Origin of the sequence: Enterococcus camelliae (assembly GCF_042685105.1) — a bacterium.
In the GTDB taxonomy this organism is placed as follows: Bacteria; Bacillota; Bacilli; order Lactobacillales; family Enterococcaceae; genus Enterococcus_G; species Enterococcus_G camelliae.
Genome location: NZ_JBHUMO010000052.1, coordinates 1 through 57,671 on the forward strand (window position 1 = coordinate 1; position 57,671 = coordinate 57,671).

Consider the following 57,671-nt stretch of genomic DNA (forward strand, 5'->3'; position numbering starts at 1 on the left):
TTCTGGAAAAAGTCATCTGCTGCGTTAGCACAGTTTCTTTTTTACAAATTTTAGAAAAAATAAATTAACTGAAAATTCAAATATTTTTTATGCAACACCAGTGACATTTGTTATTGCTTTTTCACTAAGAATACCGTTTAATGACCATATTGAAATAGAATCACTGAAGATTAGGAGAGCCCCAATGAATAAACAAGTATTACGAGATTATTTGGAGCAAGGTATGTTTCCGGTTATCATAAAAAAGAGGAAAAGTTACTTAACTTACGAAGGAATAGAAGATCGCTACGTTTATATTCTAAAAAAAGGAATTATCAAGACTAGTGTGATTTCAAAAGAAGGACGAGAATTTAATTTACGTTACATGAATAATTTTGAAATTGTTTCCCTATTTAAAGATGAAAATTCACAAATTGTGGATGCACCATTTAACGTAAGAGTTGAATCCGAAGAGGCGCATTTGTATAAAATTGAACGTGATCAATTCTGGATAGATGTGAATCATCATATGCCGTTGCAACATTATGTTAAAGAATATTATCGTATTAGTTTGATGCATACAATGAAAAAAATGCAGCAAATGTTAATGAATGGAAAGTTTGGGGCGGTTTGTACGCAGATTAATGAATTGTATGAAACCTTTGGCAGACCCGTGCAAGATGGTATTTTGATTGATTTTGAGGTAACAAATGAAGAAATTGCGCGCTTTTGCGGTATCACTTCTGCAAGTAGCGTCAATCGGATGATTCAACGTTTACGTGAAGAAGGTGCGATTAAAATGAGTGATCGCAAAATGGTTATCACGAATATTGATTTCATTCGACAAAATATTATTTCATAATTACGAAGAGGATGAACGTCGAATGAGAAAAATTATCCACTCTAAAGCTATTTTTGATGTAGATCAGCAAGCCGTGTTTGCTGGTTACTTAGTAATTGAGAAGGACATAATTGTGGCTATCTATAAAGAGGATGAATGGAATGAACCCTATCATGGGGATTTTTTCGATTTTGGTGATCAGATGATTGTTCCTGGTTTTATCGATGCCCATATTCATTTTTATCTTTCCGCTCTATTGAATAGTGGCAAGTTAAAACAGGTAGGTGGCAAGACCGAAAATGAAGTGGCAAAGCAAGTCGAAGACATCCCTACTGTAGCCGGTTGGAAAATAGGGATTGGCTGGTTTAGTAGCGATTTTGGTCAAAATATTTATCCTTCTCATCAATCAATTGATCGTATCTGTGCGGATGTGCCTGTGATGTTAATTGCTGGCGATGCCCATAGCGTTTGGTTTAACCAGTGTGGGATGGATACTTTAGCAATTGTTGAAAGTACGCTTCCAGTCGATTTAAGTGGGGATGCACGAAAAGAAAATGGCGAACTAACGGGCTGTTTTACAGAGGCAATGGCAATTCATTATCTGGCAAAGGTATTGCAGTTGTTTATGGATACTGCTTCTGAAGATTATCTTAGCTATATGAAACAATTAAATACAATGGGTATCACTACTGTTGGCGATGTTGCCTTAACTGGTGAAAGCTGGGATGATTTTGTTTATCCTGAAATCTATCAATCCATTGAAAAAAGCGCCACGCTTCGTGTCAATTTTTATCCTGCTATGCGCGAAGACACGCAAGAATTGGAGAAGTTGGCCTTACGTTATCAGAGCGACTGGGTGCAATTTGGTGGAGTGAAGCAATTTTTTGATGGTGTAACTAGTACACATACCGCCTTTTTAAAAGAAGAGTATGCTACACCTTACTTTCCTAAAGATTGTGGTGCGCCACTATTACCACTTGAACAAATGTGTAAACTCATTTTCAAAGCAAATCAAAAAGGATGGCCGATTCGTATCCATACAATAGGGGATCAAGCCATTCATCAGGCATTATGTTATTATCAGGAAAGTGAGCAAAAATTTCCGTTGAAACCCGGTCATTATAATACACTAGAGCATCTGGAAGTAATGGACCCGCAAGACTTGTCTTTGACAAATCAGCAACAATTGGTTATATCTGTCCAACCAAGTCATCTACTTGTTGGTTATGAAACTCTTGATGAAGAGGTGGGGCAAAAACGTGCGAACGAAATGTTCCCTTTTCGCTCTTTATTAAAAAATAATCCCAGCATGGCCTTCGGAACAGATTCTCCTGTAGTCGTGAATGTTTCACCACTTGAAACAATCTATTATGCGGTGGCTAGACGTGACAAAAAAGGCTTACCTGAAAAACGATTGATGCCAAAAGAAACTCTTTCAGTGGGGCAAGCCATTACGGCTCATACAAGTGGTTCAGCCAAAGCGTTGAGTCGGGATGACATAGGAAAAATTGCTTGTGGAAAAAAAGCAGACCTCTGTGTTATTTCAAAAAATTTATTAAAAATTACGGAGAGAGAGCTTTTAGAATGTACGATTGTGAAAACGATGGTAGCCGGCGAATGGGTGTGAGCATCTGATTTTTTACAAACTTTACATTCTTAGCAAAAAAAATAAAAATAGGGGCTTGAAAGAGCGTTTGATTAATGAGAAAATGAAATCTTACAGGAATGAAAGACTTCTGGAAAGATTCAGCCGTGTAAGCTGGGCATATTGCCTAGATAAAATTGAGAAGTGGTGATGTTATCGTTTATCTAGTCAATAAAGATGTTCAGCTTTTTTGTTGCGTTTTCATAAAGAAACACATGCAATTTTAACGAATGTTGCTTAATTTTTTTTGTCTGTTTCTCGTTTTGTTAAGCAATAAACGAATTTAATTTACATTTTTAGTTATGATTGTTCGTTTTTTTATGAAAAAATGTTTTATGATGATTATTTTGGAGGGTGCCACATGATTGAAGTTATCGACTTAAACAAAGTGTTCGATAATGGGTTCGAAGCATTAAAATCAGTTAGTTTTACAATTGAAAAGGGCGATTTAGTCTGCCTTCTAGGACCAAGTGGTTGTGGAAAATCGACTATTTTAAATTTGATTGCTGGATTGCTTACTCCCACGGGTGGTGATATCAAGTTTGCCGGTTCTTCGGTTGTCAAAACAGAACCCAAAGATCGTAATATTGGGTTTGTTTTTCAAAATTATGCCTTGTATCCACATATGACAGTTTTAGAGAATATTATGTTTCCATTAACAGTAGGAAATAAGAAGGTTTCAAAAGTCGAAGCAAAAGCAATCGCTGAAGAATACATGAAATTAACGAATATTGAAGAGTTAAGTAAGAAAAAACCTGGTACGTTATCTGGTGGTCAGCAGCAACGGGTTGCTATTACTAGAGCTTTGGTACAAAAACCAGATGTATTATTGTTAGATGAACCGTTAAGTAATTTAGATGCGCGCTTACGCTTAAAAATTCGGGAAGAAATTCGTCGCTTAGTGAAAGAAGTAGGCATTACAACGATATTTGTTACTCATGACCAAGAAGAAGCCTTATCGATTAGCGACAAAATCATTTTGTTGAATGAAGGAGTTATCCAACAAAACGACGATCCGCAAAATCTATACCTTGAACCAGCCAACTTGTTCGTTGCTCAATTTATTGGGAATCCTATTATCAATGTTCTACCGGTAACGGTTCAAAATGGACAAATGACGCATTCTCTCTTTGAAATCCCTGTGACACTGTTTTCAGATGATAACCTTAAACAAGAAATTCAAGATGGTCAGTATTTCTTGGGTGTACGCCCAGAAGATGTTATGCCCGTTGAATTAGGAAAAGGGGTATTTAACCGTCCTATTTTGACTGTTGAATTAATTGGTAGGGAACGTATATTGAATTTTGATGGCGATAAGATGCGAATGAAATCAATCGTTAGTATCGAAACAGACCTCAACGAGGGGGATACAACTGATTTTGATTTTAATTATAAAAAAGTATTTATTTTTAAAGAAAATGGAGAACGAATACACTAATGAACAAGAAAAAATATAATCCGGAAAACCAACCCAAGGCCTGGTTCTTCCTGTTGCCTTCTTTGTTGGTTATTGTTTTGTTTAGTATCTATCCATTGTTTCGCTCGCTCTACATGAGTTTTCAAAAGGGAACATTAATTAATCAAGAATTTGCTGGTTTACAAAATTATCAAATGGTTTTGAAAGATCCTGTGTTTTTTAAGGCCTTAAAAAATACCGCTGTTTACGCTTTTTCGGTGGTTCCAATTGCATTAATTCTTTCCTTAGGCATTGCGTGGGTGATTTTTGAAAAAGTAAAATATAAAAGCTTTTTCGAAACAATTTTTTTCATGCCTTATGTCACTAGTACAATTGCGATTGGGATTGTTTTTCGCTATTTCTTTAATGGCGATTATGGCATCATCAACTATGTACTTGGATTATTTGGTATTTCAGCAGTCAATTGGTTAGATAGTATTCAGATGAGCATGCCTACATTAATCATTTTTGGAATTTGGACAAGTTTGGCATTTAATATCATTATTTTACTTGCTGGCTTGAGAAACATTGATGAAGAGCACTACAAAATTGCCAAAATGTTTGGAGCGACGGACGGAGAAATTTTTCGCAGAATTACTTTTCCCCAGTTGATTCCAACAATCACTTTTCTGTTGACGGTTAACCTTATTGGTGCCTTCAAAGTGTATACCCAAGTGTATGCCTTATTTGGCGGAAAAGCAGGCATTGCTAATAGTGCTACCACGGCTGTTTACTATATCTATGACAAATTCCATGTTGCTAACCGTCCGGGGATAGCAATGGCTGCGACAGTGATTCTATTTGTCATTATCTTGGTCGTTACTTTCTTGCAAAATAAATTGATGAAGAAAGTGGGGCGTTAGCAATGAAAAAAATGATTACAATCATTAGTTATTTGTTTATCTTGTTGTTAGGAATAACGACTCTATTTCCATTTGTTTATATGATTTTAGCGGGGTTGATGTCTTATAGCGAAGTAACTAGTATACCACCGACTTTTTTGCCAAAACATTTTCAGTGGGGAAACTATGTAGAAGTGTTTGAAAAAGCACCATTCCTGCGCTACTTTATCAATACGGTTGTTGTGTCATTGGCTACGACAATTGCAACGGTTATCACTTCGGTCCTTGCCGCGTTTGCATTGAGTAGTTTAAAATTTCGCTTTAAAGGGCTGGTTGTTGGGGTGATGGTGTCACTTTTGATGGTACCGTATGAATCAATCATTTTTACTAACTACAATACAATTGCTCGAATGGGACTATTGGATACATACACAGCGCTCATTATCCCTTTTCTAACGAGTATTTTTTACATTTATTACTTGATGGGGTACTTAAGAGGTATTCCTGATACGTATTACAAAGCAGCTAAAATAGATGGCGCCTCTGACTTAGAGTTCATTTGGCGAATCCTTGTGCCAATGTCGAAACCAGCTTTGGTAACAGTGGGGATTTTGACTTTTATCTCTAGTTGGAATTCATTTTTATGGCCATTATTAGTCACCAATAGTAGTGATTTCCGTTTATTAAATAATGGATTATCTGCTTTTGCTACAGAAAGTGGCAGTGATGTTCAGTTGCAGATGGCAGCTGCCACCATCACCGTTGTGCCAATTTTAATTATCTATCTCATTTTCCGAAAAGAGATTATTCGAGGAGTCGCAAAAAATGGTATTAAAGGGTAAGACAAAAATTACATTTCATAGTGGAATTTTAACGATTGGTGGGACAGTTATTGAAATCGCCTATCAGGATTCGCATATTTTCTTCGATTTTGGGACAGAATTTCGCCCAGAGTTGACATTACCAGATGAACAGTTACAAACATTAGTAGATAATGGACTAGTCCCTAATTTAAATCATGTGTATGATCCTAGACTGAATTATCTTTACCAAGGAAATGAGGATCAAACGTATCGTCATACGGCTGTTTTTTTGTCTCATGTCCATCTGGATCACTCTAAGATGATCAATTATTTAGATCCAGCAATTCCACTCTATACATTAAAAGAATCGAAAGATATTCTCAATTTTTTAAATAGAGAAGGAGACTTTTTGTTGCCTTCCCCGTTTGAAGACAAACATGTTACTCGTCCAATGATTGGATTAGAAAAAAATGCAATGGTTCAAATTGGTGAGATTCAAGTTGAAGTTGTTCCCGTTGATCATGATGCATATGGGGCAAGTGCTTTGTTGATCCGAACACCAGATGCCTTTCTTACTTACACTGGTGATTTGCGACTTCATGGACACAATTCTGAAGACACAAAACGCTTTTGTGAAAAAGCAAAACACACGGATGTTTTGATGATGGAAGGGGTCAGTATTAGTTTTCCAGAACGAGTGGATGATCCAACGCAAATCAAAATTTTAAGTGAAGAAGATTTGATTCAGCAAATTGTGGCACTCGTTTTAGCTAATCCTCACCGTCAAATCACATTCAATGGTTATCCAGCGAATATCTTGCGGTTTGCTAAATTAATTGATGCAAGCCCTCGTGAGGTAGTCCTTGAAGCCAAAATGGCGGCCTTGATTTTAGAGGTACTAGGCAAGCAAGTCCCTTATTACTATCTTCCAAGCGAACAAACGATTCAACAGTTAGATACCCAACTGGAAGTTTCTTATGAATCTTTATTAATGGATTCTAGTGAATATCTTTTTCAAGTAGTAGAAGGCTTTGATAAGTTAATGCCACAGGGCCTATATATTCATAGTGATGCCCAACCACTAGGAGATTTTGATCCAAGTTATCAAGTCTTCTTAGAAATGCTAGCAAAGCAACAAATCGAATTTGTTCGTTTAGCTTGTTCAGGACATGCATTTCCCAATGATTTGAAACAGATCATTGCATGGATTGAACCCAAATGTTTGGTTCCAATTCATACGCTTCATCCAGAAAAACTGGAGAATCCGTATGGTGAAAGAATATTGCCACACCGTGGTGAAACGTTAACCCTATAACTTTTAAGGAGAGAGAAAAATGAAAATCAAGAGTTTGGCAACAATCGCACTTACGGCAATCGCAACCGTGTCATTGGCGGCTTGTGGAAGCAAAAAGGAATCAAGTGAATCGTCAGAGAAAGCAGCAGATAAAATTGTTACGAAATTGGATGGGACAACAACCATTACTTTTTGGCATGCAATGGCTGGTGGACAAGGGGAAGCACTAGAAAAAATCACGAATGAATTTATGGAAAAGAATCCATCTATCAAAGTAACGTTGCAAAACCAATCTTCTTATAACGATTTACAAGCCAAAATCAATTCCACTCTACAATCGCCAAAAGATTTACCAACAATTACTCAAGCCTATCCAGGATGGTTGTACAGTGCAGCATCCGATAAGATGTTAGTTGATCTAGATCCATATATTTCAAATAAGACAATCGGTTGGGGTGACCAAGAAACGATTCGTCAAACATTATTGGAAGGTGCACAAATTAATGATAAGCAATACGGTATTCCATTTAATAAATCAACAGAAATGCTTTTCTATAATGCTGAAATGTTAAAGGAATATGGAGTAGAAGTGCCTACAACAATGGATGAATTAAAAGAAGCGGCCAAAACAATTTATGAAAAATCAAATGGAGAAGTTGTGGGAGCTGGATTTGACTCTTTAAATAATTATTATGCCATTGGAATGAAAAATGAAGGTGTGAAATTTAACAAAGATTTGAAATTAGATAGTAAAAAATCAAAAGAAGTGATTTCTTACTATGGTGAAGGTATTGATAAAGGATATTTCCGCGTAGCTGGCTCGGATAAATATCTTTCTGGGCCATTTGCAAATAAGAAAATTGCGATGTACATTGGTTCAAGTGCGGGTGAAGCGTACACTGCAAAAGATACAAAAGGAAAATTTGAATACGGTGTAGCAGCTCGACCAAGCAAATACAATTTACAACAAGGTACAGATATTTATATGTTTACTAGTGCCTCTGCGAAACAAAGAACTGCAGCCTTTGAATTCATGAAATACCTTGCTTCTCCAAAGGTTCAATCAGAATGGGCATTGGCAACTGGCTATATGCCAATTGTTGATTCAGTGATCCAAAGTGACGAGTACAAAAATGCTTCTGATATGAAAGTACCGGGCGCAATTGCTGATGCGACAAAACATTTATTCTCTATTCCAGTTGAAGAAAATGCTGATTCTGCTTATAATGAAATGAGAGTTATCATGGAAAATATTTATGCGAATCCATTTAAAGATGAAGATAAGATTATCAAAGATTCAGTTTCAGAATTGGAACAAGTTTGGAATCAATAATATGTTTTGATTGTGACAGAAGGTGGTTCAAGAGCGATGCTTTTGAACTCCTTCTTTTTTTAAAAAAATTGAGGTGGATGAAATGAAAGTAACAATTCTTGCAACAAGTGACATGCATGGGTATATTTTACCTACCAATTTCTCCGAAAAAGGAATGGATTTGCCTTTTGGAACAGCAAAGGTAGCGACTGTCATGCATAAAATGAAACAAGAAGCACAAGGGCCAGTGATTCAAATTGAAAATGGGGATTTTATTCAGGGTTCACCACTTAGTTATTACATTCGAAAAAAAAATGAGGTTGGCGTGGAAGCTTTAACCGCAATTCCTAATCATATGGGTTACGATGTTGGCGTCTTGGGAAATCATGAATTTAATTATGGGATGGAGTATCTAAAAGAGGCCATTGCAAGCTATCAATATCCAATTTTAGCTGCAAATGTGCTTGATAAAAAGGGTAATCCTGTTCTAGGTAAACCATATGTCATTTTTGAAAAAGAAGGCGTAAAAATTGCTATCTTGGGGGTTGTAACACAATATATTCCTAATTGGGAACAGCCCGCTACCATTGAAGGCTTGCACTTTCTAAGTTTAGTCGAAACAGCTCAAAAATATGTACCTATCTTAAAAGAACAAGCGGATATCGTTATCGTCAGTTATCATGGAGGATTTGAACGTCATCTTGAAACAGGGGAGCCAACTGAGTTATTGACCGGAGAAAATGAAGGGTATGAATTGTTGAAAACCGTCAAAGGAATCGATGCCTTTGTCACAGGGCATCAGCATCGTGAGATAGCGACCAAGTTATTTGGGGTCCCTGTCATTCAACCGGGTTACCGCGGTTCCTATATTGGAAAAATTGAATTAACTATTGAGAAAACGCTGAATGGTTATGCAGTGAGGGAAAGCAATGCTGCCCTTATCCCAACGAAAAATGAGCAGGCTGATCCGGAAATAATTGAACTTGTTCAAACGGTTAGCGATGACGTAGAGGTATGGCTTGATCAGACTTTGGGAACGGTACACGGAAATATGCGCATCGAAGATCCAAATCAAGCACGATTAATTGAACACCCATATGTTGAATTTATCAATCGTGTTCAGATGGAAGCGAGCGGTGCACCAATTTCGGCAACTGCATTGTTTAATAATGAGGGAAAAGGATTTAATTCAACGATTACGATGCGAGATGTCATCACAAATTATATTTATCCGAATACTTTAGCTGTTCTAAAGCTAACCGGAAAAGAGTTGCGTGCAGCACTTGAAAGAACTGCGGATTTCTTTGTTGTAAGTGAAGGGGAAATTAAATTTAACCCAATTTATGTGGAGCCCAAACCGCAATACTATAATTATGACATGTATGAGGGAATCGACTACACCATTGATTTTCAAAAACCAAGTGGGCAACGAGTTGTTACGTTGAATTACCAAGGAACTTGTCTTGAAGAGGATCAGGAAATTGAATTGGTGACGAATCAATATCGTGCAGTAGGTGGTGGAAATTATGATATGTTTGGTCCTGAAAAAATTGTGCGAGAAATTCAAATTGATATGACAGAATTGATTGCTGAATATTTGCGAAACCATCCGGTGATTGAAGCAAAAGTCAATCATAATTTTCAGACATTGCCAAAATAGTGCTGCAAAACTAACTTGTTTGTTTCACGATTGCTTGAAGTGATTCCTAAAAAATTGGGAATCGCTTCTTTTTTTTCAGCATGGACAAACTTTAACGGGTGTTAGGTTCTGGCGGCAAGCACCTAGCAAGTCCTCGTTGCGGATAAGGCTACCAAAACATGCAACGTTCATTTACTACTTGTCACGCGTACCAACGATAAAGGTTCGTATAGCTTGGAATCTTTGGATAAATCAATGGTTCTCACAGTTGAAACGCTATAGGTATGAAGGAGAGAGCAAGAAAAACCAGCTAATGGTTTTTCTCTTGCTCAATTGACTAGCAATCAGTGGGTCTTTCTCTTTTTGAAAGATAATTTGTCAGCGATTTTTGGTAACAATCAAAGACTGCTTGTTGATTGGCAAAGTAATTAGCCAATAAGTAACCAATATATGGCCCTGTAGTTAAACCAGAAGAACCCAGCCCGCTTGCAACGACAAGAGATGAATCATCATAAACAGGACCAAAAAAAGGAGCAAAATCTGAAGTGTACGCGCGTGTACCAACTTGGTAGGTAGTTGGATAATCCATAAGAGAAACAGAGGAATCTAAAAAACGAGCAACGCCATCCGTTAGTTGTTTGTACGCTTCAGTGGTTGGGGTGAGATCCCATGCGGCATCATTTTCATGAGTGGCGCCAACTAAGATTTTTCCATTACTAAACGGAATGACATCGGCTTCTCCTTCCAGCATGGCAACAGGCCAATCACTTGTTGGTTGGAAAGGCGTCTGAAAACACAAGAGCTGGCCCTTTTGTGGTCGAATATCAACCCTATACCCGAGTGGGGCTAGCAATTTTTTTAAGTGAGGACCAGGTGCTAAAAGTAAGGCATCAAAGGTATCCGTTTGTCCTTGCGATTGCACTTCCCACGAATCGGCCTTTTTGTTAATTGTCACGTATTCTTGGACAAAGGGAATGTGCTTGGTTTTGAGTATGGACTGAACATGATCTAGATAGGAAGAACCGTCCAGTTGGCTCCCTCCCGAAAGATAAAGTGAGGGCATTTCCTTTAAAAGAGGGAGCTTTTTCTTGGTAGCTGAACCATTGAGAAGCTCTATTTCACCCATATCAGGCGCTTCTTTTATACGCTCATTTGCTAAATTTAGTAGATCAGGTAAGGTTTCCTCTGGTCGAACGAAGAGGGCCCCTGAATGATTGAAAATCGTTTTGGGTAATGCTAGATCAACAGCTAATTTTTGGTAAAAATGAGCACCATCTTTCGCAAGTTGATACCATTTTTTGTTTCTTCTTTTTGAAAGCCAGGGAGCAATGATTCCCGCACTAGCTCGAGTGGCCTGACCTTGAGGAAAGTCAAAGACGGTTAGTTGGCAATCGCTTAATTGACTTAGGTAAAAAGCAGCGGTTGAACCAATGATTCCACCACCGATAATCGCAATTTTTTTCATAATAGTTACACTCCTTCAACGACTGAATCATGCCACACTTTTATTTTGATGTCAAAAATGAGAATGAATGGTATCATTTAAACAGATTGATTGAGTAGGTAAAATGAAACAATAAAGGAGTGTCTATATGAAATTATCGATTATTGTCCCGTGCTTTAACGAGCAAGAGTCGTTACCTTTTTTCTTTGCTGAGACGCAAAAACAACTTCAGAAACTACCAGTCACACCTGAGTATCTATTTATTAATGATGGTTCGACTGATCAAACATTGAGTGAATTGAAAAAAATGCATCAAAACAATCCTTCTTTTGTGCATTATATTGATTTTTCAAGAAACTTTGGAAAAGAAGCTGCGATTTATGCTGGGTTGCAGGCAGCAACCGGTGATCTTGTGACGCTAATGGATGCTGATTTGCAAGATCCGCCTGAGCTTTTGCCCAAAATGTATCAACTGATTAGTGAAGAAGGATTTGACTGTGTGGGAACTTGTCGCAAAAGTCGTGCAGGTGAACCAGTGATTCGAAGCTTTTTTGCAAAACAGTTTTATTGGTTAATGAATAAAATTTCTCGGACACCAATGATTAGTGGAGTACGCGATTTTCGCCTAATGAATCGACAAGTCGTCAATGCTATTTTACAAATGGGAGAATACAATCGTTTTTCCAAAGGCATATTCAGCTGGGTAGGCTTTAAAACAACCTATTTACCTTACGAAAATAAAGAAAGAGTCGCGGGAAAAACTTCTTGGTCTTTTTGGGGTCTGTTTCGCTATTCGCTGGAAGGAATTATTGATTTTTCAAATGTTCCCTTGCAATTGTCTGCCTGGGGCGGTATTTTTTCTTGTCTATTAGCTTTGTTAATTATCGTGGTTATCATTATCCGTACGCTCTTGTTTGGTGACCCGACCTCTGGATGGCCTTCATTGGTATCGATTATTCTGTTTCTCGGTGGAATCCAATTGTTTTTTATTGGAATCTTGGGTCAATATGTGGGGAAAATCTATTTAGAAGTAAAAAAACGTCCGGTATATCTTATTCGAGAAACGGATTTAAAAGACTTAGGAGAGAAATGATACGTTGGTTTTTCTTCAAGAAAAAGAACCCTTTTTTCACCCTTTTTAGATGCAGAGCGTGAGGACTTGAAAAAAATTATGGCTATCAAAAATGACAACTTTCTATTATAATAGAAAGCAGTTGTAGCGAGAACAAGGGTATCTCGATGCTTTTAGGAGGAGAAACAGTACATGGCAGTGCAAAAAAAAAGATACAAAGCAGTGATTGATCATCAAACCTATACAATAATTGGGACGCAAAGTACCCAACATATGGATATGGTCACACAATTGGTAAACGATCAATTACAAGAATTATATGCGCTTGCCCCTCAAATGGAGAAGGAACAAGCCGCCATCCTGATGGCTATCAATGCTATTTCAGACCAATTAATTAAACAAGAAGAAATTTTACAAATGGAGCAAAAATTAGCAGATTTAAAAGGCATTGCGATACGAGCAACTGAGCTGGAAAACAAACTGAAGAGAATCGAAGCTATTGAGAAAGAAGCAAAAGCAGTTTTAGAAAAAAATGGACAAAAAGATGTCACAATCCACAATCATTTGGAAGCTCAGCATATTTTAAATGAAGAACGAAAACGAACAATTAAAGAAAAAACGGCGCATACATAAAAGAGAGGGAAGTTGAATGATTGGCATTTTGTTACTGATAATTTTTTTACTTGCTTTTTATAATGGGGCAAGAAGAGGGACTGCATTACAAGGCATTCATCTCATTGGTTTCATCGTAACCTTACTTTTTGCTAAAAATATGTATTCAGAAATTGGCAAGAAAATTGAATTGTATGTTCCTTACATGTCTGTAACTGAAAATACAAAAATGGTTTTTTTCACGCAGCAGCAATCGTTTGACCTAGATCATTCTTTCTATGCAGCTTTTGCCTATATTAGTATCGTGATTGTTGGTTGGCTACTCGTGAAATTCATTGCGATTTTTTTTACCGGTTTGCGTTATATGAAGGCTTTTGGCAAATATGATTGGGTTGTCAGTGGATTGATTAATGTCATGATGATTTATTTATTGGTATTTTTCGTCTTATTTTTGCTAGCGTTGGTACCGATTGATGCCCTTCAAAATTTCTTTAGCCCAGGGACTCTTGGTTATCATATATTTAAGAATTCGCCGATTCTTTCAAATTATTATTATCAGCTTTGGATAACGAATATTATAGGGTAACAGTATGTATCAGAAAAAATGTCGAAGACTGCTTCCGAATAGTTGCTTGATTATATCAATCCAATCTCGTAGTTGGAGAAAAAATCGAGTGCTATTCGGTTCTTTCTTGTCTGATAACGATCCTCAAATTAAAACAAAAAAGATTGTAGGTGAAAAAAATGAATGCAAGAATTTTGCAAACACTTGAATTTCAACAAGTCAAGAATCAATTAAAACCATTTTTAACAACAGCGCAAGGTCACTTAGCGCTAACTGACCTTGTCCCTTCGAATAAAAAAGAAAAAGTTCAGCAGCGGCTCCTTGAAACAGAAGATTCGTTACATGTTTTGCGTTTACGGGGCGGAATTCCTGTGCCAAAATTAGAAAATATTGTCCCCCATTTAAAAAGAATTGAAATTGGTGCAGATCTCAATGGAATTGAAGTTGCCCAAATTGCTAGAGTGTTAAGTTCCACAAAGGAAGTTCATGATTTTTTTGAAGAACTCCAAGAAAACGATATCGAATTGTACCGACTATATGATTGGGTAGAACAATTTGTTGTTTTGCCAGAGCTGACTAAAAAAATGAGCGTGTCCGTTGATGAAGATGGTCGAGTTACAGATGAGGCTTCGCCTGAACTTAAAGCCATTCGCCAAGCGATTCGTCGTATGGAGCAAGCCATAAGGGAGTCATTGGATCAGTTGGTTCGTGGAAATAATGCCAAATATTTGAGTGACGCGTTGGTAACCATGAGAAATGATCGCTATGTATTACCTGTCAAACAAGAGTATCGTAGTATTTTTGGTGGTGTTGTTCATGATCAAAGCGCATCTGGTCAAACGCTTTTTATTGAACCCAAACAAATTGTTGAATTAAATAATCGCCTAAGACAGCAGCAAATTGCCGAAAAGAATGAAATTAGCCGCATTCTTTCGGAATTATCCGCGTTGCTCGTTCCTCATCGTCGTGAAATTCTACATAATTCCTATATTCTTGGCCAATTTGATGTGATGAATGCCAAGGCCCGTTATGGAAAAATGATGCACGCTGTTGTCCCTGGAATCAGTGAGGAAAATAATGTGCAACTTCTGAAGGCACGACATCCATTAATCGATTCTTCAGTGGTAGTTGCTAACGACATTTTTATTGGCGAAAGTTATCAAGCCATCGTCATTACTGGACCAAATACAGGAGGAAAGACAATTACGCTTAAAACGCTAGGCTTGCTTCAATTAATGGCTCAAACCGGCTTTCCTATTCCAGTAGAAGAAGAAAGCCAAATTGGCATATTTAATGAGATTTTCGCTGATATTGGCGATGAACAATCGATTGAACAGAATCTGTCGACGTTCTCTTCACATATGACCAATATTGTTTCAATTTTAGAGAAGATTGATGAAAAAAGCTTAGTATTATTTGATGAATTAGGCGCTGGAACTGATCCGCAAGAGGGGGCAGCATTAGCAATTGCTATCTTGGATGCAGTAGGGTCAAAATCGGCGTATGTAATGGCTACGACGCATTATCCTGAGTTAAAACTATATGGATACAATCGGGCCAATACAATCAATGCATCCATGGAATTTGATGTTGATACATTGAGTCCAACCTATCGCCTTCTAATAGGTGTACCAGGGCGAAGCAATGCGTTTGAAATAGCCAAACGATTAGGCTTAAGTCAGGATATTATTGAAGAAGCAAAACAAATAATGAGTGGTGAAAGTCAGGATCTAAATGAGATGATTGCTGATTTAGAAAATCAACGGAAAATGACTGAAACTGAATTTCTGGAACTACGCCAACAATTAAACGAATCAGATAAGTTACAAAAGGAATTGACAAAAGCCACCGATTTGTTTTACCAAGAGCGCGAAGCAGAGATGGCCAAGGCCCGAAAAAAAGCCAATGAGCTTGTTGCGCATGCACAAGAGGAATCAGAGCGTATTATTAAAGAATTGCGACAAATGCAATTGGAAGGTAGCGCAAAACCGATTAAAGAGCACCAACTGATTGCTGCAAGGACAGCCATGGCAGATCTTCATCAAGAAGATTTACTGAAAAAAAATAAAGTTTTACGAAAAGCCAAGACGGCAAAAGCCTTAAAACCTGGCGATGAGGTTAAAGTAACATCTTATGGTCAAAGAGGGGAACTACTGAAAAAAGTAGGTAATCAGCAATGGCAAGTTCAAATGGGAATTTTAAAAATGACTATCGATGAATCCGATATTGAACCAATTGCTACTGCGAAAGAGGCAACGAAGCGAATTGTCCATACTGTCCGTTCGCAAGATGCCACCCATGTTTCTCCACAACTTGATTTGCGAGGCAAACGCTATGAAGAGGCGCTTGCCGAAGTGGATCAATACCTAGATGCCGCGATTCTCGCCAATTATCCACAAGTGACTATTGTTCATGGAAAGGGAACAGGTGCTTTGCGCCAAGGCATCATCAATTATTTAAAAAATCATCGAAGTGTCAAACACTTTGAATTTGCACCAGCTAACCAAGGTGGCAATGGTGCGACAATCGTTCAATTTAAATAATTCTTACAAATGATAAGCAAATGGTTTTTGCTTCCGTTCTGATGATGGTATACTACGTGTAGAAAGTAATGGAGGAATTGAATATGCCAAAAAATATAACTGATGCAACATTTAATGAAGAAACAGATAAGGGATTAGTCTTAATTGATTTTTGGGCGACTTGGTGTGGTCCATGTCGGATGCAAGCTCCAATCTTGGAACAATTAGCAAATGAATTTGATGAAGATGAATTGAAAATTGTAAAAATGGATGTTGATGAAAACCCACAAACACCTGCATCGTTTGGAATCATGAGTATTCCAACACTAGTGCTAAAAAAAGATGGTCAATTGGTTGATAAAGTCATTGGTGTTCATACCAAAGAACAATTAACAGAATTGGTAAAAAATCATCAATAATTTTATTCGAATTGAAGCCTGACTAGGTGGTAACGCCTAGTCGGTTTTTTTTGTCCCTTTTCAATGGAAATGGTATGCAAAAAATTCAAAAAAATAGGGCTTCTAGCAATCCGTTTATGTTCTGATACTAGATTGTTTGTGAAACTAAGGGGAGAGAAAAGTGGAGATTAGAGAACATTTTGGTGTGTACGGTTTTTGCTTTCGTGACAATCAACGATTATGCATCGAAAAAAATGCTGGACCATACAAGGGACGGTTTGATTTGCCAGGAGGAAGTCAACAGGTAGGGGAAGGATTGACTGATACATTAGTCAGAGAAGTGTTAGAAGAAACAGGATATACGATAGCATCTTATCAACATCCTCGCGTATATGATGCTTTTGTGAAGGAGAAAGGTAAAAGTTTTATGGTTCACCATATTATGATCTTTTATAACTTCACTATTGATCATCGTGTTGCACAGAAAACATTGCCCTTTTTGGTAGCTGATGGAGAAAATGACGCCAATGCTGTAAGGTGGCTGAAGTTGGAGGAGTTATCATTTGAAAATTCTTCTCCACTTGTATTAAAACTCAAAAAAGAATGGTTAGGAGAAACATCGCTAGATAAAGACATTTATCGAAATTGGGAAGTGCATGAAACGGATTGAATCGAACTAGTTGTTTGAAGGTCATTAGAAGACTGACTAAACTGAAATTGCCAACTAGACATATGATATACTAATCGATAAGAAGGTGAGAAAATGAATGAGCAAATTCGGCATAAATTAGCACTTTTACCCGACCAACCAGGATGTTATCTAATGAAAGATCAACATGGGACAATCATTTATGTTGGCAAGGCGAAGATACTGAAAAATCGGGTTCGATCCTATTTTACTGGTAGTCATGATACCAAAACTGAACGACTAGTCAGTGAGATTGTCGATTTTGAATATATAGTAACAGAGTCCAACATTGAAGCACTTGTATTGGAAATCAATCTGATTCAAAAAAATAATCCGAAATACAACATTATGCTAAAAGATGATAAATCCTATCCTTTTATTAAAATTACGAATGAAGCGTATCCTCGCTTATTAATCACTCGTAAAGTAGTTAAAGACAAGGCTTTTTACTTCGGACCGTACCCTGATGTGCGAGCAGCAAATGAGACCAAAAAATTACTAGATCGCTTGTTTCCGCTACGAAAATGCAAAGTTTTACCAAAGGAAGTTTGCCTTTACTACCATATGGGGCAATGCCTAGCACCGTGTGTCTTTCCTATCCCAACAGACACATACACGCAAATGGCAATCGAAATTCGGCGATTTCTTCATGGTGGTCACACCGAAATTCAGCAAAATTTAACGAAAAAAATGGAAGAGGCAGCAGAAGCATTAGATTTTGAGGCAGCCGCCGATTATCGTGACAAAATTCGTGCAATTGAAACTGTCATGACACGCCAAAAAATGACCCAAACGGATTTAGTCGATCGTGATGTTTTTGGTTATGCTGTTGAGAACGGCTGGATGTGTGTGCAAGTATTCTTTGTTCGGCAGGGAAAAGTAATCGAGCGTGATGTTTCAATGTTTCCTTTCTATAATGATGCGCCTGATGACTTTTTAACCTTTATCGGACAGTTTTACCAAGAAAATCAGCATTTTATTCCCAAAGAATTGTTAATTCCTAAAGAAATAGATCAAGATAGTGTCCGCGCAATTGTTCCCACAAGAGTGACACAACCCCAACGAGGGGAAAAGAAGAAGCTCGTCGATTTGGCGGGGAAAAATGCCAAAATTTCATTGAATGAAAAATTTGAATTAATTCAGCGTAAAGAAGACCGGACGATTGGTGCAGTGGATAGGTTGGGTCAAGCTATGAATATACCCAAACCCATTCGAATCGAAGCTTTTGATAATTCAAATATCATGGGAACGAATCCCGTTTCGGCAATGGTGGTTTTTGTTGATGGCAAACCACTGAAAAAGGAATATCGTAAGTATAAAATTAAAACTGTTAATGGACCAGATGATTATGCATCCATGCGAGAAGTCATCTATCGACGGTATGCACGAGTGTTGAAAGAAAACTTGCCTTTACCAGATTTAATTATTATCGATGGAGGCAAGGGCCAAGTAGATGTTGCTAAGGATGTCTTAGATAATCAATTGGGATTGGATGTTCCCATTGCAGGACTTGCCAAAAATGACCAACACAAAACAAGTGAACTACTTTTTGGTTCTCCTCTTGAGACAATACCGCTATCTAGAAATTCAGCGGAATTCTTTTTACTTCAACGCATCCAAGATGAAGTGCATCGATTCGCAATTAGCTTTCATCGTCAACTACGCAGTAAAAATAGTTTTGCATCTAAATTGGATACAATTGTTGGCTTGGGACCAAAACGGAAGAAAGAACTATTAAAAGAATTCAAATCGTTAAAAAAAATGGAGGAAGCATCAATTGATGATTTCCGTAAAATAGGTATTCCATTGCCAGTTGCTGAAAATCTGTATCATGATCTTCGAATGGGAAAGATAGACAAAAAAGAGTAATGCTTAAGATGTTGTGCCCCTCAAAGTTAGACAGAAATCTAACTTTGAGGGGCACTGCATGAAAGGCATTCCTCTTTTTTTATAAGTGTTGAACAATATAGTTGAAAAATTCTTGATCGAGTGGATTAGTGTGGCAAGATTGTTCAGGATGCCATTGGACACCAACAATAGTATTTCCAAAAAACTTGCTTTCAATTGCTTCGATAGCACCGTCACTAGCCGTAGCTGTCACCTCAAAGTGATTAGCTACCTTGTCAACAAATTGATGATGGTAGGAATTAACCTTGTAGGTACTAGGCAAAAATTGACTGAGTAAGCTACGCTGTTTAATGGTGACATCATGTGTGGGTTGTTCCAAAGAAATTGGGGATTGTACATGCTTCAACGTGTAGGGTGTTAACGATACATCCTGGTAGAGCGTTCCCCCAAAAGCAACATTGATTACCTGCATTCCTCGACAAACACCGACAATTGATTTTCCTTGTTTTACAGCTTCTTTAATTAGAGCAAGTTCAAATTCATCACGCGCTTCAAAGACCTCGCCCAGACGAGGATGCCGTTGTTGATGGAAGTACTTTGGATCAATATCCTGCCCTCCAGCTAATACAAGGACATCGATTAATTGAATGTAATCAACAGTATCTTCGACAACACCTACAGGAAGAATAATAGGTAATCCTTCTGCTCTGATAAAGCCTTGAACAAAATCTCTCGGCGTATAAGAAAAATAATAGGTGTGTTGATCTTTTTTGTCATAAGTGGAGCGTTCATTTCCGATAATTCCAATTCTTTTCTTCATTTAATAAGTTCCTTTCAAGACAATTTCGGCAGTCGAGTAAGAAACGAACGCATAAAGTGAAAGTAAGTAGGTTTCCAATCACTGTCGTTGGCATGGTATGTTACATTGGGATTAACGGGATCGAATGACTTCTATTTTATAGCCATCTGGATCTTTAATGAAGTAATAAGACGGTGGGGTCCCTGGAAGTCCTTTTAAATCAGTTACATCAAATCCCTCAAGCACATGTTTTTCATGTAAAGCTGCGACATCTTCTGTTGCAATAGCGATATGTCCATAACCATCGCCTAGATCATATCCTGGATGATCATAGTTATAAGTCAGTTCTAGTTCATAATCATCTCCAGGTAAGGTTAAGTAGACTAAGGTGAATTTTGCCTCAGGAAATTCTCTTCGACGACTCTCTTCAAAAGCAAATGCTTTTTGATAGAAGGCGAGTGATGCTTCTAAGTCTTTCACTCTAACACAAGTATGGGCCATTTTCATTACTATCATCCTCCAAATAAGTGATAATCCTATCATAACATAGCGGGAAACAATCAAAAATAATTTGGCCTAGTTTTTTCTTGTAATTAAATTTGAAAACGGGTAGAATTTTTGTAAAAGGAGACGGTCTAGGATGAAGAGTGAGCCGATTTTTGGGAAAAGAGAACCAGGAAAAATATACAAAAAAAGAGTGGGGGCTTATGTCGTCATTAGCCGTAATCAAAAGCAGGAAGTAATTCTTGTTCAAGCGCCAAATGGGGCTTATTTTTTACCCGGTGGAGAAATAGAAAAAGATGAGACACATTTGGATACGATACGCAGAGAGATGCTTGAGGAAGTTGGATTTGAAGTATTTGTAGGAGAGTTTTTAGGGAAAGCAGTTGAGTATTTTTATTCAAGTCATCGTGATACGTACTACGAACACCCAGGCTTTTTCTATGTGGTCGATCATTGGTCGAAACTAGCGGAACCGACAGAAAAGACTAATCAGTTACTTTGGACAACACCGGAAGATGCGATGCTACTGCTAAAAAGAGGTAGCCATCGTTGGGCACTCCAAAAATGGATGAATGAGTAATTTAATCAGTGAATAAAAAAAAGAATGTTTTGACCAAGGTTATTTGTTAATGGACATAGGAGTCATTGACAAGTAACCTTGGCTCGAATCATTCTTTTTTATGTGCGAATCACATAAGAATGTAGCGCAAATGCCACACCGTTTTCATCATTTGTTTTGGTCACTTTTTGTGCATGTTTTTTTATTTCTTCTTTGGCATTCCCCATTGCGACACCAAGTCCAGCATATTGGAGCATCGGAATATCATTTTCATTATCTCCAATAGCCATAACTTCTTCAGCGGTAAGGCCTAGATGTTGAGCCAATTTTTTCAACGCCGACCCTTTGCTGACTTCTTTATTTAATATTTCAAGAAAGAAGGGGGCACTTTTTACAATTGTAAACCGTTCACGGAAACTTTCGGGAAGTTTTTCTTCAATTACTTTTAATTTTTCGGGATCATCCACCATCATCATTTTAACGATGTCTAAATCTGAGGTTATTTCCTCTGGTGTCCGATATTTCAATGGCATCGTCGTTAGATACGCTTCATGAATGGTATAAGGACTAATGTCTCGATTGGATGTATAAATGGCTTCTTCCGTCTCAGTCAAAAGAGAGCTGCCCAGTTTTCGAGCCATCATATCGACATCTAAGTAATCATCGTGGGTTAGTCCAAAAAGAGAAATTTTTTCTTGGGTTTTGCAATTCAGAACAAGTGAACCATTATAGGTAATTACGTAGTCCTCTTCTTTTGTTAAGCCTAATTCTTGAACAATTTTTTTGACTCCCAGGTAAGGGCGTCCTGTACAAAGAACAATCTTTACCCCTTGTTTTTGTGCAAGATGCAAGGCCTCTTTTACTTCATTCGTTACTTGGTGATGGCTAGTCAAAAGTGTTCCATCAATGTCGATTGCGATTAGTTTAATTGTCATTTTTTCATCCCTTCTATTGAAGTGCGCCGTTATGAATATGAGAAAGAAACGATTCATACGTTGCACTAAATAAATCGTAATTTACTTGTTGTTGATTATGAAGCATTTCTCTAGGAAAATAAAAACGATTATCCCCTTGAGATTGTCCCGCAAGAGCCGCGACAAGTTGACTGACCAGGGAAAGTTCTACTAAGCTCCCATCTTTTTGCTGCAATTCAATCTGCGTCCGATGTTTATTTGATTTAGGCCGATAAAAATCGTATGGAAGATCAAAACTTGAATTAATTGCTGTATAGTATTTAGAATTGTAGCCAACTTTCTCAACATCATTTCGTAAAATTTGGATTAATTCTGCATCGACTTCCGGTTTAAAACTAGCTGATTTCAGAGGCTTGCGATTTAAGAATCGCTTGGCTAAATCGTTTAAAATGGGATCGGTTGCATCTAACCAATGATTAAAATACGTATTTAATACCCCATCATCAAGCCGGATATAGTCAATTAGTTGAAAATCATCTTCCAGAAAAGGAACAAGCAATTGGGAGTGTTGACGAAACCAATCTTTATTTTTCGGATAGAGTTCTTTTGCCCGATTCAAAAGATGTTGCAAAATCACTTCCATTCCTCGAGAACTCGGATGAAAATATACTTGGACATACATCTGATAGCGACTGACAATATAATCTTCAACTGCATGCATACCGTTTATAGCAAAGCAGATACCATCCTTGTACGGTCTAACGAGGCGGAGAATTCGAGTAATATCAAAGGTTCCATATTCGGTTCCAGTAAAATAGGCGTCACGCAATAAATAGTCCATGCGGTCTGCATCAATTTGACTCGAAATCATTTGAACCACTTGTGGATTAGGGTATTCTTTAGTGATAACACTGGCTACTTTTTCCGGAAACCCCTCTTCAATTTTATTTAGAATTTGGTACACTTCGGTAGATGGTGAAGTGATAATATCAACGGTTATTGCTTCATGATTTGTTTGGAAAATATGTTCAAATGTATGAGAATACGCACCGTGACCAATGTCATGCAAAAGAGCAGCACACAAAACAACCAACCGTTCCGAATCATCCCAACCATCAGCCCCTATTTTTCTTATCGGAAAATTTCGTTCAAAAATATCACAGATTCGTCGTGCAATCTCATAGACACCTAACGAATGGGAAAAACGAGTGTGCTCTGCTCCATGGAAGGTAAAGGAAGAGGTCCCAAGTTGATGGATCCTTCTCAATCGTTGAACTTCTCTTGAATTAATCAAGTCCAAAATAACTTGATGTTGGACATGAATATAATTGTGAACGGGATCGCGAAAGACTTTTTCAATTGGAAGCATTTGTTGTTTATAGGGAATTGTCATGTAAAAACTCCTTTATTTGGTTATTGCGTTCGACCATGTTTTTTTCTTTTGTTAGAAAGAGAGCGTCAGCATTTTTTTCGGTCAGCCAACTACCGAGATTTTTGATGGTATCGCGCTTTTCAAAGAGGACTGTGAATCGCTCTTTTACGTCATGAATGGCAATCTTTTTGTTTAATACTTGACTAACAGTTGTCATACTATCTGGATTTACAGGCGGATAGCCATCCTGTCCAAAATTTTCTACAAGCCCATGTTGATAAAAAGTTTTGACAATTTCTCCACGCTTTGATTGATCGCCATTTACGCTTAAGTACATCATCACTGCAATTCCATTTTTTACACGCCTTTGGGCAATTCCGGCTATTTTTTTCCCATTCACACTTAGATCATAGGTGCCTGGACAGTACGAATCATGAATCTCAAACGCATCAATTTCCAGCTCAGGGAATGCCTTTTGCGTAAGCTGATACATTAAGACATAGGCTTCATCTGTGAGATGAATTTGTTCATTCTTTTTGAAAATATATGAAATATTTAAAACACCATCATCAGCAATGACGCCTAAACCACCTGAATTTCTTACAATCGTATGATAACCTAAGTGATTCACTGCTTTCAATGCCTCTTGTAAATAAGGCACGCGCATATCTTTCATTCCTAAAATGAGTGTGGTGGGTAACTGCCAAAAATGTAGAAAAGAGTCCTCTTTTACTCCTACTTCTTCTGTCAAAACATCGGTAACTGCAAAAGGAGCAAATAAGGAAGAAGTTTGGGCAGGCGTTTGATCAAAAACAAAAACAGTCATAAAACATCTCTCCTATTTTTTCTTAATCTTTTCTTATTATATACGATATATCGAATGAAAAGATAAGAAACCGATGGAAATTGTAGATAAATTGACAAAACAATAAAAAAAATGAACAATGGGAATAGAAAACTAAAGGAGGAACATGTGTGGATTTAACACAAGCACTACCAATCGCTATCCATTTAGAAACGATTACCGTTCAAGAAGGTACCCGGCAAGATTTTGTTTTTGATGTAGCGGGTCAAATCGTAAAAATAGGCGATACACTTTATATTCGTTACAAAGAGACTGCAACAGAAGATATGGAAGAAGTACCTGTCACCATTAAAATTCTTCCAGATGGTAGCTTACAATTAATACGGGCAGGGGAGATGCGTCTTCGTTTAAAGTTTACATATAAAGAAACAAATGAAAGCCAGTACAAAGCTCCTTTTGGTATGTTGGCTTTTAGTACTTATACGCATGATTTGCATGTCAGTTTGACTGATAAACCGATTGCAGGAGCTATTGTGCTTTCATATGATTTATTTATGACCGATCAAAAAATTGGGGAATATCAGTTATCGCTAAAGTTCACAGCATAATCTTTGAAATTTTGAAAGAAAAAATTGCTTTTTTTGCTGGCTTTTTGTATGATTAGACGTAGACTTTGAAAGGACGTGTCCCAATTGGAAATTAATGTATTTGAAGGCATAGATAAAAACGAATTATCCATGATTGAAGTGGCGCATGCGATTTTGGAACAACGTGGTGATGTAATGGACTTTTCTGATTTAGTGAATCAGATTCAAAACTACCTTGGAAAATCGGATGGTGAGATTCGTGATTCTTTGGCTCAGTTTTACACAGATTTGAATATTGACGGAAGTTTTATTTCTTTAGGTGATAACCGTTGGGGATTGAGATCATGGTATGCCATTGATTCAATTGATGAAGAGTTAAACCATGGCTTAGATGAAGATGATGAAGATACACCACGTCGTAGAAAACGGAAAAAAGTCAATGCATTTATTAATGGTGACGAGGATGCCATTGACTATAACGATGATGATCCAGAAGATGCTGATTTATCTGATGACGATGACGATGATGATTTATTTGAGGATGATGACGATGACGACGAAGAAATTTCTGCGTATAATTCCGATTTGCAAGAGATAGGTGCGGACACTTCTGAGGATGATGAAGAAGAAGTTCCTGAAAACATCGAAGAAGATTTAACAATCATTGATGATGAAGATGATGAAGAACTCTTTGATGAGGATGATGAAGAGTAAATCATTAAAAAAGTTCTAGCAAATAAGCCCCCAGTTCACTAAGTGAAGTTGGGGGCTTATTTGCTAGAAAAATCAATATTCCACTTGATTCATAATTGAGTTCTAGAACATTCTATTGTATTCTATAACAGGTGAAGCTATACGCACCCTAAGGGAATCGAACCCCTGTCTCAAGAACCGGAATCTTGTGTGATATCCACTACACTAAGGGTGCAAGCACTTAATTAGTATAACGAATATAAAAAAAAAAACAAGGGGGTAGAAGCATGAAATTTGAACAACAGCTTTCCCAAAAGCAAAGACAAGTTCAGCAATTGGCTTTAACCCAGCAATTGCAACAATCTTTACAAGTACTTCAATACAATGGTGAAGAATTATTTGAATTCATCAATCAGCAAGCATTGGAAAATCCGCTAATTGAATTAAACAATCAATATTACACGGGATTGGCTCGTAAAAATACGCTCGGAAATACAGCCTCTGCAACAGAAATTAATTTTGGCCAAATCGCCGATACACAACAATCACTTTTTGAATATTTATTGGCGCAAGTTCATTTGAATTATCGGGATACACCATTGCGAAAATTAGTTATTACATTGATCAGTTACATCGACAATAATGGTTTTTTAAGGACGCCATTGCAGAAAATTGCCGATGAACGAAATAGGCCTTATATTGAGTTACTAGATGCTTTAACATTAATCCAACAATTGGATCCACCGGGAATTGGTGCAAGAAGTCTCCAAGAATGTTTGATGTTACAAACTGAACGAGACAATCACGCACCACACATTGCGTATATTATTCTTGAAAGTTATTTTGAACAATTGGTCGAAAGAAAGTGGCTCGAAATCAGTAAAGCGCTGTCTGTTTCTTTAGAAGACATTCAAAATGTTTTTGATTATATTCAGACACTATCACCCGCGCCAGGAAGCCACTTTTACCAAGAAGAAGGTCTATACATCATTCCAGATTTAAAAGTGGAAGTTGAAAATGGAGAGATTATCGTAACGGCGACAAAATCAATTCAACCACCATTAAAGTTAAATGAAGAGTACTTCGATCGCTTTAAACAAACGAATGATCAAGAGGTACAAAAGTTTTTAAAAGAAAAGAAACAAAACTATGAGTGGTTGAAAAAAACAATTGATCAAAGAGGCAGTACCATTTTGCGGGTAGGTGAAGCGATTGTCCGACACCAAAAAGCATTTTTTTTGGAAGAAAGCCATCCAATCAAACCACTGATACTGAAAAATATTGCTGAAGAATTAGCAATTCATGAATCCACAGTTAGTCGCTCAGTGAATGGCAAGTACTTAGAAACAAGTTTTGGTATTTTTGAATTAAAACATTTTTTTGCAACAAAACTCGTCAGTGATTCTGGAGAGAGCATTTCTGCGAATCAAGCGAAAGAACATCTAGCGCAGTTTATTCGGAATGAGGACAAAAGGAAACCACTTTCCGACCAAAAAATTGTCGATATGATGGAGAAGATTGGCGTGAAACTATCAAGAAGGACAGTTGCAAAATATCGCGAAGAACTTGGGATTTTGGGATCATCTAAAAGAAAGAGATTTGATTAATCAACTCTCTTTCTTTTGTTTGTCTAGAATGGGAAAATTCTAACGGGTTCAAGTCCCACGGGCATCCAAGTACTGGAAAGCATTCAGCCAAATGCAAGGTTGTCCATGGTGACATGGAATCTGAAGAAAACGTCTGGTCTGATGAACCGAAATTACATAGAAGGCAACCGAAGAAGGCAAAGTCCAATAATTACTTTTAACAATCAAGAAGAGAAACGTATCTGTTAATCTGTGCGAGTATACGTTGGTAGAAAATCTTTCGTAAAGTCCGCTTGTAAGAGCTCTTCCGGTATTCTAAAAATAGTAGTTGATAGGAAACAAGTAAGATAATGGGCATTTATCCGCTCATCACGACTATATTCTATGGGAGAGAACAAGTTTACAAGTTAGTTATCAGTACCCTTCATCGTAAGTTTCATTCTTTTCATGAGTTTAGACTATCATCTTGTGATATTTTTTGTCTCGATACGCTTATGACATTATAATTTTTGAACGAGACTAAATAGCTAACAGTTGCAACAAGAATGAAAACGTGCTATGATTATTTCGTAAGAGATAGTAATGCTCTTCAAAAATTTTTTTATCCTCAACGGGTCGTATTGAGTCTATGTTGGACGTTTTTAGTCCACCGGAGGTTTTTATGCAAAAGCAAGATGATTTTAAAGTGTTAGAAGAAGTGGTTCCAGATATTTTAACGGTATTGCAGGAACGTTATCGAATTCTTCAACATATTTACTGGATGCAGCCGGTGGGACGCAGAAATTTATCCGAAAATTTAGGCTTGACAGAACGTGTTTTGAGAACAGAAACAGATTTTTTGAAAAACTTAAATCTGATTTCATCTTCAAAAAGTGGGATGTTGCTTACCAAAAAAGGCGAACAGTTATACAATCAACTTGGAACATTAGTTGATCGTCTGTTTGGGATGAGACAACTTGAAAAGCAACTGGCAAATTACTTTGGTATTGAAAAATGCCTGATTGCCGATGGTGATTCTGATCAGCAAAGAAAAGTCATTAGTTCATTTGGGAGATTTTTAAATGAAGCACTGGATGCTCAACTTCCCGAAAAAGAAAATATCATTGCAGTAATGGGTGGTACAACGATGGCGATGGCAGCGGAGGAATTGACCAGTCTTGAAACGGAACGAAGACATAATCTTTTTGTTCCTGCTCGTGGAGGGATTGGAGAGTCAGTGAATGTACAGGCAAACTCAGTCAGTGCAGTCATGGCAATAAAGTCTCACGGCGATTACCGTTCACTTTTTGTTCCTGAACAGTTGAGTTCTACCACGTATGACTCACTATTACAAGAACCTTCAATCAAAGAGGTATTGAATTTGATTGAACGAGCCAATTGTGTCATTCATGGGATAGGAAGAGCGCTTCATATGGCAGCAAGAAGGAAGATGCCAGAAGCAGATATTCTTATGCTAAAACAAAAACACGCAGTTGCAGAGTCATTTGGGTACTTTTTTAATGAGCAAGGTGAGATTATTTATAAAATCCCTCGAATTGGATTGCAGTTAAAAGATATCCAAAATATTCCATATGTATTCGCGGTAGCGGGTGGACGAGGAAAAGCCAAGGCAATTCGAGCCTATATGCAAAATGCACCAAAACAAACGTGGCTCATCACTGATGAAGCTGCAGCAAACGAGATTTTAAAAGGGGCAACCCTTTAAAATAAATTTTTTATGATTTTCATAAGGAGGAAATCTTAAATGACAGTTAAAGTAGGTATTAATGGATTTGGACGTATTGGACGTTTAGCATTTCGTCGTATCCAAGATGTAGAAGGAATCGAAGTAGTTGCTATCAATGACTTAACAGATGCTAAAATGTTAGCACATTTGTTAAAATATGATACAACACAAGGCCGTTTCAATGGTACAGTTGAAGTTCACGAAGGCTCTTTCAATGTTAACGGAAAAGAAGTTAAAGTTTTAGCTAACCGTAACCCTGAAGAATTACCTTGGGGTGAATTAGGTGTTGATATCGTTTTAGAATGTACTGGATTCTTCACTTCTAAAGAAAAAGCTGAACTACACTTAAAAGCTGGTGCAAAACGTGTTGTTATTTCTGCTCCTGGCGGTAACGATGTACCAACAATCGTCTACAATGTTAACCATGAAACATTAACTGGTGAAGAAACAGTTATTTCTGGTGCTTCATGTACGACAAACTGTTTAGCTCCAATGGCTAAAACATTGAATGACGATTTTGGAATTGTTGAAGGTTTAATGACAACAATCCATGCTTACACTGGAGATCAAATGACACTTGACGGACCACACCCTAAAGGTGACTTCCGCCGTGCACGTGCCGCTGCAGCAAACATTGTACCAAACTCAACTGGTGCTGCCAAAGCTATTGGTTTAGTTATTCCAGAATTAAATGGAAAATTAGACGGAGCTGCTCAACGTGTTCCAGTTCCAACTGGTTCACTAACTGAATTAGTAACAGTTTTAGAAAAAAATGTTACTGTTGATGAAGTAAATGCAGCAATGGAAAAAGCTTCAAATGAATCATTTGGTTACACAACAGAAGAATTAGTGTCTTCAGACATCGTTGGTATCAACTTTGGTTCTTTATTTGATGCAACACAAACACGTGTAATGACTGTTGGAGACAAACAATTGGTTAAAACAGTTGCATGGTATGACAACGAAATGTCTTACACTTCACAATTAGTTCGTACTTTAGAATACTTCGCTAAATTATAAGATTTTTTCTTTAAAAAATCGAATTTTGCATTGTATGAGCGGGGGAGCAGCGCGCTTCTCCGCTTTTTTTTAAGAAATTAACGTTTGTATAATAGCTAGGAGGTAATTTCAATGGCAAAAATGACTGTTGAAGATCTTGACTTAAAAGACAAAAAAGTTTTGGTACGTGTTGATTTCAATGTTCCCTTAAAAGATGGCGTGATTACAGATGACACAAGAATTAAGGCGGCATTACCTACAATCAAGTATGTGCTTGATCACGATGGCAAAGCAATCCTCTTTTCCCATTTGGGTCGTGTGAAAACGCAAGAAGATAAAGCAGGAAAATCACTTGCACCAGTTGCAGAACGGTTAAGTGCTTTGTTAGGTAAAAAAGTAACATTTGTACCTGAAACGCGTGGGCCTAAATTAGAATCTGCGATCAATGAAATGAAAGACGGCGACGTTGTCTTATTTGAAAATACACGTTTTGAAGACATAGATGGCAAAAAAGAAAGCAAAAACGATCCAGAATTAGGAAAATATTGGGCGTCACTTGGTGATGTTTTTGTAAATGATGCATTCGGTACAGCGCATCGAGCACACGCATCTAATGTTGGTATTGCATCTACGGGTATTCCAACTGTAGCAGGATTTTTGATGGAAAAGGAAATCAATTTTGTTGGTGGATTGGTAGAGAATCCAAAACACCCAATGATTGCTATTTTAGGAGGAGCGAAAGTTTCTGATAAAATTGGTGTTATTGAAAACTTGATTGACAAAGCAGATAAAATTTTAATTGGCGGCGGAATGACTTATACATTCTATAAAGCAATGGGTTATACTGTAGGGAAATCAATTTGTGAATTGGATAAAGTAGAATTAGCAAAAGAATTACTCGAAAAAGCAAATGGCAAAATTATTTTACCGATTGATACTGTTTGCGCAGATGCTTTTGACAATGATGCTTATACAGAAATTCACAAAAAAAATATTCCTGATAACTTGGAAGGGTTAGATATTGGACCTGAAACAGTTAAATTGTTTGCCAAAGAATTGCAAGGTGCGAAATCTGTTATTTGGAATGGGCCAATGGGCGTATTTGAAATGCCTAACTTTGCTAAGGGAACAATTGGCGTATGTAAAGCAATTGCCGAACTGCCCGACGCGATTACAATTATAGGTGGTGGTGATTCTGCTGCTGCTGCTGAACAGTTAGGTTTCGCTGATAAATTTACCCATATTTCTACTGGTGGTGGCGCAAGCTTGGAACTACTAGAAGGAAAAACATTACCAGGATTAGCAGCAATCAATGACAAATAGTCAATACAAAGAGTATTGAAGATCCGTTTATTTAAATGAAGGAGTGTCAAACATGCGTAAACCAATTATCGCAGGAAACTGGAAAATGAATAAAACTGCGGCAGAGGCAAAAGCTTTTGCTGAAGCGGTAAAAACAAATTTACCAAGTAATGAAAAAGTTGATTCAGTGATAGGTTCTCCAGCTTTATTCTTAGAAACATTAGTATCTGAAGCAAAGGGAACAGACCTTAAAATTGCTGCTCAAAATTGCTTCTGGGAAAATGCTGGTGCTTTTACTGGTGAAACATCCCCGGCTGCATTGGCTGACTTAGGTGTTCAATATGTGATTATTGGTCATTCAGAACGCCGTGAATATTTCCATGAAACAGACGAAGAAATTAATAAAAAAGCGAAAGCTATCTTTGCAAACAAAATGCTACCTATTTTATGTTGCGGTGAATCACTTGAAACGTATGAAGCTGGTAAAACAGCTGAATGGATTGAAGGCCAAATCACAGCGGGTCTAGCTGACTTGTCAAATGACCAAGTGAGCAGTATGGTTATTGCCTATGAACCAATTTGGGCTATTGGCACAGGAAAATCTGCTGATGCAACAATTGCAGATACGATTTGTGGTGTTGTTCGTTCAACAGTAGCAAAATTGTATGGCGATGAAGTAGCTAGCAAAGTTCGCATTCAATATGGTGGTTCTGTAAAACCAGAAAATATCGCTGAATATATGGCAAAAGAAAATGTAGATGGTGCTTTGGTTGGAGGCGCAAGCTTACAAGCCGATTCATTCTTAGCATTATTAGATGCTGTAAAATAGTATATTTTTATTTGCAGGATAGCAAAAATTTATTTACAATAGAGATGTTTAAAAGAGGAGCAATCCTTTTTAATAAAACAAAATTTAAAGGAGAGACAAATCATGTCAATTATTACTGATGTTTACGCTCGCGAAGTCTTAGACTCACGTGGTAACCCAACAATCGAAGTAGAAGTTTATACAGAATCAGGTGCGTTTGGACGTGGTATGGTTCCTTCTGGTGCTTCAACTGGTGAGTATGAAGCAGTTGAATTACGTGATGGAGATAAATCACGTTATGGTGGTAAAGGTGTTACTAAGGCAGTGGATAACGTAAACGATGTGATTGCAGAAGCTATCATTGGTTACGATGTTCGTGATCAAATGGCAATCGACCAAGCAATGATCGCTTTGGATGGAACTCCTAATAAAGGCAAATTAGGTGCAAATGCAATTCTAGGTGTTTCAATTGCGGTAGCACGTGCAGCTGCAGATTACTTAGAAGTACCTTTGTATCATTATTTAGGTGGATTCAATACAAAAGTATTACCTACACCAATGATGAACATTGTAAATGGTGGCTCTCACTCAGATGCACCAATTGCTTTCCAAGAATTTATGATTTTACCTGTTGGTGCACCCACATTTAAAGAAGCATTGCGTTGGGGTGCTGAAATTTTCCACGCTTTGAAAGGCATTTTACACGACCGTGGATTAGAAACATCTGTTGGTGATGAAGGTGGATTTGCTCCTCGTTTTGAAGGAACTGAAGACGGAGTTGAAACAATCTTATCTGCTATTAAAAAAGTCGGCTTAGAACCAGGTAAAGATGTTTATCTTGGCTTTGACTGTGCTTCTTCTGAATTTTATGAAGACGGTGTTTATGACTATACAAAATTTGAAGGTGAAACAGGCGTTAAACGTACTGCTGCTGAACAAGTAGACTACCTTGAAGAATTAGTAAATAAATACCCAATCATCACAATTGAAGACGGTATGGATGAAAATGACTGGGATGGTTGGAAACTATTAACTGACCGCCTAGGGGACAAAGTTCAATTAGTTGGTGATGATTTATTCGTTACAAATACTGAAAAACTTGAAAAGGGTATCGAACAAGGAATTGGTAACTCAATCCTAATCAAAGTTAACCAAATCGGTACATTGACTGAAACGTTTAATGCAATCGAAATGGCTAAAGAAGCTGGTTACACTGCAGTTGTTTCTCACCGTTCTGGTGAAACAGAAGATTCAACAATCTCTGATATTGCGGTCGCAACGAATGCTGGTCAAATCAAAACTGGTTCTCTTTCACGTACAGATCGTATTGCGAAATACAACCAATTATTGCGTATTGAAGACCAATTAGGTGAAGTTGCTGAATACAAAGGTTTGAAATCTTTCTACAACTTGAAAAACAAATAATTTTTTGTTATTTCATTAAACTTCCTTCCTCTAGGGTGAAGGAAGTTTTTTTGTCTATTGAAGGATAGATTTTTGTGGTAACTTTCTGCTAAGTATGCTAGAGTAGTAATGAGATATTTTCGGCTACTAGGGAGGGTTATCAAGAATGTATGATTTCATTCTAGGTGTTGTGATTGTATTGTCGTTTGTCATTATCGCGACGATTATGATGCAACCAAGCAAACAAAATAGTGCAGCAAGTGCCTTTACAGGTGGAGCAGATCAATTATTTGGGAAGCAGAAAGCACGTGGATTTGAAGCAGTAATGCAACGCTCAACAGCAGTATTAGGAGCGATTTGGATTATTTTGCTATTTGTGCTTGCGTTCTTATCATCAAAATAGTCTTGAAGCCTCTCAGAAATGAGAGGTTTTTTGCTAGATTAAAAAGAAAATAGTCGAGGTGTACGATGGTACGAAAATTTTCAGAGCCAAAACCAATCTATATAAAAAAAAGTGCAAGAGCGATTATGCTACTCCATGCATATTCTGGAAGTCCTAATGATGTGCGTATGTTGGCTCGCTTTTTGGAACAAGCAAATTATACTATTTATACACCGATGTTTACTGGGCATGGAACGATAGATCCTGAAGACATCTTAAAGGAAAGTGCTGATAAATGGTGGGAAGATGTCCGACAGGCAATTGACTTTCTAAAGGGAGAGGGTTTTGAAAAAATTGCTATTTTTGGTCTTTCAATGGGTGGACTTTTTGCTATGAAGGCTTTAGAAGAGGAGAATCAAGCTGTGATTGGTGGAGGAACATTTTGTTCCCCACTTATTCCGAGCCAGACAAAAGTACCAGAAAATTTTTATCGGTATGCTGAGTTTATGTTGACTACTTATTCACCAGAAAGCGAAGCCGCAAAGAAAGAGCGATTAAGGAAAATTCCAGCTTTGGTACAAAGGCAGCTTAAACAAATCGAAATTCACGTGAGAGACGTATATGAACAGCTAGAAAGAGTGAACAAGCCGATTTTTCTGGCACAGGCTGCTCTTGATGAAATGATTCCAGCTGATTCCGTTTTTCAAGTGGCTCAAAAAATCAAGCAACAAAAATTTACATTACAATGGTATCCAAAAAGTGGACATGTAATTACAGTCGGAAAAGAACACAAAGAATTTGAAAGGGATGTACTTTCATTTATTGAAAGTCTACCTTGGGATGGGGCGAATGATGACTAATACCATAAAAGAACAGATAAAAGCTTATCTTCAAAATCAAAAGAAAAAATCTTTGTCCGTGGAAGAATTGGCTAGCGGACTTGGCTTGCAAAAAAGTGAGGACTTCAAACTATTGGTTCAGACAATTGCAAGTATGGAAAGGGAAAAAAGCATAGAATTCACGAAAAAGGGAAAAGTGAAACTACCCATGCCACTTGTCTTGATTCAGGGAATATTTCGAGCCAATGAGAGAGGTTTTGGCTTTGTTACAATCGATGAAGAAGAAGAGGATATTTTTATTCCCCAAGGGGCAACTGGCTATGCAATGGATGGTGATACAGTAGCAATCGATATTGTTAAACCAGCACTTCCTGGCAGTGACAAGGGAGCAGAGGGGAAAGTTGTCAAGGTGGTTGAACGAGCTTTTTCAGAAATTGTTGGGGAATTCCACTTATTTGATGAAAAAGAGATTGCAGATAGTGACTTATACGGCTACGTGACACCGAAAGAAAAAAAACTACAAGATTTTAAAGTATACATTTCTGCCGTGGGTATACGGCCAGTTGATGGTGCGATTGTCAAGGTTACGATTAGCCACTATCCTGAACCTGGATATGAAACAAGTGCTGAAGGGATGGTACTTTCAGTTATTGGGCATAAAAATGATCCAGGAATGGACATTATGTCAATCATTGTTTCTCATGGTTTGGCTACTGATTTTTCAGATGAGACCCTTAAGGAGGCAAATAAAATTGAGGATACAGTTAATCCCGATTTATTTGCAACTAGAAAAGATTTGCGTGGTGAACGAATCGTCACAATTGATGGAGAAGATGCCAAAGACCTTGATGATGCTGTGACGGTTAGAAAACTAGCAAATGGGAACTTTTTTTTAGGTGTTCATATTGCGGATGTTTCTTATTATGTTCAAGCTAATTCTTCTTTGGATAAGGAAGCTTATGAACGTGGCACGAGTGTGTACTTAACGGATAGAGTCATTCCTATGTTGCCTCAACGATTATCAAACGGAATATGTTCCTTAAATCCTCATGTTCCAAGACTAGCAATGAGTTGTGAAATGGAGATTGATCAGCAAGGAAAGGTTCAACGACACGATATTTTTCAAAGTGTGATACAAACAACAGAAAGAATGACGTATACCGCTGTTAATGAAATACTAGAAAAAAATGATTCAGCAACAATCGAAAGATACAAAGAACTCGTTCCAATGTTTCAAGACATGGCTGAATTGCATGAAATATTGGCAAATATGCGTTTGCGTCGGGGGGCTGTTTCATTTGAAGACAATGAAGCAAAAATTATTGTTAACGAAGAGGGCCACCCGACCAATATTGTGTTTCGTTCTCGAGGTATAGGAGAACGAATGATTGAGTCTTTCATGTTGGCGGCAAATGAGACGGTTGCCGAACATTTTAATCGACAACATTTCCCTTTTATCTATCGTATTCACGAAGAGCCAAAAGAAGAGAAAGTCCAACGTTTCTTTAACTTTGCAGCTGCATTGGGTATCTTGGTTAAACAAACAAAAGGAACAATCTTACCGAAAGACTTACAAGGTGTCTTAGAAGATGTCGCTGGTAAACCAGAAGCACCGGTCATTAGCACAATGTTACTTAGGAGTATGCAACAAGCCAAATACTCTGAATTGAATGAGGGACACTATGGACTTGCAGCGGACTACTATACGCATTTTACTTCGCCTATCCGCAGGTATCCAGATTTAATTGTCCATCGGTTGATCCGTTCATATGAAAGAGATCGTTCGGAGCAAAATCAGCAATCATGGGCGGAAAAACTTCCAGATATTGCTCTCCATAGTTCACAGATGGAACGAAAAGCAGTTGAAGTAGAGCGTGAAGTAGATGCAATGAAGAAAGCCGAGTTTATGGCTGATCACATCGATGAAGAGTTTGCAGGAATGATTAGTTCTGTTGTAAAATTTGGCTTTTTTGTTGAATTGGAAAATACCGTGGAAGGGTTAATCCACATTAATGAGTTAAATGATGATTATTATCATTACATTGATACACATCTAGCTTTGGTTGGCGAACGTACTGGTAGAACATTTAAAATTGGCCAAAAAGTAGTTGTTCGGGTCGCCAAGTCAGACCCTGATACACGGGAAATTGATTTTGAATTGGTTGAAGCAGAAGAAGTTGAATTAGCCAATCAAAAAGAAGGAAAGAATCAAAGAAAATCGCGCAACTCAAAGGAAAAAGTGCAAAGAAATGGTAAAAATGAATGGCAAAATGGCAAACCAAGAAAGCCTAAACGGCAGAAAAAGCCTTTCTATAAAGAAGTTGCCAAGAAAAAGAAACATAAGAAAAACTAACCTGTCAGGAGGGAAACAGAGTGCCTAAGGGAGAAGGTAAACTTATAGCACAAAATAAAAAAGCCCGCCATGATTACACAATCATTGATACGGTGGAGGCTGGCGTTGTCTTACAAGGGACAGAAATTAAATCAATTCGTAATAGTCGAGTCAATTTGAAAGATGGTTTTGTAAAAGTGCGTAACGGGGAAGCGTTTCTTTATAATGTTCATATCAGTCCATATGATCAAGGGAATATTTTTAATCATGATCCACTAAGGACTAGAAAGTTGTTACTGCATAAGAAACAAATTGCCAAATTAGCTTCTGAAACAAAAAATACAGGAATTACCATCGTTCCATTAAAAATTTATCTAAAAGATGGTTTTGCCAAAGTATTGATAGGTCTTGCTAAAGGGAAAAGAGAATACGACAAACGAGAGACTTTGCGTCGTAAGGATCAAGAAAGGCAGATTAGCCGTGTAATGAAAAATTTTCAATAGTTTTTGTGAATTTTTACTACTGAGGGCTTTAAATTCTTTAAATTCTTTTAATTGTTTGATAGCATTACGTTGAAAGCGCAAAGTTTTTTGGTACTACTTCACATTATATAAATTTCATTGAACAGATTGACAAATATGTCTAAATTTTTTTGAAAATATTTTGAAATTTTCTATAAGTGGTGGTATGATACCGTTGTCGCTAAGAATGATTAAAATATCACAAGATCATCGTTGGTTTGATCTATGTCGAAAAGAGGTGAGACCGTTTGGAAGAACAATCTTTATTGTTTCATATCGGACCATTATGGTTTGATGGGACTATTTTGATTATGACGATAATCACTTGTTTATTAGTGTTTCTTATTGTATTTCTATGCACAAGAAATTTAAAGCTAAAGCCGACTGGTAAACAAAATTTTATCGAATGGATCATTGAATTTGTCCGGAAAATCGTCGGTGATAATTTACCAGGTAAAGATGTCAGTACGTATCATTTGATTGCAGTAACGATGTTTTTATTTATTTTTATCGCTAATGAAATTGGATTAGTAACCAAAATAGTTGTTGAAAAGGATGTAACTCTTTGGAAGTCACCAACTGCTAATCCGGCTGTAACTCTGACACTAGCTTTAATGGCAATCGTCATGACACACTTTTTTGGTGTCAAAAAGTTAGGTTTTAAAGGCTATTTAGTAAATGCCTATTTGAAACCAGTAGGCTTTTTATTACCTATTAAGATTATCGAAGAGTTTACGAATATCATCACACTAGGATTACGTCTATATGGTAATATTTTTGCTGGTGAAGTTTTGTTAGGGTTGATTGCAAAAATGCTAATTGCCATGGGATGGTGGTCGTTACCTATCGTTATACCACTTGAGATGATCTGGATTGCCTTTTCATTGTTCATTGGAGCAATTCAAGCGTATGTATTTGTCACCTTGTTTATGGTATTTTTAAGTCACAAAGTTGTCGAAGAACATTAAAAAAAGTAAGAACTTATTAGGAGGAAAACAACATGAATTTTATCGCAGCAGGATTAGCAATTATTGGAGCAGCAATTGGAGCAGGGTATGGTAATGGTCAAGTAATTTCAAAAACGATTGAATCAATGGCTCGTCAACCTGAAATGTCAGGACAACTTCGTTCAACAATGTTTATCGGTGTTGCACTTGTTGAAGCTGTGCCAATTTTGGGCGTTGTTATTGCCTTATTATTGGTATTCAGATAATTAAATCAAAGTATGATGGATTTGTAATTTTTTGATTGCAGCCATGAAAGGAAGTTGCGCGATGCTTAATCAATTAGTACTAGCAGCAGCAGTAAAAAATACCACCTGGGGCAATATGATTGTCGTAAGTGGAGCTATGCTAATTCTACTGTTGCTTTTAAAACATTTTGCTTGGGGTTCAGTTAGCGACATGTTAAAAAAACGCGAGGAAAAGATTGCCAATGATATTGATTCTGCAGAACAATCTCGCGAAAAAGCAGCTGCGCTAGAAAAAGAAAGACAAAGTCAGTTGATGAATTCTCGTTCGGAAGCTGCTTCAATTATTCAAAATGCTAAAGATAGTGGAGAAGTTACCCGCCAATCAATCGTTGCTGATGCGAAGGATGAGGTTTCCCGATTAAAAGCAAAAGCACAATCTGATATTTCTATTGAAAAAGATGCAGCATTTACTGAGGTGAAGGATGAGGTTGCCGCTCTTTCATTACAAATTGCGGAAAAAATTCTTGGAAAAGAATTATCTCCAGAAGCCCATACCTCACTAATAAATGAATACATTGAAGATTTAGGAAAAAAAGATGAAGATTGATAAAGCCACCGTTGGTAAGCGTTATGCAAAAGCCCTCTTTGAATTGGCGGTTGAAGAAGGAAAGATGGATGAAATTTATCAAGATTTGCTCAGCTTACGAACCATTTATCAAGAAATTCCAACTTTAGGGGAGTTACTAAGCGATGTCCGTTTAGATAAAAATGAAAAAAGACAGCTGATGGATACATTAATAAAACCTTTTTCTGGCTTGATGGAACGTTTTTTAGAAATAGTATTTGAATACAATCGGATGGATGATTTTTTATTGATTGCCGCTGAATATGAACGTCGTCATGATGACAAGAAGGGCCTTGTCATTGGTACGGTCACAACGGCTGTAGCATTGAATAATCAACAAAAAGAGGCACTTGAAAACAAAACGGCTTCCCTTTTGAATTATCAAGATGCAAAGTTAGAAGAAAAAATTGATCCTACTATTATCGGCGGTGTGATTGTCGAAGCCAACCATCAAGTGATTGATGGTAGTGTAAAAAGTCGATTAGATTATCTCCGATCAAAATTAGCGAGATAAACAAGGGATGAGAGGTGAACCGAATGGCTATCAAAGCAGAAGAAATCAGTGCCTTGATTAAAGAACAAATAAAAAATTATAAAAATGAACTTTCCGTTGAAGAAATCGGAACAGTAACATATGTTGGGGATGGAATTGCCCGAGCACACGGTTTAGAAAATGCCATGAGTGGAGAATTACTTGAGTTCTCAAATGGTTCTTTTGGTATGGCTCAAAATTTAGAATCAAATGACGTCGGAATTATTATTTTGGGAGAATTTGAATCCATTCGTGAAGGCGACAAAGTGAAACGAACGGGTAAAATTATGGAAGTTCCTGTTGGCGAAACATTAATTGGTCGTGTTGTGAACCCTCTAGGTCAACCAATCGATGGTTTAGGAGAAATTAAGACGGATAAGAGCCGTCCAGTAGAAGCTCCAGCACCTGGAGTTATGCAGCGAAAATCGGTTCACGAACCTATGCAAACAGGGCTAAAAGCGATTGATGCATTAGTTCCAATTGGTCGTGGCCAACGGGAACTTGTTATTGGAGATCGGAAAACCGGAAAAACTTCTATCGCAATTGATGCAATTATTAACCAAAAGGGACAAGATATGATTTGTATCTATGTTGCAATTGGACAAAAGGATTCAACTGTTCGAACACAAGTGGAAACATTGCGTCGTTTTGGCGCATTGGATTATACAATTGTTGTTTCAGCGGGTGCTTCACAGCCTGCACCAATGCTATACATTGCTCCATATGCGGGTGCGGCAATGGGTGAAGAATTTATGTACAATGGCAAACATGTCTTAATTGTATATGATGATTTATCAAAACAAGCGGTTGCTTATCGTGAACTTTCTTTGCTACTTCGTCGGCCACCAGGTCGTGAAGCTTATCCTGGTGATGTCTTTTATTTGCATTCACGTTTATTAGAACGTGCAGCAAAACTTAGTGATGAACTAGGTGGAGGTTCAATGACCGCTCTTCCATTTGTTGAAACACAAGCAGGCGATATTTCGGCCTATATTCCAACAAATGTTATTTCGATTACCGATGGACAAATTTTCTTGGAAAGTGATTTATTCTATTCAGGAATTCGTCCAGCCGTTGATGCCGGCCTATCTGTTTCCCGTGTTGGTGGTTCAGCGCAAATCAAAGCAATGAAAAAAGTAGCTGGAACGTTACGTTTAGATTTGGCTAGTTACCGCGAATTAGAAGCATTTACTCAATTTGGGTCTGATTTAGATGCAGCAACGCAAGCAAAACTAAATCGTGGTCGAAGAACAGTAGAAATATTAAAACAAAAGCTACATTCTCCGTTAGCAGTTGAAAAGCAAGTAGTAAGTTTATATGCACTAACCCATGGATTCATAGATAGTATTCCAGTTGAAAAAGTTCTTGATTTTGAAGCACAATTATTTGATTATATTGAAGCAAATCAACCAGCTATATTTGAAACAATTCGTTCGACGAAGGATTTGCCATCAGAAGATGATCTAAATAAGGTAATTAAAGATTGCAAAGAACTTTTTGCTGCTTCATTAAACCAACCAATTTCATCAGCCGAAGACAAACTGTCAACTATTGAAAATGCATAAGTGTAAGGAAGAGGTGAAGCGCAATGGGAGCTTCTTTAAATGAGATAAAGCAGCGAATTGCTTCCACTAAGAAAACCAGCCAAATCACCAAAGCCATGCAAATGGTCTCGGCTGCAAAGCTAACGAAATCTGAAGCGCACTCTAGACAATTTCAGGTCTACGCTTCAAAAGTTCGGGAAATTGTAACACATTTAGCAGCACAACAATTGACAGACCTTGCTAGTTCACAAGATATCAAGAAGGGAATCAATTACAATAGTATGTTGCTCAGCCGCCCCGTGAAAAAAACTGGCTATATTGTCATTACATCTGATGGTGGTTTAGTTGGAGGATACAATAGCTCAATTTTGAAGCAAATGATGAATATGATTAATGAAGATCATCAAAATGCCAATGAATACGTCATGATTGCTATTGGTGGAACAGGTGCAGATTTTTTCAAAGCTAGGGGGATTCATCTTGCTTATGAACTACGAAATTTATCTGATCAACCTAGTTTCGAAGAGGTAAGAAAAATTGTAAATATGGCGACTTCGATGTATCAAACAGAAGTTTTTGACGAACTCTATGTTTGTTACAATCACCACGTCAATTCTCTAACAAGCCAATTTCGAATTGAAAAAATGTTACCAATTACTGATTTGGATCCAAGCGAAGCCAAAAAATACGAACAAGAGTATTTATTTGAACCTTCAAGGGAGGCCATTTTGGATCAATTGTTACCCCAATACGCAGAAAGTTTAATTTATGGAGCAATTGTGGATGCGAAAACAGCTGAACATGCAGCAGGGATGACTGCGATGAAAACAGCAACGGATAATGCCAAACATATTATTGATGATTTGACGATTAGCTACAATCGTGCGCGTCAAGGGGCAATTACCCAAGAAATTACCGAAATTGTTGGTGGTGCTGCTGCACTCGAATGATTTTCGTGAATGAATGGAGGAAAATAAATGAGTTCAGGCAAAATTGTCCAAGTAATTGGACCCGTTGTTGACGTTGAATTCTCATTAGATGAGTCATTACCAGATATCAACAATGCACTTGTTGTCTATAAAAATGATGCGAATAAAACAAAGGTTGTTTTGGAAGCAGCATTAGAGTTAGGAGACGGTGTTATACGGGCAATTGCAATGGAGTCAACAGATGGACTACAACGAGGAATGGAAGTTGTTGACACGAGTAAGTCTATCTCTGTCCCAGTTGGGAAGGAGACATTGGGTCGCGTATTTAACGTCTTAGGAGAAACGATCGATTTACAAGAACCTTTTCCGAAAGATGCCAGCCGTAGTGGCATTCATAAACCAGCACCAAACTTTGATGAATTGAGTACAAGTACAGAAATATTGGAAACTGGAATTAAAGTTATCGATTTACTAGCACCGTACTTAAAAGGTGGGAAAGTTGGCTTATTTGGTGGTGCTGGAGTAGGAAAAACAGTATTGATTCAAGAATTAATTCATAATATTGCTCAAGAACACGGAGGTATTTCAGTCTTTACCGGTGTTGGAGAACGTACTCGTGAAGGGAATGACCTTTATAACGAAATGCGTGAATCTGGTGTAATCGAAAAGACCGCCATGGTGTTTGGGCAAATGAATGAGCCACCAGGTGCTCGGATGCGTGTTGCCTTAACAGGATTGACAATTGCTGAGTATTTTCGAGATGTAGAAGGACAGGACGTTCTTTTATTTATTGATAATATTTTCCGCTTTACTCAAGCTGGTTCAGAAGTGTCTGCTTTATTAGGACGGATGCCTTCTGCTGTTGGTTACCAACCTACATTGGCAACTGAAATGGGTCAATTGCAAGAACGAATCACATCAACGAAAAAAGGTTCAGTTACCTCTATTCAAGCAATTTATGTTCCTGCCGATGACTATACTGACCCGGCGCCAGCAACGGCATTTGCCCATTTGGATGCAACAACCAACTTGGAAAGAAAATTAACAGAACAAGGTATCTATCCTGCTGTGGATCCACTTGCGTCTTCTTCAAGTGCATTGGCACCAGAAATTGTGGGTGAAGAACATTATCAAGTTGCGACAGAAGTTCAACATACCTTGCAACGTTATCGCGAACTCCAGGATATTATTGCAATTTTGGGTATGGATGAATTATCTGAAGATGAAAAAGTGCTTGTCTCTAGAGCTAGAAGAATCCAATTTTTCTTGTCACAAAACTTCCACGTAGCTGAACAATTTACTGGGCAACCAGGTTCATATGTGCCTGTTTCAGAAACCATTCAAGGATTTAAAGATATCCTAGATGGTAAATATGATGATTTGCCTGAAGAAGCTTTTCGTAGTGTCGGAAGAATTGAAGAGGCTGTTGAAAAAGCTAAAAAACTAGGCTATTAGAAAGAGGTGTACCATGGGTCAATACTTAACTGTAAATGTGGTAACGCCAAACGGACTTGTCTATGATCATCATGCTTCAATAGTCGTAGCGAAAACAACGGATGGTGAATTGGGAATTCTCCCAAATCATATTCCAGTTATTGCACCACTTTTAATAGATGAAGTCAAAGTCGGTCGCAATGATGCGGATGGACATGTTGATTGGATTGCTGTTAATGGTGGCATTATGGAAGTTCGGGATAGCATCGTTTCAATTGTAGCAGATAGTGCAGAGCGTGAACGTGACATTGATGTATCTCGTGCAGAACGAGCAAAACTTCGTGCAGAACGTATGATTGAGGAAGCAAAACAAAAAGATGACGTAGATGAACTCCGACGCGCAACGGTTGCTCTACATAGAGCAATCAATCGGATTAACGTCTCAAAGCATGCTTAAATTTCAAAAGAGAAGTCTCTATTTTTGTTAGAGGCTTCTTTTATTTGATAAAATTGTTGCGCACAAGATATTTTTTTAATGGTCGGTTTTATGGTATTATGTTGCTATGGGTTTTTGTCAGAGAGGATGTGAAGTCGGTGCAAGTATATGGAATAGATGTAATTATTCGTATATGCAGTCATTTAGCCTTTATTTATTTAACCTTTTGGAGTTTGAAGGCCCTTCGATTGGAAGTGTTTTTTCAGTCGTTACAAACACCGCAAATTCGAACGATAATTTTGCTACTCTCAATTTCAATTGGGTACACAGCTAGCAATTTTTTTTTAGAATTAATCGTGTTAAGTAAGAATTTATTTTTAAGCGGAATTTAATCGAACAATTGAAGATTTGGGCAAGCCTGATTCACTTTGGAGGGAACAATAATGGATGAAATTATCGTTAAAGGCGGTAATCAGTTAAAGGGTACAGTTAAAATTGAAGGGGCAAAAAATGCGGTTTTACCGATACTTGCCGCTAGTTTATTGGCAGATGATGGCGTGACAATCTTACATAATGTACCAATACTATCGGATGTATTTACAATGAATGAAGTAATCCGACAATTAAATGCAGAAGTATTATTTGAGGAACAGAATAATAAAGTCATGATAGATGCTACCGATGAGTTAAAAAGTGAAGCTCCTTACGAGTATGTGAGTAAAATGCGAGCATCCATTGTTGTTATGGGGCCACTATTAGCTAGAAAAGGCCATGCAAAAGTGGCGATGCCCGGAGGTTGTGCAATCGGCAAACGTCCTATTGATTTACATTTAAAGGGATTCCAGGCATTGGGTGCTAAAATTATTCAAAAGGATGGTTACATCGAAGCATTTGCAGATCAGTTGATTGGTGCGAATATTTATCTAGATTTCCCAAGTGTGGGGGCAACTCAAAATATTATGATGGCTGCAGTGAAAGCTAAAGGAACGACTGTGATAAGCAATGTTGCTCGCGAGCCAGAAATTGTTGACTTAGCCAATATATTGAATAAAATGGGTGCAAAAATTTTTGGTGTTGGTACGGAAACAATGCGTATCGAAGGTGTCGATAAGCTGCATGCAGTAGAACATGCCATTGTACAAGATCGTATTGAAGCTGGAACATTTATGGTTGCGGCTGCAATGACACAGGGAGATGTTCTCATTGAGAACGCAATAGTCGAACACAATCGACCATTATTATCAAAATTAGCTGAGATGGGTGCAAAAATTTCTGAGAATGAAAGAGGAGTTCATATTATTGGTCCTGAAATCCTTAAGGCAACGGATATTAAGACGATGCCACATCCAGGATTCCCTACAGATATGCAAGCGCAAATGACTGCAATTCAAATGCTTGCTCAAGGAAGAAGCGTCATTACTGAGACGGTTTTTGAGAACCGTTTTCAACATTTGGAAGAAATGATGCGCATGAATGCAAATGTAAAAATTGATGGAAATGTTGCAATTATTGATGGACCCAACCAACTTCAAGGAGCAATTGTTTATGCAACAGATCTTCGCGCAGCTGCGGCGTTAATCTTAGTTGGTTTATGCGCAGATGGGATAACTAGAGTGAGAAATTTAAAATATTTAGATAGAGGTTATTATCAATTTCATAAAAAATTACAACATTTAGGCGCAAAGATTGAACGAATTTCTGATAGTACAGATCAGAAGGTTTCGGCTCTCTCATTTAATTAGGATGTGATTAGGATGAAAAACACTTCAACAATTCTTATGTCTCTTTTTAAAGTGTTACTAGTTATTCTGCTTGCAATGTTGCTCTTTCTTGCCGGTTTAATGGTTGGTTATGGATATATTGGAGAAGGCAAACCAACAGGGATTTTTAGTGGAGAATTATGGCAACACATCTTTCAATTTTTCTTATAGAGGGATATCGATGTTTTTTGAACAGTGAGGTTAAAGAATGAAAAAAGTAGTTATTTGGTTAGTCAGAGGATATCAGCGTTTTATTTCTCCTCTATTTCCACCAAGTTGCCGCTATTATCCAACGTGCTCTAATTATATGATTCAGGCAGTAACTGTTCATGGGTTTTTTAAAGGGACGCTTATGGGGGTGTCGAGAATTTTTCGTTGCCATCCTTTTGTTCATGGAGGGCTTGATTACGTGCCTCTACATTTCTCACTTGCAAGGAATAAAAAAGATAAAATTCAACCAAATTATCAAGAAAATAGTAAGCGAAAACATCATTAGAAATGGTGTTTTCTTTTTTTTTTTGGAAAAAATTCACAAAAATGAAAAGGGATAATTTAATAAAGTTTTCTATGACAGAATAAATAAAATATTCTGAAAATTTATTGACATTTGTTACTTTTTTAGGTATATTATGATTCATATTCAGGGGAAATTAAGGGAGGAAATACAATGAAGAAGAAGTTGGCTTTTTTGTTTGCAAGTTTGTTCTTATTGAGTGCTTGTAGCGCTAGTCCGACAGGCAAGTCGGGTGGATCAGCAGACGGAGGAAACAAACAAACAGGAGATACAATCAAAATTGGTGTTAACTTAGAACTGTCAGGTAAAGTTGCGGGTTATGGCTCACAAGAAAAAGACGGTATTGAACTAGCTGTAGAGCAAATTAATAAAGATGGCGGTATTCTTGGCAAAAAAGTGAAATTAGTTGTCAAAGATAATAAGTCTGATAACAATGAAGCTGCCACTGCTGCAGCTAACTTAGCTACAAATGATAAGGTTGTAGCTATTATTGGACCGGCTACATCAGGTGCGTCAAAAGCTGTCATTCCTAATATCACGAAAGCTCAAGTACCATTCATTACTCCTTCTGGAACAGATGATTCTGTTACAATGAATAATGGAAAAGTACAAGAGTATGTCTTCCGTTCTAGTTTCCAAGATAGCTTCCAAGGAAAAGTTTTGGCCCAATATGCAACAGATAAATTGGACTCTAAGAAAGTAGCCATCTTAGGAGATAATTCAAGCGATTATGCAATTGGTTTAACCAAAGCATTTAAATCTGAATACAAAGGTGATGTTGCTATTGAAGAAAACTTTACTAGTGGTGATAAGGATTTCCAAGCAGTATTAACAAAAATTAAGAATTCAGATTTTGATGTTTTGTACGTTCCGGGATATTATGAAGAAGCAGGGCTAATCATTAAACAAGCTCGAGAAATGGGAATTACCCAACCAATTCTTGGCGCGGATGGTTTTGGAGATGAAAAAATTGTTCAATTGGCTGGTGCAAGCAATGTCAGTGATGTTTACTATACTGGACATTTCTCAATCTTAGCTCCAGCAAATGACACGGTCCAACCTTTTATTGACGCATTTAAAGAAAAATATGGTACAGAACCTTCAACATTCAATGCGCTAGCTTATGATGCAATGAATATGATTAAACAAGCGATAACAGATCAAAAATCAGCTGATTCAGCTGCTATTACAAAAGGTCTTGCAAATTTGAAAAACTTCGAGGGTGTAACTGGTAATATTTCAATTGATAAAGATCACAATCCTGAAAAATCTGTGGTAGTTATTAAGTATACTGATGGAAAAGAAAGCTCAGCAGAGACGGTCAATCCATAAGTAAGTGAGTAGCGGGGCTGGGGCAAAATCTTAGTGGTTTTGTCGTAGCCCTTTTCTTGACAATAAAAAAATGGAAGTGATGAGATGGAAGTATTAATACAACAAGTCATAAACGGGCTTTTTCTCGGTAGTATTTACGCGTTAATGGCTCTAGGATATACAATGGTTTACGGCATCATCAAATTAATTAATTTTGCGCATGGTGAGATTTACATGATAGGTAGTTTCATTGGATATTTCTTAATCAAACAATTAGGTTTTGGTTTTTTCCCTTCGATGTTAATCGCAATGATTGGTTGTGCAATTTTAGGTGTGGTTATTGAATTTCTGGCTTATCGTCCTCTAAGAAAATCAACACGAATCTCCGCATTAATTACAGCTATTGGTGTTTCATATTTATTGCAAAATGTGATGATTTATTTCTTTAAACCAGATACCCGTCCATTTCCACAGGTCATCACACGCCATAATTACCAACTTGGGTTTATCTCTGTGAGCAACATACAGTTATTGATTCTTGGTGTATCACTTTTATTGATGGTATTGTTGCAGTTAATCATTCAAAAAACAAGAATGGGTAAAGCAATGCGTGCAGTGAGTGTGGATACGGATGCGGCTCAATTGATGGGAATCAATGTGAACCGGACCATTTCATTTACATTTGCTCTTGGTTCCGCATTAGCGGCTGCAGGAGGAATGTTGATTGGGTTGTACTATAATTCCATTGATCCTATGATGGGGGTTGTACCAGGTTTGAAATCTTTTGTTGCGGCTGTTTTGGGTGGCATAGGTGTTATACCAGGAGCTGCTATTGGGGGATTTGTTATTGGACTCATTGAAACAATCTCTACTGCTTTGGGATTTTCCGACTACAAAGATGCGTTGGTTTATGTAGTACTCATTATCATTTTACTTGTTCGACCAGCTGGCATTTTAGGAAAAAATATTAAAGAGAAAGTGTAGGTGGCATAAATGAAAAAGAATTTGAAGTACAACATTACATGGTTGCTACTTACATTGATTATCTATTTTGTGTTATTTGGCTTGTATAGTGGTGGTTTTATTAATATTTTTACGGATGCGATTATTGTTAATATTGGAATTAATATTATCTTGGCGGTTAGCTTAAACTTGATTATTGGCTTTTCAGGTCAATTCTCATTAGGTCATGCTGGTTTTATGGCCATAGGGGCATATGCGAGCGCAATTATCACAACGAAAAATCCTACTTTTGGTGGTTTTCTTTTATCGATTATCGTAGGGATGCTATTTGCAGGAATTGTAGCGTTTGTTGTCGGAACACCAACATTGCGATTAAAAGGGGACTATCTTGCTATTGCAACCTTGGGGATTTCAGAAATCATCCGGATTTTGATTGTCAATAATAGTTGGCTTACGAATGGTCCTTCAGGTATTTTTGGGATTCCTGAGTTTAGTAACTGGCAGTTGGTGTTTATTTTTGCAGCGTTGACGGTTGTTTTTGTCTCCAATTTTATTAATAGTGGTGGTGGACGTGCTACCCTTTCAGTGAGAGAAGATGAAATTGCTGCTGAATCAATGGGAGTGAATACGACCAAATACAAAGTGATTGCGTTTGTTTTCGGAGGCATGCTAGCGAGTCTGGCAGGAACGTTGTATGCAAGTTATCAACAATCCGTTTTCCCTAGTGACTATACTTTTAACAAATCCATCGATATCCTTATTATTGCCGTGTTTGGTGGCCTAGGGAGTACGACAGGATCCGTTTTAGCAGCAATTGTGCTAGGTATTTTAAACATGTACTTGCAAGATTTTGGTAGCCTACGAATGATTATCTATGCGTTAGCTTTAATAGGTATCATGATTTTCAAACCAAGTGGCCTGCTCGGTACTTGGGAGTTTTCAGTAAAACGGTTGTTCAATCGTTTTAGTAAGAAGGAGGGAGATTTAGATGGCACTTCTAACAGTAAATAATTTGACCAAAAATTTTGGTGGCTTGGCTGCTGTCTCCCATGTAACGATTTCAGTTGAAGAAAATGAATTGATTGGTTTAATTGGTCCGAATGGTGCAGGAAAAACAACCCTATTTAATCTTCTAACAGGAGTATATGAACCTAGTTCCGGTGATGTGTTATTAAAAGTTGGTGGCAAAGAAGAGCGGCTGAATGGTATGAAACCATACAAGGTGGCCAATTTAGGTTTATCCAGAACGTTTCAAAACATTCGTCTGTTTAAAGATTTAACTGTTTTAGATAATGTACTTGTGGCGATGAATTCAAAAAATAAAGAAGGTTTCTTTACAAGTATTTTTAGATTGCCCAAATATTATCAAACAGAAACCAAAATGTTGACGAAAGTGAAAGAACTTCTTCAAATTTTTGGACTTGATACCAAGATGAATACACTGGCAAAGAATCTTCCTTATGGAGAACAAAGAAGATTGGAAATTGTTCGAGCCTTGGCAACACAACCCAAAATTCTTTTTCTTGATGAACCAGCAGCAGGAATGAATCCACAAGAAACAGCTGAATTGACACAATTAATCCGGAAGATTCAACGTGAATTTCAAATAACGATTGTATTGATTGAACATGATATGAGTTTAGTAATGGACGTTTGTGAACGTATTTATGTCTTGGAATATGGACAAGTTATTGCTCATGGAACACCAAGTGAGATCAAAAATAATCCGAAGGTAATCCAAGCATATTTAGGGGGCGATATATAATGTTGGAGATTGAAAATTTATCTGTCCACTATGGGATGATTCAGGCTGTTCATGATGTCTCATTTCACGTCAATCAAGGAGAAATTGTATCTTTAATAGGGGCAAATGGTGCAGGAAAAACAACCATTCTAAGAACTATTTCTGGATTAACAAGGCCATCAAAAGGGAAGATTATCTTTGAAAAAAAGGAAATTGAGAAATTAGCGCCTCAAAAAATTGTTGCTTCGGGCTTATCTCAAGTACCTGAAGGGCGTCACGTTTTTCCAGGATTAACGGTACAGGAAAACCTGGAAATGGGTGCTTTTTTACGAAAAGATAAGCAGGTAAAGCAAGATTATGAACAAGTTTTTAATAAGTTTCCAGTTTTAAAGGAACGAAAAAATCAAGATGCGGCAACTTTATCAGGAGGGGAACAGCAAATGTTGGCAATGGGGCGAGCGCTGATGTCAAAACCCAAACTACTCCTACTAGATGAACCTTCCATGGGACTAGCCCCTATTTTTATAAGGGAAATTTTTTCCATTATTCAAGAAATACAAAAACAAGGAACAACTATTTTATTAATTGAACAGAATGCAAAAATGGCACTATCAATTGCTAATCGAGGCTATGTCTTAGAGACTGGGAAAATAGTACTTGAAGGAACAGGCCAAGAACTGTTAGCGAGTGAGGCCGTGAAGAAAGCATACTTGGGAGGATAAAACCATGAGTGTTAGTGATTTTATGACAAAAAAAGTTGTGACCGTAACACCATCAACACCGGTGTTTGATGCAATTGATTTAATGAAAGCAAATGGCATTCACCGTTTGCCAGTGTTAGAAGGCGATCATTTGGTAGGACTCATTACTGAAGGAGTTATTCAAGCGGCGTTACCTTCTAAGGCAACAACTTTGAGTGTGTATGAATTAAACTATTTAATCAACAAAACAAAAGTAGAAGATATTATGATTAAGGACGTCTTGACCATTCAACCGAATGCGTTATTAGAAGATGCAATTGCAAAAATGCGTGCGAATAGCATTGCGGTTTTACCAGTAATGGATGAAGGTAATTTAGTTGGGATTATTACCAACAATGATATTTTTGACGCATTTTTGAAGATAACTGGCTATCATGAAGGTGGAACAAGAATCAGTGTGAATATTGCGAAAGATCGGTCAGGGGTGATTGCTGACTTGGCTAAAATCTTAGCTGATCACGAAATGAGCATTTCAACAATTGTTGTGAACAGAAAAGTTGACGGCACGATAGTAGAATTTCAAGTTGTTTCAAAACAAGTGGCAGAAATTCGGCAATTATTTGAGCAAGCTGGTTACCAAGTGGTGGATGCTGTTTTAACGAATATTTGATAAAGCATAATCAAGGTGGCTGTAAAAATGGTCACCTGTTTTTTTTATGAATGATATATGCTAAAATATTTGTGAGGTGGGAAAATGCGAAAAAATAAAGATACAGAAATTCGATTTGAGGAAACAACAAAAGAATTAAAAGGCAAAAGTTATGATGTAGGGGAACTTTACTTAGGAAAAAAGAAGATTGGTGAAATTTTGGTGTACACACCAAAAGATTTTCAGGTATTTATTGGTGAAGATAATTGTGGAAGTGCAAAAAGTATGGATGATGCCTTAGAATTATTTATTCGTCAATGGAATTTACAAGATTAAAAAAATTGATATTCTACTTGCAATGCGTTATATAATGTTGTATTATAACGAAGTCGGGTTATTCAGACAACATTGGAGGAGTAGCGAAGTGGCTAAACGCGGCGGACTGTAAATCCGTTCCTTTCGGTTCAGTGGTTCGAATCCACTCTCCTCCACCATTGGGGTATAGCCAAGCGGTAAGGCAAGGGACTTTGACTCCCTCATGCGTTGGTTCGAATCCAGCTACCCCAGTCTTGCAAATAAAGGGAGTATCGAAATTTCGATGCTCCCTTTATTTTTGGTAAAAATGTTATTTTAAAGGAGGATTACTATGAAAATTAGTAAAAAAGTCAAATTGGCTATTCGCGAAGCTGCACTGGAAGTTTATGATTTATCAAAAAAGGATTTTGAAGAATCCAAACAAAAAATGGGCTTCAAAACGAAACAGGGAAAGTCACAAGCTACTCAACAAAAAATTAAATGGCATGCGAAAAATAAATAGAAGAAGTTCATTTGTTGCAGAAATTAGGGAGATAGAGTATGGCTGAGCAAACACCTATTTACATTCAAATACATGACGAAATGAAACGTAAAATAGAAGAAAACATATGGAAGATAGGAGACCGCATTCCCTCAGAACGTGAGTTATCAATTCAGTTTGGCGTTAGTCGGATGACTCTTCGACAAGCAATTCAAAATCTATCCGATGAAGGTATCTTAGAAAGAAAAGTTGGTTCGGGAACGTATGTAGCAAATCAAAAAGTACAAGAAAAAATGACGGGAACAACGAGCTTTACGGAGATTATGTTATCGCAAGGGAGAACTCCTTCTAGTAAAGTAACCTCTTATTTTGTTACTTCTCCTAGTTCAAGCGAAATTGAGAAGTTACGGTTGCATGAAAAGCAACAGGTATTACGGATGGAAAGAATTCGTTATGCTGATGGTGTTCCAATCTGTTTTGAGATAGCCTCAATACCCGAGTATCTGATTAATCACTTTACAAAAGAGGCGATTACGACTTCTTTCTATCGAATTTTAGAAGATGAAGGGTATAAAATAGGAAGAGCAAATCAGACAATTTCTGCAACTATTGCTTCTGAAAAAATTGCTGATTTTTTAAATATTAAACGTGGTGAGGCTGTTTTACGTTTGCGACAAACCTCTTTTTTTGAAGATGGTACACCGTTTGAATATGTGCGTACCCAATATGTCGGTTCACGATTTGAGTTTTATTTGGAGAAATAATCTATCTGCTATTCGTTGCCTCAATCGGATATTCATAGTATTTTCTCGGTCCATCTTCGAACTGAATGTTATTGTTTAGTAATTCAATAAGTTCCTTTTTTATCACAGGTAGCTGATCAGATGCAATGGTAAGTGCAACTTTATCAGAGAAATCGGTCGAAATAACTTTAATTTGTTTGCTTTGAAAAAAATAATTGATTTGATTTAAATAGGAATAGTCAACAAAAGCAGTGGCAGTATATTCTAAACGTCGTTGGACGAGTCCCGCTTTAGTTAAAGTAGAGGTTGTTGCATGTGCATAGGCGCGCAGTAACCCCCCTGTTCCTAATTTTGTACCACCAAAATAGCGCGTAACAATTGCGAGTGTATTTTTAACTTGTTGTGCTTTTAATACTTCTAAAATGGGGACACCAGCCGTTCCACTAGGTTCACCATCGTCACTTGAACGATGAATTTCGGGCGTTTCGCCTACAATGAAAGCATAGCAATTGTGGTTTGCTTTTGTGTGCATTTTTTTAGTAGTTGAAATGATTTCTCGAGCTTCTTCTTCATTAGTGACTCGATGAAGTGCGCAAATAAAGCGTGATTTTTTGATAATTTGTTCAGTTGTTTCATCTTTTGCAATCGTAATGTAAGTCTGGTTCAAATAATTCCCTCCTTTTCAAGTAAGTATAGACAATCATTTTGTTGTTTTCAACTTGATTGGGAGAGATTGAGGATTATTGGTCTTGAGAAGGTGGCGATAAAATGGAGAGAAAAAAGAAATACGATGTCATTACCCATTATTTAAAAAACAATGGAGGGAGTCAAGTTACATTAACTTTTACTCAATTTGATGAGCTTCTTTTTCCTTCGGCGGGATTGCCTAAAACCGCCCGATCCTCAACTGAATGGTGGGCCAATGATTATCGTCACCCGGAAAATGGGGCGTATGCGTGGTTAAATGCCAATTATGAGGTGATACACATTAATTTGAGCAAAGAATATGTCGTGTTTGTCCCTTTATTAAAATCAAATTCAATTTTTTTAGAAAAATGAAACTATAAATGAAAAGGAGTAAAAAATTTGAAGAGGATGATGTTGGTTTGCAGTACAGGTTTGACCACGGATATTTTGGTTACGAAAATTGTGAAGACCATTTTTTCAAATAACCTGGGGATCGATGTTTTGGCAATCAATGCGCATCAGGCAATCGATGAATACAAAAAAAGAAAACCCGATATCGTTTTACTCAGTCCTCAAGTTAGATACATGAAAAAGGATCTAGCACTTCTAACGGAGATAGACCAGATTCCTTTGGTTGTCATTGATATGAAGGATTATGGATTGTTAGATGGGGAAACTATACTTTATAAGGCAATGAAGTTATTGGGAATTTCGGCTGAAAACTAAATTTCATGAATTTTTAGCCAGTCTAGTTTTTAGAAGATGTGTTACTAGGAAATGTAAAAAGATAGCTGTTTTTTCATAATATGTAGACGAAATATGCAAGATTGTTTTTCCAAGATTCATTGGCTTGTAGAAAGGAAATCTGCGAAACTCTTTTGAAAGAAATAGATAACTGCTTAGCAAGAAAGCTCACCACCGTTCGATTATTGTTTTTTTACAGTAGAAGGACGTTAGGTGTTTTTTTTTGCGTATCTTTTAAGGGAGGGAAAAATTTTGGTAGATATTGGGAGATTAGAAGTATGTCACAAATCAGTTCTTCCATCTGGTAGCTACATGCGACTGGCATTGATAAAAGAGGGAGAATCGCTCATTTGCAATCGTTGTGGTTCAGTGTCTCATGCACAAGAATTCTATTTGCCATATAAGGGAACCTATTATTGTCCGCAGTGTATTCATTACGGAAGGCTGACGACGGAGGATTATTTAGTCTGGAACGAACAAAGTATTTATCAACCAAGAAAAATTGATTTTCAATGGAAGGGAGTCTTAACGGTTGGTCAACAAAAAGTTGCGGATCGAATTATAACAAACTATCAAAGCAGTAATGATTCATTAATTTGGGCTGTAACCGGATCTGGAAAAACCGAAATGATTTTTCCATTAATCAAACATGCGTTGAAAAGTGGTGGGAGAGTGGCAGTTTGTTCACCTAGAATTGATGTTTGTCGCGAGTTATTTCCGAGAATTGCTGAAGCCTTCCCTAATGAGCATCCATTACTTTTACATGGAAATTCAGAAGAAAACTATCGATTTTGTTTTTTAACCATTTGTACGATGCATCAATTATTGTATTTTTATCATGCGTTTGACTTGCTAATTATTGACGAGGCAGATGCATTTCCTTATGAAGGAAATACAATGTTGATGTTTGCAAGCAAGAATGCATTAAAAGAAAATGGACGCATGCTTTTCTTGACAGCAACTCCGTCTAAATTTTTACTGAATCATTTAAGAACGAATACAGAAATTCTCAAGCTACCAAGACGATACCACGGTCGGCCTTTACCTGTACCTAAATTAGTTTGGCAAAATAATTGGTCAAATTGTCAACATTTTTGGTTTAAAAGAAAACTGGTGGAATTAGTGGATAGATTAATTGATCATTCATTTGTACTTATTTTTTGCCCCAGTATTTTATATATGCACCAACTATATAAACAATTAGTGGGTATCTACGGCGAGCAAATAATGACAACCGTTCATTCGGAGGACCCAAATAGAAAAGAAAAAGTTCAACTTGCTAGAGAAAAGTCATTTAAGATTCTAATTACCAGTACCATTTTAGAACGTGGGGTGACGTTTGAGCAGGTTTCTGTTATTGTTATCGGCGCGAATCATCGCATTTATACCAAATCTTGTTTGGTTCAAATTGCTGGGCGTGTTGATCGAAAAGGAAACCAAAGAAATGGGGAAATCTATTTTATTTTTAATCGAAAAACAACTGCAATGAGAGAAGCCATATACGAGATAAAATGGATGAATCAATTAGCATTGGAGGAAAGAAGAGATGGACTGTAAGTACTGTCGAAAGCCAATTATTCGAAATTTAACAATTGTCGAATGCTTGTTACCCTTAGCAATTTATCCAGAAATTTGTGTTGAATGCCAAAAAAAATTTCAGCGAATTGATGAGAACTGTTGTCCATATTGTTCCAGACAACAATCAACCAAAATGATTTGTTCAGATTGTGAGAAATGGGCAAAATTATATCCAGAATATCACTTTCAACATACAGCCTTGTATCAGTACAATCAAGGAATGAAAGAGTGGATATACCGTTTTAAATTTTTAGGCGATATTCAGTTGGCCTCGACCTTTTCCAAGGAGTTAAATAAAGCAATTCATAAGCAAAAGGTAGACATTGTATGTCCAATCCCCCTATCAAATAAAAGAAAACAAGAGCGGGGGTATAACCAAGTGGAGGAAATATTGAAAGCGGCGAAAGTACCGTACCAATTATTATTGAGTAAAAGAGATGACCTTTCACCCCAAAGTGAAAAAACGAAAGAAGAACGCCTAAAAATGAGTCAACCTTTTGAACTTTCATGGACAGATAAAATGACCGATTGTTCAATTTTAATTGTTGATGATGTTTATACAACTGGTCGAACAATGTTGCATGCAATTGACTGTTTTAAAGAGCTGACTAGGGTGAAAATAAAAACATTCTCATTGGCACGATAGACTTTTTCAATTTGTTAACGATTTCTTTTACTTTTCTTATTCTTTTGGTTATACTATTAGTGTAGAAAGAAATAAGAGTGGTCCTTTATTTCTTTTGAATTGGTAGATGAAAGGGGCAATTGTTATGTTTAAGTATAATGTTCGTGGAGAAAATATCGAGGTTACAGAAGCAATCAGAGATTACGTAGTCAAAAAAGTTGGCAAGTTAGAACGCTACTTTAGTGATGTACCAGATGCGACTGCACACGTAAACCTAAAAGTGTATTCTGACAAAACGGCAAAAGTCGAAGTAACGATTCCACTTCCATATCTTGTATTAAGAGCTGAAGAAACTTCTCCAGATTTGTATGCAAGTGTTGATTTGGTAGTTGATAAACTAGAACGCCAAATACGAAAATTTAAAACAAAAATTAACCGGAAATCTCGTGAGGTAGTTATTCCTGATAATATTGCAATTCCTCCATTTGAAAAAGAGGAAGAAGTAGCTGAGTTGGAAATCGTCCGTACAAAGAGACTTTCATTGAAACCAATGGATAGTGAAGAAGCTGTCTTGCAAATGAATATGTTGGGTCATAATTTCTTTATCTTTGAAGATGCAGAATCAAATGGAACAAGTATTGTGTATCGTCGGAAAGATGGAAAGTATGGGTTGATTGAAACAAATTAATCATTTTGATTCTAAAAAGGCACTCCTAGTTGTCATTGGGGTGCCTTTTTTTGATTATCCGTAACTTAATCGATAGAAAATATTTCAATTCTTGACAAGTAATGATAAAATGGTTTGGAGACTTTCATATGAATTTGAAAAAGGATTGAAGGAGAATTATATACGAATGGCCAATTTGTTAAAAACAATTATTGAAAATGATAAAAAAGAACTTCGAAGATTAGACCATATTGCCAAAAAAGTTGAGGCCTTTGCTGATCAAATGGCTGCTTTAAGTGATGAACAACTCCAGGCAAAAACGAATGAATTTCGGGACCGTTTCAATGCGGGAGAAACATTGGACCAACTATTACCAGAAGCTTTTGCAGTTGTGCGAGAAGCAGC

The 57,671-nt window shown here is 37.3% G+C and carries 62 protein-coding genes and 3 tRNA genes (1 of these 65 running past the window's edge); 57 read left to right on the plus strand and 8 right to left on the minus strand.

The window, feature by feature from the left end:
- The first annotated feature begins 184 nt into the window (after positions 1-184).
- From ACFSR0_RS08595 to ACFSR0_RS08630, 8 genes are all read left to right on the plus strand, one after another.
- The gene (locus ACFSR0_RS08595) at positions 185-841 is read left to right on the plus strand and encodes a Crp/Fnr family transcriptional regulator (protein ID WP_379981873.1); all 657 of its coding nucleotides are present in this window, start codon (positions 185-187) and stop codon (positions 839-841) included.
- Between the two features lie 22 nt (positions 842-863).
- Positions 864-2,447, plus strand: a complete 1,584-nt coding sequence (locus ACFSR0_RS08600; protein WP_379981875.1) for an amidohydrolase — start codon at positions 864-866, stop codon at positions 2,445-2,447.
- Positions 2,448-2,826: 379 nt separating this feature from the next.
- Positions 2,827-3,903, plus strand: a complete 1,077-nt coding sequence (locus ACFSR0_RS08605; protein ID WP_379981877.1) for an ABC transporter ATP-binding protein — start codon at positions 2,827-2,829, stop codon at positions 3,901-3,903.
- A complete protein-coding gene (locus ACFSR0_RS08610) occupies positions 3,903-4,784 on the plus strand; it encodes a carbohydrate ABC transporter permease (RefSeq protein ID WP_379981879.1) in 882 nt (293 codons plus the stop codon). The genes ACFSR0_RS08605 and ACFSR0_RS08610 overlap by 1 nt, the downstream gene beginning before the upstream one ends.
- Before the next feature lie 2 nt (positions 4,785-4,786).
- Positions 4,787-5,605, plus strand: a complete 819-nt coding sequence (locus ACFSR0_RS08615) for a carbohydrate ABC transporter permease (RefSeq protein ID WP_379981881.1) — start codon at positions 4,787-4,789, stop codon at positions 5,603-5,605.
- Positions 5,589-6,881, plus strand: coding sequence for an MBL fold metallo-hydrolase (locus ACFSR0_RS08620; RefSeq protein WP_379981883.1), 1,293 nt, complete (start codon positions 5,589-5,591; stop codon positions 6,879-6,881). The genes ACFSR0_RS08615 and ACFSR0_RS08620 overlap by 17 nt, the downstream gene beginning before the upstream one ends.
- A 19-nt stretch (positions 6,882-6,900) precedes the next feature.
- Complete coding sequence (locus tag ACFSR0_RS08625; protein ID WP_379981885.1) at positions 6,901-8,193, plus strand: extracellular solute-binding protein; 1,293 nt, start codon at positions 6,901-6,903, stop codon at positions 8,191-8,193.
- A gap of 82 nt (positions 8,194-8,275) precedes the next feature.
- The gene (locus ACFSR0_RS08630) at positions 8,276-9,832 is read left to right on the plus strand and encodes a bifunctional metallophosphatase/5'-nucleotidase (RefSeq protein WP_379981887.1); all 1,557 of its coding nucleotides are present in this window, start codon (positions 8,276-8,278) and stop codon (positions 9,830-9,832) included.
- Between the two features lie 316 nt (positions 9,833-10,148).
- Here the strand turns inward: ACFSR0_RS08630 and ACFSR0_RS08635 are convergent, their stop codons facing one another.
- Entirely contained in the window at positions 10,149-11,276 is a 1,128-nt protein-coding gene (locus tag ACFSR0_RS08635; protein WP_379981889.1) for an NAD(P)/FAD-dependent oxidoreductase, read from the minus strand.
- Between the two features lie 127 nt (positions 11,277-11,403).
- Here ACFSR0_RS08635 and ACFSR0_RS08640 point away from each other — a divergent pair, with 127 nt between their 5' ends.
- From ACFSR0_RS08640 to uvrC, 7 genes are all read left to right on the plus strand, one after another.
- A complete protein-coding gene (locus tag ACFSR0_RS08640; RefSeq protein WP_379981891.1) occupies positions 11,404-12,348 on the plus strand; it encodes a glycosyltransferase family 2 protein in 945 nt (314 codons plus the stop codon).
- A 171-nt stretch (positions 12,349-12,519) separates the two neighbouring features.
- Entirely contained in the window at positions 12,520-12,960 is a 441-nt protein-coding gene (gene zapA, locus ACFSR0_RS08645; protein WP_379981893.1) for a cell division protein ZapA, read from the plus strand.
- Between the two features lie 16 nt (positions 12,961-12,976).
- Entirely contained in the window at positions 12,977-13,525 is a 549-nt protein-coding gene (locus ACFSR0_RS08650) for a CvpA family protein (RefSeq protein ID WP_379981895.1), read from the plus strand.
- A gap of 158 nt (positions 13,526-13,683) precedes the next feature.
- Positions 13,684-16,047 (plus strand): endonuclease MutS2, encoded by a 2,364-nt coding sequence (locus ACFSR0_RS08655; protein WP_379981897.1) that lies wholly within the window; start codon positions 13,684-13,686, stop codon positions 16,045-16,047.
- An 83-nt stretch (positions 16,048-16,130) separates the two neighbouring features.
- A complete protein-coding gene (gene trxA / locus ACFSR0_RS08660; RefSeq protein ID WP_379981899.1) occupies positions 16,131-16,445 on the plus strand; it encodes a thioredoxin in 315 nt (104 codons plus the stop codon).
- Positions 16,446-16,605: 160 nt separating this feature from the next.
- Positions 16,606-17,094: an NUDIX hydrolase gene (locus ACFSR0_RS08665; protein WP_379981901.1), complete on the plus strand. Its 489-nt coding sequence runs from the start codon at positions 16,606-16,608 to the stop codon at positions 17,092-17,094.
- A 93-nt stretch (positions 17,095-17,187) separates the two neighbouring features.
- Positions 17,188-18,981, plus strand: coding sequence for an excinuclease ABC subunit UvrC (gene uvrC, locus ACFSR0_RS08670; protein WP_379981903.1), 1,794 nt, complete (start codon positions 17,188-17,190; stop codon positions 18,979-18,981).
- 79 nt (positions 18,982-19,060) lie between these two features.
- On the opposite strand, the gene ACFSR0_RS08675 is transcribed toward uvrC, so the two are convergent.
- Together ACFSR0_RS08675 and gloA are read right to left on the minus strand one after the other, a co-directional pair.
- Positions 19,061-19,780, minus strand: coding sequence for a gamma-glutamyl-gamma-aminobutyrate hydrolase family protein (locus ACFSR0_RS08675; protein WP_379981905.1), 720 nt, complete (start codon positions 19,778-19,780; stop codon positions 19,061-19,063).
- Positions 19,781-19,891: 111 nt separating this feature from the next.
- Positions 19,892-20,266 (minus strand): lactoylglutathione lyase, encoded by a 375-nt coding sequence (gene gloA, locus ACFSR0_RS08680; RefSeq protein ID WP_379981907.1) that lies wholly within the window; start codon positions 20,264-20,266, stop codon positions 19,892-19,894.
- A gap of 133 nt (positions 20,267-20,399) precedes the next feature.
- On the opposite strand from gloA, the gene ACFSR0_RS08685 reads away from it, so the two are divergent.
- A complete protein-coding gene (locus tag ACFSR0_RS08685) occupies positions 20,400-20,843 on the plus strand; it encodes an NUDIX hydrolase (RefSeq protein WP_379981909.1) in 444 nt (147 codons plus the stop codon).
- A 98-nt stretch (positions 20,844-20,941) separates the two neighbouring features.
- Here the strand turns inward: ACFSR0_RS08685 and yidA are convergent, their stop codons facing one another.
- Genes yidA through ACFSR0_RS08700 form a run of 3 tightly spaced genes read right to left on the minus strand, consistent with a single transcriptional unit; the run spans position 20,942 to position 23,934 of the window.
- Complete coding sequence (gene yidA, locus ACFSR0_RS08690; protein ID WP_379981911.1) at positions 20,942-21,757, minus strand: sugar-phosphatase; 816 nt, start codon at positions 21,755-21,757, stop codon at positions 20,942-20,944.
- A gap of 13 nt (positions 21,758-21,770) precedes the next feature.
- Positions 21,771-23,129 carry an HD domain-containing protein gene (locus tag ACFSR0_RS08695; RefSeq protein WP_379981913.1) on the minus strand — a complete coding sequence of 453 codons (1,359 nt, stop codon included), beginning with the start codon at positions 23,127-23,129 and terminating at the stop codon, positions 21,771-21,773.
- Complete coding sequence (locus tag ACFSR0_RS08700) at positions 23,113-23,934, minus strand: lipoate--protein ligase family protein (protein ID WP_379981915.1); 822 nt, start codon at positions 23,932-23,934, stop codon at positions 23,113-23,115. Before ACFSR0_RS08700 ends, ACFSR0_RS08695 begins: the two co-directional genes overlap by 17 nt.
- Positions 23,935-24,083: 149 nt before the next feature.
- Here ACFSR0_RS08700 and ACFSR0_RS08705 point away from each other — a divergent pair, with 149 nt between their 5' ends.
- Complete coding sequence (locus ACFSR0_RS08705) at positions 24,084-24,521, plus strand: DUF1934 domain-containing protein (RefSeq protein ID WP_379981917.1); 438 nt, start codon at positions 24,084-24,086, stop codon at positions 24,519-24,521.
- An 84-nt stretch (positions 24,522-24,605) separates the two neighbouring features.
- On the plus strand, positions 24,606-25,214 hold the full coding sequence (rpoE, locus tag ACFSR0_RS08710) for a DNA-directed RNA polymerase subunit delta (RefSeq protein ID WP_379981919.1): 609 nt from the start codon (positions 24,606-24,608) through the stop codon (positions 25,212-25,214).
- Positions 25,215-25,356: 142 nt separating this feature from the next.
- On the opposite strand, the gene ACFSR0_RS08715 is transcribed toward rpoE, so the two are convergent.
- Positions 25,357-25,428 (minus strand) — tRNA-Arg (locus ACFSR0_RS08715).
- 52 nt (positions 25,429-25,480) lie between these two features.
- Between ACFSR0_RS08715 and rpoN the strand changes: the two genes are divergently transcribed.
- The 33 genes from rpoN (at position 25,481) to ACFSR0_RS08880 (ending at position 52,986) form a co-directional block, all read left to right on the plus strand.
- A complete protein-coding gene (rpoN, locus tag ACFSR0_RS08720) occupies positions 25,481-26,800 on the plus strand; it encodes an RNA polymerase factor sigma-54 (protein ID WP_379981921.1) in 1,320 nt (439 codons plus the stop codon).
- Positions 26,801-27,440: 640 nt separating this feature from the next.
- Entirely contained in the window at positions 27,441-28,484 is a 1,044-nt protein-coding gene (locus tag ACFSR0_RS08725) for a sugar-binding transcriptional regulator (protein WP_379981923.1), read from the plus strand.
- 39 nt (positions 28,485-28,523) lie between these two features.
- Positions 28,524-29,525, plus strand: coding sequence for a type I glyceraldehyde-3-phosphate dehydrogenase (gap, locus tag ACFSR0_RS08730; RefSeq protein WP_379981925.1), 1,002 nt, complete (start codon positions 28,524-28,526; stop codon positions 29,523-29,525).
- Positions 29,526-29,636: 111 nt separating this feature from the next.
- Entirely contained in the window at positions 29,637-30,827 is a 1,191-nt protein-coding gene (locus ACFSR0_RS08735) for a phosphoglycerate kinase (protein WP_379981927.1), read from the plus strand.
- Between the two features lie 52 nt (positions 30,828-30,879).
- On the plus strand, positions 30,880-31,635 hold the full coding sequence (gene tpiA, locus ACFSR0_RS08740) for a triose-phosphate isomerase (protein ID WP_379981929.1): 756 nt from the start codon (positions 30,880-30,882) through the stop codon (positions 31,633-31,635).
- A gap of 102 nt (positions 31,636-31,737) precedes the next feature.
- Positions 31,738-33,039 carry a surface-displayed alpha-enolase gene (gene eno / locus ACFSR0_RS08745; protein WP_379981931.1) on the plus strand — a complete coding sequence of 434 codons (1,302 nt, stop codon included), beginning with the start codon at positions 31,738-31,740 and terminating at the stop codon, positions 33,037-33,039.
- A 145-nt stretch (positions 33,040-33,184) separates the two neighbouring features.
- A complete protein-coding gene (gene secG / locus ACFSR0_RS08750; protein ID WP_379981933.1) occupies positions 33,185-33,421 on the plus strand; it encodes a preprotein translocase subunit SecG in 237 nt (78 codons plus the stop codon).
- 65 nt (positions 33,422-33,486) lie between these two features.
- A complete protein-coding gene (locus tag ACFSR0_RS08755; protein ID WP_379981935.1) occupies positions 33,487-34,260 on the plus strand; it encodes an alpha/beta hydrolase in 774 nt (257 codons plus the stop codon).
- On the plus strand, positions 34,253-36,592 hold the full coding sequence (rnr, locus tag ACFSR0_RS08760; protein WP_379981937.1) for a ribonuclease R: 2,340 nt from the start codon (positions 34,253-34,255) through the stop codon (positions 36,590-36,592). Before ACFSR0_RS08755 ends, rnr begins: the two co-directional genes overlap by 8 nt.
- Positions 36,593-36,612: 20 nt before the next feature.
- Positions 36,613-37,074 (plus strand): SsrA-binding protein SmpB, encoded by a 462-nt coding sequence (gene smpB, locus ACFSR0_RS08765; protein ID WP_379981939.1) that lies wholly within the window; start codon positions 36,613-36,615, stop codon positions 37,072-37,074.
- 266 nt (positions 37,075-37,340) lie between these two features.
- Entirely contained in the window at positions 37,341-38,060 is a 720-nt protein-coding gene (gene atpB / locus ACFSR0_RS08770; RefSeq protein ID WP_379981941.1) for a F0F1 ATP synthase subunit A, read from the plus strand.
- 32 nt (positions 38,061-38,092) lie between these two features.
- A complete protein-coding gene (atpE, locus tag ACFSR0_RS08775) occupies positions 38,093-38,305 on the plus strand; it encodes an ATP synthase F0 subunit C (protein ID WP_379981943.1) in 213 nt (70 codons plus the stop codon).
- 61 nt (positions 38,306-38,366) lie between these two features.
- The gene (gene atpF / locus ACFSR0_RS08780) at positions 38,367-38,891 is read left to right on the plus strand and encodes a F0F1 ATP synthase subunit B (protein ID WP_379981945.1); all 525 of its coding nucleotides are present in this window, start codon (positions 38,367-38,369) and stop codon (positions 38,889-38,891) included.
- On the plus strand, positions 38,881-39,423 hold the full coding sequence (atpH, locus tag ACFSR0_RS08785; RefSeq protein WP_379981947.1) for an ATP synthase F1 subunit delta: 543 nt from the start codon (positions 38,881-38,883) through the stop codon (positions 39,421-39,423). Before atpF ends, atpH begins: the two co-directional genes overlap by 11 nt.
- Positions 39,424-39,446: 23 nt before the next feature.
- Positions 39,447-41,006, plus strand: coding sequence for a F0F1 ATP synthase subunit alpha (gene atpA / locus ACFSR0_RS08790; protein ID WP_379981949.1), 1,560 nt, complete (start codon positions 39,447-39,449; stop codon positions 41,004-41,006).
- A gap of 23 nt (positions 41,007-41,029) precedes the next feature.
- Positions 41,030-41,935, plus strand: coding sequence for a F0F1 ATP synthase subunit gamma (locus ACFSR0_RS08795; protein ID WP_379981951.1), 906 nt, complete (start codon positions 41,030-41,032; stop codon positions 41,933-41,935).
- Between the two features lie 27 nt (positions 41,936-41,962).
- On the plus strand, positions 41,963-43,369 hold the full coding sequence (gene atpD, locus ACFSR0_RS08800; protein WP_379981953.1) for a F0F1 ATP synthase subunit beta: 1,407 nt from the start codon (positions 41,963-41,965) through the stop codon (positions 43,367-43,369).
- A 13-nt stretch (positions 43,370-43,382) separates the two neighbouring features.
- A complete protein-coding gene (locus ACFSR0_RS08805) occupies positions 43,383-43,805 on the plus strand; it encodes a F0F1 ATP synthase subunit epsilon (RefSeq protein WP_379981955.1) in 423 nt (140 codons plus the stop codon).
- 137 nt (positions 43,806-43,942) lie between these two features.
- Positions 43,943-44,176, plus strand: a complete 234-nt coding sequence (locus ACFSR0_RS08810; protein ID WP_379981957.1) for a DUF1146 family protein — start codon at positions 43,943-43,945, stop codon at positions 44,174-44,176.
- A 51-nt stretch (positions 44,177-44,227) separates the two neighbouring features.
- Positions 44,228-45,526: a UDP-N-acetylglucosamine 1-carboxyvinyltransferase gene (gene murA / locus ACFSR0_RS08815; RefSeq protein WP_379981959.1), complete on the plus strand. Its 1,299-nt coding sequence runs from the start codon at positions 44,228-44,230 to the stop codon at positions 45,524-45,526.
- Between the two features lie 12 nt (positions 45,527-45,538).
- Entirely contained in the window at positions 45,539-45,715 is a 177-nt protein-coding gene (locus ACFSR0_RS08820; protein ID WP_379981961.1) for a DNA-directed RNA polymerase subunit beta, read from the plus strand.
- A 37-nt stretch (positions 45,716-45,752) separates the two neighbouring features.
- Positions 45,753-46,040: a membrane protein insertion efficiency factor YidD gene (gene yidD, locus ACFSR0_RS08825; RefSeq protein ID WP_379981963.1), complete on the plus strand. Its 288-nt coding sequence runs from the start codon at positions 45,753-45,755 to the stop codon at positions 46,038-46,040.
- A 171-nt stretch (positions 46,041-46,211) separates the two neighbouring features.
- Positions 46,212-47,390 carry an ABC transporter substrate-binding protein gene (locus ACFSR0_RS08830; protein WP_379981965.1) on the plus strand — a complete coding sequence of 393 codons (1,179 nt, stop codon included), beginning with the start codon at positions 46,212-46,214 and terminating at the stop codon, positions 47,388-47,390.
- Positions 47,391-47,474: 84 nt separating this feature from the next.
- Complete coding sequence (locus tag ACFSR0_RS08835; protein WP_379981967.1) at positions 47,475-48,353, plus strand: branched-chain amino acid ABC transporter permease; 879 nt, start codon at positions 47,475-47,477, stop codon at positions 48,351-48,353.
- 9 nt (positions 48,354-48,362) lie between these two features.
- Entirely contained in the window at positions 48,363-49,343 is a 981-nt protein-coding gene (locus ACFSR0_RS08840; protein ID WP_379981969.1) for a branched-chain amino acid ABC transporter permease, read from the plus strand.
- Positions 49,321-50,097: an ABC transporter ATP-binding protein gene (locus ACFSR0_RS08845; protein WP_379981971.1), complete on the plus strand. Its 777-nt coding sequence runs from the start codon at positions 49,321-49,323 to the stop codon at positions 50,095-50,097. Before ACFSR0_RS08840 ends, ACFSR0_RS08845 begins: the two co-directional genes overlap by 23 nt.
- On the plus strand, positions 50,097-50,798 hold the full coding sequence (locus ACFSR0_RS08850; protein ID WP_379981973.1) for an ABC transporter ATP-binding protein: 702 nt from the start codon (positions 50,097-50,099) through the stop codon (positions 50,796-50,798). The genes ACFSR0_RS08845 and ACFSR0_RS08850 overlap by 1 nt, the downstream gene beginning before the upstream one ends.
- Before the next feature lie 4 nt (positions 50,799-50,802).
- Positions 50,803-51,447, plus strand: coding sequence for a CBS and ACT domain-containing protein (locus tag ACFSR0_RS08855; RefSeq protein ID WP_379981975.1), 645 nt, complete (start codon positions 50,803-50,805; stop codon positions 51,445-51,447).
- A gap of 84 nt (positions 51,448-51,531) precedes the next feature.
- Positions 51,532-51,762 carry a DUF2969 domain-containing protein gene (locus ACFSR0_RS08860; protein WP_379981977.1) on the plus strand — a complete coding sequence of 77 codons (231 nt, stop codon included), beginning with the start codon at positions 51,532-51,534 and terminating at the stop codon, positions 51,760-51,762.
- Positions 51,763-51,836: 74 nt separating this feature from the next.
- A tRNA-Tyr gene (locus tag ACFSR0_RS08865) sits at positions 51,837-51,920 on the plus strand.
- A gap of 1 nt (position 51,921) precedes the next feature.
- Positions 51,922-51,993, plus strand: a tRNA-Gln gene (locus ACFSR0_RS08870).
- A 79-nt stretch (positions 51,994-52,072) separates the two neighbouring features.
- Complete coding sequence (locus ACFSR0_RS08875; RefSeq protein WP_379981979.1) at positions 52,073-52,243, plus strand: hypothetical protein; 171 nt, start codon at positions 52,073-52,075, stop codon at positions 52,241-52,243.
- A gap of 38 nt (positions 52,244-52,281) precedes the next feature.
- A complete protein-coding gene (locus tag ACFSR0_RS08880) occupies positions 52,282-52,986 on the plus strand; it encodes a GntR family transcriptional regulator (protein ID WP_379981981.1) in 705 nt (234 codons plus the stop codon).
- Between the two features lies 1 nt (position 52,987).
- Here ACFSR0_RS08880 and ACFSR0_RS08885 read toward each other — a convergent pair whose 3' ends face one another.
- Positions 52,988-53,632, minus strand: coding sequence for a YigZ family protein (locus ACFSR0_RS08885; protein ID WP_379981983.1), 645 nt, complete (start codon positions 53,630-53,632; stop codon positions 52,988-52,990).
- A gap of 101 nt (positions 53,633-53,733) precedes the next feature.
- Between ACFSR0_RS08885 and ACFSR0_RS08890 the strand changes: the two genes are divergently transcribed.
- The 6 genes from ACFSR0_RS08890 to secA form a co-directional block, all read left to right on the plus strand.
- Positions 53,734-54,024 carry a DUF7662 domain-containing protein gene (locus tag ACFSR0_RS08890; RefSeq protein ID WP_379981985.1) on the plus strand — a complete coding sequence of 97 codons (291 nt, stop codon included), beginning with the start codon at positions 53,734-53,736 and terminating at the stop codon, positions 54,022-54,024.
- 36 nt (positions 54,025-54,060) lie between these two features.
- Positions 54,061-54,378 (plus strand): PTS sugar transporter subunit IIB, encoded by a 318-nt coding sequence (locus ACFSR0_RS08895; RefSeq protein ID WP_379982008.1) that lies wholly within the window; start codon positions 54,061-54,063, stop codon positions 54,376-54,378.
- Positions 54,379-54,648: 270 nt separating this feature from the next.
- Positions 54,649-55,953 (plus strand): DEAD/DEAH box helicase, encoded by a 1,305-nt coding sequence (locus ACFSR0_RS08900; RefSeq protein WP_379981987.1) that lies wholly within the window; start codon positions 54,649-54,651, stop codon positions 55,951-55,953.
- Positions 55,943-56,620, plus strand: a complete 678-nt coding sequence (locus ACFSR0_RS08905; protein ID WP_379981989.1) for a ComF family protein — start codon at positions 55,943-55,945, stop codon at positions 56,618-56,620. Before ACFSR0_RS08900 ends, ACFSR0_RS08905 begins: the two co-directional genes overlap by 11 nt.
- 124 nt (positions 56,621-56,744) lie before the next feature.
- Positions 56,745-57,287 carry a ribosome hibernation-promoting factor, HPF/YfiA family gene (hpf, locus tag ACFSR0_RS08910; protein ID WP_379981991.1) on the plus strand — a complete coding sequence of 181 codons (543 nt, stop codon included), beginning with the start codon at positions 56,745-56,747 and terminating at the stop codon, positions 57,285-57,287.
- A 166-nt stretch (positions 57,288-57,453) separates the two neighbouring features.
- Positions 57,454-57,671, plus strand: partial view of a preprotein translocase subunit SecA gene (gene secA / locus ACFSR0_RS08915; RefSeq protein WP_379981993.1) — the 5' end (the start) only. 2,287 nt of this gene lie beyond the right edge of the window; the window shows 218 of its 2,505 coding nt (coding positions 1-218); its start codon is at positions 57,454-57,456; its stop codon lies beyond the right edge, outside the window.

Bases quoted from the DNA above. Each gene is read 5' to 3' on its own strand.
- ACFSR0_RS08595 (WP_379981873.1), top strand. From the start codon at position 185: ATGAATAAACAAGTATTACGAGATTATTTGGAGCAAGGTATGTTTCCG.
- ACFSR0_RS08600 (WP_379981875.1), top strand. From the start codon at position 864: ATGAGAAAAATTATCCACTCTAAAGCTATTTTTGATGTAGATCAGCAA.
- ACFSR0_RS08605 (WP_379981877.1), top strand. From the start codon at position 2,827: ATGATTGAAGTTATCGACTTAAACAAAGTGTTCGATAATGGGTTCGAA.
- ACFSR0_RS08610 (WP_379981879.1), top strand. From the start codon at position 3,903: ATGAACAAGAAAAAATATAATCCGGAAAACCAACCCAAGGCCTGGTTC.
- ACFSR0_RS08615 (WP_379981881.1), top strand. From the start codon at position 4,787: ATGAAAAAAATGATTACAATCATTAGTTATTTGTTTATCTTGTTGTTA.
- ACFSR0_RS08620 (WP_379981883.1), top strand. From the start codon at position 5,589: ATGGTATTAAAGGGTAAGACAAAAATTACATTTCATAGTGGAATTTTA.
- ACFSR0_RS08625 (WP_379981885.1), top strand. From the start codon at position 6,901: ATGAAAATCAAGAGTTTGGCAACAATCGCACTTACGGCAATCGCAACC.
- ACFSR0_RS08630 (WP_379981887.1), top strand. From the start codon at position 8,276: ATGAAAGTAACAATTCTTGCAACAAGTGACATGCATGGGTATATTTTA.
- ACFSR0_RS08635 (WP_379981889.1), bottom strand. From the start codon at position 11,276: ATGAAAAAAATTGCGATTATCGGTGGTGGAATCATTGGTTCAACCGCT.
- ACFSR0_RS08640 (WP_379981891.1), top strand. From the start codon at position 11,404: ATGAAATTATCGATTATTGTCCCGTGCTTTAACGAGCAAGAGTCGTTA.
- zapA (WP_379981893.1), top strand. From the start codon at position 12,520: ATGGCAGTGCAAAAAAAAAGATACAAAGCAGTGATTGATCATCAAACC.
- ACFSR0_RS08650 (WP_379981895.1), top strand. From the start codon at position 12,977: ATGATTGGCATTTTGTTACTGATAATTTTTTTACTTGCTTTTTATAAT.
- ACFSR0_RS08655 (WP_379981897.1), top strand. From the start codon at position 13,684: ATGAATGCAAGAATTTTGCAAACACTTGAATTTCAACAAGTCAAGAAT.
- trxA (WP_379981899.1), top strand. From the start codon at position 16,131: ATGCCAAAAAATATAACTGATGCAACATTTAATGAAGAAACAGATAAG.
- uvrC (WP_379981903.1), top strand. From the start codon at position 17,188: ATGAATGAGCAAATTCGGCATAAATTAGCACTTTTACCCGACCAACCA.
- ACFSR0_RS08675 (WP_379981905.1), bottom strand. From the start codon at position 19,780: ATGAAGAAAAGAATTGGAATTATCGGAAATGAACGCTCCACTTATGAC.
- gloA (WP_379981907.1), bottom strand. From the start codon at position 20,266: ATGAAAATGGCCCATACTTGTGTTAGAGTGAAAGACTTAGAAGCATCA.
- ACFSR0_RS08685 (WP_379981909.1), top strand. From the start codon at position 20,400: ATGAAGAGTGAGCCGATTTTTGGGAAAAGAGAACCAGGAAAAATATAC.
- yidA (WP_379981911.1), bottom strand. From the start codon at position 21,757: ATGACAATTAAACTAATCGCAATCGACATTGATGGAACACTTTTGACT.
- ACFSR0_RS08695 (WP_379981913.1), bottom strand. From the start codon at position 23,129: ATGACAATTCCCTATAAACAACAAATGCTTCCAATTGAAAAAGTCTTT.
- ACFSR0_RS08700 (WP_379981915.1), bottom strand. From the start codon at position 23,934: ATGACTGTTTTTGTTTTTGATCAAACGCCTGCCCAAACTTCTTCCTTA.
- rpoN (WP_379981921.1), top strand. From the start codon at position 25,481: ATGAAATTTGAACAACAGCTTTCCCAAAAGCAAAGACAAGTTCAGCAA.
- ACFSR0_RS08725 (WP_379981923.1), top strand. From the start codon at position 27,441: ATGCAAAAGCAAGATGATTTTAAAGTGTTAGAAGAAGTGGTTCCAGAT.
- gap (WP_379981925.1), top strand. From the start codon at position 28,524: ATGACAGTTAAAGTAGGTATTAATGGATTTGGACGTATTGGACGTTTA.
- ACFSR0_RS08735 (WP_379981927.1), top strand. From the start codon at position 29,637: ATGGCAAAAATGACTGTTGAAGATCTTGACTTAAAAGACAAAAAAGTT.
- tpiA (WP_379981929.1), top strand. From the start codon at position 30,880: ATGCGTAAACCAATTATCGCAGGAAACTGGAAAATGAATAAAACTGCG.
- eno (WP_379981931.1), top strand. From the start codon at position 31,738: ATGTCAATTATTACTGATGTTTACGCTCGCGAAGTCTTAGACTCACGT.
- secG (WP_379981933.1), top strand. From the start codon at position 33,185: ATGTATGATTTCATTCTAGGTGTTGTGATTGTATTGTCGTTTGTCATT.
- ACFSR0_RS08755 (WP_379981935.1), top strand. From the start codon at position 33,487: ATGGTACGAAAATTTTCAGAGCCAAAACCAATCTATATAAAAAAAAGT.
- rnr (WP_379981937.1), top strand. From the start codon at position 34,253: ATGACTAATACCATAAAAGAACAGATAAAAGCTTATCTTCAAAATCAA.
- atpE (WP_379981943.1), top strand. From the start codon at position 38,093: ATGAATTTTATCGCAGCAGGATTAGCAATTATTGGAGCAGCAATTGGA.
- atpF (WP_379981945.1), top strand. From the start codon at position 38,367: ATGCTTAATCAATTAGTACTAGCAGCAGCAGTAAAAAATACCACCTGG.
- atpH (WP_379981947.1), top strand. From the start codon at position 38,881: ATGAAGATTGATAAAGCCACCGTTGGTAAGCGTTATGCAAAAGCCCTC.
- atpA (WP_379981949.1), top strand. From the start codon at position 39,447: ATGGCTATCAAAGCAGAAGAAATCAGTGCCTTGATTAAAGAACAAATA.
- ACFSR0_RS08795 (WP_379981951.1), top strand. From the start codon at position 41,030: ATGGGAGCTTCTTTAAATGAGATAAAGCAGCGAATTGCTTCCACTAAG.
- atpD (WP_379981953.1), top strand. From the start codon at position 41,963: ATGAGTTCAGGCAAAATTGTCCAAGTAATTGGACCCGTTGTTGACGTT.
- ACFSR0_RS08805 (WP_379981955.1), top strand. From the start codon at position 43,383: ATGGGTCAATACTTAACTGTAAATGTGGTAACGCCAAACGGACTTGTC.
- murA (WP_379981959.1), top strand. From the start codon at position 44,228: ATGGATGAAATTATCGTTAAAGGCGGTAATCAGTTAAAGGGTACAGTT.
- ACFSR0_RS08820 (WP_379981961.1), top strand. From the start codon at position 45,539: ATGAAAAACACTTCAACAATTCTTATGTCTCTTTTTAAAGTGTTACTA.
- yidD (WP_379981963.1), top strand. From the start codon at position 45,753: ATGAAAAAAGTAGTTATTTGGTTAGTCAGAGGATATCAGCGTTTTATT.
- ACFSR0_RS08830 (WP_379981965.1), top strand. From the start codon at position 46,212: ATGAAGAAGAAGTTGGCTTTTTTGTTTGCAAGTTTGTTCTTATTGAGT.
- ACFSR0_RS08835 (WP_379981967.1), top strand. From the start codon at position 47,475: ATGGAAGTATTAATACAACAAGTCATAAACGGGCTTTTTCTCGGTAGT.
- ACFSR0_RS08840 (WP_379981969.1), top strand. From the start codon at position 48,363: ATGAAAAAGAATTTGAAGTACAACATTACATGGTTGCTACTTACATTG.
- ACFSR0_RS08845 (WP_379981971.1), top strand. From the start codon at position 49,321: ATGGCACTTCTAACAGTAAATAATTTGACCAAAAATTTTGGTGGCTTG.
- ACFSR0_RS08850 (WP_379981973.1), top strand. From the start codon at position 50,097: ATGTTGGAGATTGAAAATTTATCTGTCCACTATGGGATGATTCAGGCT.
- ACFSR0_RS08855 (WP_379981975.1), top strand. From the start codon at position 50,803: ATGAGTGTTAGTGATTTTATGACAAAAAAAGTTGTGACCGTAACACCA.
- ACFSR0_RS08860 (WP_379981977.1), top strand. From the start codon at position 51,532: ATGCGAAAAAATAAAGATACAGAAATTCGATTTGAGGAAACAACAAAA.
- ACFSR0_RS08875 (WP_379981979.1), top strand. From the start codon at position 52,073: ATGAAAATTAGTAAAAAAGTCAAATTGGCTATTCGCGAAGCTGCACTG.
- ACFSR0_RS08880 (WP_379981981.1), top strand. From the start codon at position 52,282: ATGGCTGAGCAAACACCTATTTACATTCAAATACATGACGAAATGAAA.
- ACFSR0_RS08890 (WP_379981985.1), top strand. From the start codon at position 53,734: ATGGAGAGAAAAAAGAAATACGATGTCATTACCCATTATTTAAAAAAC.
- ACFSR0_RS08895 (WP_379982008.1), top strand. From the start codon at position 54,061: ATGATGTTGGTTTGCAGTACAGGTTTGACCACGGATATTTTGGTTACG.
- ACFSR0_RS08905 (WP_379981989.1), top strand. From the start codon at position 55,943: ATGGACTGTAAGTACTGTCGAAAGCCAATTATTCGAAATTTAACAATT.
- hpf (WP_379981991.1), top strand. From the start codon at position 56,745: ATGTTTAAGTATAATGTTCGTGGAGAAAATATCGAGGTTACAGAAGCA.